Source organism: Methylomonas koyamae (assembly GCF_006483455.1).
In the GTDB taxonomy this organism is placed as follows: Bacteria; Pseudomonadota; Gammaproteobacteria; order Methylococcales; family Methylomonadaceae; genus Methylomonas; species Methylomonas koyamae_B.
The window spans coordinates 1-57,671 of the sequence record NZ_PPPU01000013.1; the positions used below are offsets into that span (position 1 = coordinate 1).

Annotated in this window: 50 protein-coding genes and 4 pseudogenes (1 of these 54 running past the window's edge); 23 read left to right on the plus strand and 31 right to left on the minus strand. The window is 51.5% G+C overall.

Annotated features, from left to right (window positions below; translation table 11 throughout):
• A pseudogene (locus tag C2U68_RS21545) lies at positions 1-557 on the plus strand (transposase); the annotation flags it as partial.
• A 321-nt stretch (positions 558-878) separates the two neighbouring features.
• Here C2U68_RS21545 and C2U68_RS21550 read toward each other — a convergent pair.
• The 3 genes and pseudogenes from C2U68_RS21550 to C2U68_RS07140 form a co-directional block, all read right to left on the minus strand.
• Positions 879-1,192 (minus strand): annotated as a pseudogene (locus tag C2U68_RS21550) (transposase); the annotation flags it as partial.
• Between the two features lie 327 nt (positions 1,193-1,519).
• Positions 1,520-1,699 (minus strand): hypothetical protein, encoded by a 180-nt coding sequence (locus tag C2U68_RS07135; protein ID WP_140911825.1) that lies wholly within the window; start codon positions 1,697-1,699, stop codon positions 1,520-1,522.
• A 50-nt stretch (positions 1,700-1,749) separates the two neighbouring features.
• Complete coding sequence (locus C2U68_RS07140; RefSeq protein WP_054761739.1) at positions 1,750-1,935, minus strand: hypothetical protein; 186 nt, start codon at positions 1,933-1,935, stop codon at positions 1,750-1,752.
• Positions 1,936-2,204: 269 nt separating this feature from the next.
• On the opposite strand from C2U68_RS07140, the gene C2U68_RS07145 reads away from it, so the two are divergent.
• The 7 genes from C2U68_RS07145 to C2U68_RS21765 all read left to right on the plus strand — a co-directional run bounded on the left by C2U68_RS07145 (position 2,205) and on the right by C2U68_RS21765 (position 10,676).
• A complete protein-coding gene (locus tag C2U68_RS07145) occupies positions 2,205-2,870 on the plus strand; it encodes a response regulator transcription factor (RefSeq protein WP_064023698.1) in 666 nt (221 codons plus the stop codon).
• A complete protein-coding gene (locus tag C2U68_RS07150; protein ID WP_140911826.1) occupies positions 2,867-4,192 on the plus strand; it encodes an ATP-binding protein in 1,326 nt (441 codons plus the stop codon). Before C2U68_RS07145 ends, C2U68_RS07150 begins: the two co-directional genes overlap by 4 nt.
• Positions 4,189-5,511 carry a TolC family protein gene (locus tag C2U68_RS07155; protein ID WP_140911827.1) on the plus strand — a complete coding sequence of 441 codons (1,323 nt, stop codon included), beginning with the start codon at positions 4,189-4,191 and terminating at the stop codon, positions 5,509-5,511. Before C2U68_RS07150 ends, C2U68_RS07155 begins: the two co-directional genes overlap by 4 nt.
• A gap of 119 nt (positions 5,512-5,630) precedes the next feature.
• Positions 5,631-6,575, plus strand: a complete 945-nt coding sequence (locus C2U68_RS07160; RefSeq protein ID WP_260839248.1) for a membrane fusion protein MtrC — start codon at positions 5,631-5,633, stop codon at positions 6,573-6,575.
• On the plus strand, positions 6,572-9,658 hold the full coding sequence (locus C2U68_RS07165) for an efflux RND transporter permease subunit (protein WP_260839250.1): 3,087 nt from the start codon (positions 6,572-6,574) through the stop codon (positions 9,656-9,658). Before C2U68_RS07160 ends, C2U68_RS07165 begins: the two co-directional genes overlap by 4 nt.
• Before the next feature lie 455 nt (positions 9,659-10,113).
• Positions 10,114-10,452: a CopG family ribbon-helix-helix protein gene (locus tag C2U68_RS07170; protein WP_140911828.1), complete on the plus strand. Its 339-nt coding sequence runs from the start codon at positions 10,114-10,116 to the stop codon at positions 10,450-10,452.
• Entirely contained in the window at positions 10,449-10,676 is a 228-nt protein-coding gene (locus tag C2U68_RS21765) for a PIN domain-containing protein (protein ID WP_140911829.1), read from the plus strand. The genes C2U68_RS07170 and C2U68_RS21765 overlap by 4 nt, the downstream gene beginning before the upstream one ends.
• 113 nt (positions 10,677-10,789) lie before the next feature.
• Here C2U68_RS21765 and C2U68_RS07180 read toward each other — a convergent pair whose 3' ends face one another.
• The 4 genes from C2U68_RS07180 to C2U68_RS07195 all read right to left on the minus strand — a co-directional run bounded on the left by C2U68_RS07180 (position 10,790) and on the right by C2U68_RS07195 (position 13,828).
• Complete coding sequence (locus C2U68_RS07180) at positions 10,790-11,296, minus strand: DUF6438 domain-containing protein (protein ID WP_140911830.1); 507 nt, start codon at positions 11,294-11,296, stop codon at positions 10,790-10,792.
• A 9-nt stretch (positions 11,297-11,305) separates the two neighbouring features.
• Positions 11,306-12,193 carry a hypothetical protein gene (locus C2U68_RS07185; protein WP_140911831.1) on the minus strand — a complete coding sequence of 296 codons (888 nt, stop codon included), beginning with the start codon at positions 12,191-12,193 and terminating at the stop codon, positions 11,306-11,308.
• Between the two features lie 240 nt (positions 12,194-12,433).
• Entirely contained in the window at positions 12,434-13,033 is a 600-nt protein-coding gene (locus tag C2U68_RS07190; RefSeq protein WP_140911832.1) for a hypothetical protein, read from the minus strand.
• A gap of 60 nt (positions 13,034-13,093) precedes the next feature.
• The gene (locus C2U68_RS07195; RefSeq protein WP_140911833.1) at positions 13,094-13,828 is read right to left on the minus strand and encodes a hypothetical protein; all 735 of its coding nucleotides are present in this window, start codon (positions 13,826-13,828) and stop codon (positions 13,094-13,096) included.
• A 663-nt stretch (positions 13,829-14,491) separates the two neighbouring features.
• On the opposite strand from C2U68_RS07195, the pseudogene C2U68_RS07200 reads away from it, so the two are divergent.
• Positions 14,492-14,575, plus strand: a pseudogene (locus C2U68_RS07200) (transposase); the annotation flags it as partial.
• 93 nt (positions 14,576-14,668) lie between these two features.
• On the opposite strand, the gene C2U68_RS07205 reads toward C2U68_RS07200, so the two are convergent.
• The 15 genes from C2U68_RS07205 to C2U68_RS07275 form a co-directional block, all read right to left on the minus strand.
• Positions 14,669-15,307, minus strand: coding sequence for a hypothetical protein (locus tag C2U68_RS07205; RefSeq protein WP_140911834.1), 639 nt, complete (start codon positions 15,305-15,307; stop codon positions 14,669-14,671).
• Positions 15,308-15,365: 58 nt separating this feature from the next.
• Positions 15,366-15,683 (minus strand): H-NS family nucleoid-associated regulatory protein, encoded by a 318-nt coding sequence (locus C2U68_RS07210; protein ID WP_140911835.1) that lies wholly within the window; start codon positions 15,681-15,683, stop codon positions 15,366-15,368.
• 30 nt (positions 15,684-15,713) lie between these two features.
• Positions 15,714-16,016 carry a WGR domain-containing protein gene (locus C2U68_RS07215; protein ID WP_313901405.1) on the minus strand — a complete coding sequence of 101 codons (303 nt, stop codon included), beginning with the start codon at positions 16,014-16,016 and terminating at the stop codon, positions 15,714-15,716.
• A gap of 18 nt (positions 16,017-16,034) precedes the next feature.
• The gene (locus C2U68_RS07220) at positions 16,035-16,760 is read right to left on the minus strand and encodes a PRTRC system ThiF family protein (protein WP_186289525.1); all 726 of its coding nucleotides are present in this window, start codon (positions 16,758-16,760) and stop codon (positions 16,035-16,037) included.
• A 76-nt stretch (positions 16,761-16,836) separates the two neighbouring features.
• The gene (locus C2U68_RS07225) at positions 16,837-17,052 is read right to left on the minus strand and encodes a hypothetical protein (RefSeq protein ID WP_140911837.1); all 216 of its coding nucleotides are present in this window, start codon (positions 17,050-17,052) and stop codon (positions 16,837-16,839) included.
• 35 nt (positions 17,053-17,087) lie between these two features.
• Positions 17,088-17,711 carry a PRTRC system protein A gene (locus tag C2U68_RS07230; RefSeq protein WP_186289526.1) on the minus strand — a complete coding sequence of 208 codons (624 nt, stop codon included), beginning with the start codon at positions 17,709-17,711 and terminating at the stop codon, positions 17,088-17,090.
• Between the two features lie 17 nt (positions 17,712-17,728).
• Positions 17,729-18,499 carry a PRTRC system protein B gene (locus tag C2U68_RS07235; RefSeq protein ID WP_064023661.1) on the minus strand — a complete coding sequence of 257 codons (771 nt, stop codon included), beginning with the start codon at positions 18,497-18,499 and terminating at the stop codon, positions 17,729-17,731.
• Positions 18,492-19,712: a hypothetical protein gene (locus C2U68_RS07240; RefSeq protein ID WP_140911839.1), complete on the minus strand. Its 1,221-nt coding sequence runs from the start codon at positions 19,710-19,712 to the stop codon at positions 18,492-18,494. Before C2U68_RS07240 ends, C2U68_RS07235 begins: the two co-directional genes overlap by 8 nt.
• 87 nt (positions 19,713-19,799) lie before the next feature.
• Entirely contained in the window at positions 19,800-20,000 is a 201-nt protein-coding gene (locus C2U68_RS07245; protein WP_186289527.1) for a PRTRC system protein C, read from the minus strand.
• 26 nt (positions 20,001-20,026) lie between these two features.
• The gene (locus C2U68_RS07250; protein WP_054758370.1) at positions 20,027-20,461 is read right to left on the minus strand and encodes a hypothetical protein; all 435 of its coding nucleotides are present in this window, start codon (positions 20,459-20,461) and stop codon (positions 20,027-20,029) included.
• Positions 20,462-20,463: 2 nt separating this feature from the next.
• Positions 20,464-22,401, minus strand: coding sequence for a PRTRC system ParB family protein (locus tag C2U68_RS07255; protein WP_140911841.1), 1,938 nt, complete (start codon positions 22,399-22,401; stop codon positions 20,464-20,466).
• Between the two features lie 277 nt (positions 22,402-22,678).
• Entirely contained in the window at positions 22,679-22,933 is a 255-nt protein-coding gene (locus C2U68_RS07260) for a hypothetical protein (protein WP_186289528.1), read from the minus strand.
• 148 nt (positions 22,934-23,081) lie between these two features.
• Positions 23,082-24,308 (minus strand): DUF1173 domain-containing protein, encoded by a 1,227-nt coding sequence (locus tag C2U68_RS07265; RefSeq protein ID WP_140911843.1) that lies wholly within the window; start codon positions 24,306-24,308, stop codon positions 23,082-23,084.
• 276 nt (positions 24,309-24,584) lie between these two features.
• Positions 24,585-24,893 carry a hypothetical protein gene (locus C2U68_RS07270; protein WP_140911844.1) on the minus strand — a complete coding sequence of 103 codons (309 nt, stop codon included), beginning with the start codon at positions 24,891-24,893 and terminating at the stop codon, positions 24,585-24,587.
• Positions 24,894-25,126: 233 nt separating this feature from the next.
• Positions 25,127-25,816 (minus strand): hypothetical protein, encoded by a 690-nt coding sequence (locus C2U68_RS07275; protein WP_140911845.1) that lies wholly within the window; start codon positions 25,814-25,816, stop codon positions 25,127-25,129.
• A 230-nt stretch (positions 25,817-26,046) separates the two neighbouring features.
• On the opposite strand from C2U68_RS07275, the gene C2U68_RS07280 reads away from it, so the two are divergent.
• Together C2U68_RS07280 and C2U68_RS07285 are read left to right on the plus strand one after the other, a co-directional pair.
• The gene (locus C2U68_RS07280; protein ID WP_186289529.1) at positions 26,047-26,964 is read left to right on the plus strand and encodes a DNA-binding protein; all 918 of its coding nucleotides are present in this window, start codon (positions 26,047-26,049) and stop codon (positions 26,962-26,964) included.
• On the plus strand, positions 26,961-28,667 hold the full coding sequence (locus tag C2U68_RS07285; RefSeq protein ID WP_140911849.1) for a phage integrase family protein: 1,707 nt from the start codon (positions 26,961-26,963) through the stop codon (positions 28,665-28,667). Before C2U68_RS07280 ends, C2U68_RS07285 begins: the two co-directional genes overlap by 4 nt.
• Positions 28,668-28,890: 223 nt before the next feature.
• Here the strand turns inward: C2U68_RS07285 and C2U68_RS07290 are convergent, their stop codons facing one another.
• Complete coding sequence (locus C2U68_RS07290) at positions 28,891-30,099, minus strand: hypothetical protein (protein ID WP_260839252.1); 1,209 nt, start codon at positions 30,097-30,099, stop codon at positions 28,891-28,893.
• Positions 30,100-30,407: 308 nt separating this feature from the next.
• Between C2U68_RS07290 and C2U68_RS07295 the strand changes: the two genes are divergently transcribed.
• From C2U68_RS07295 to C2U68_RS07305, 3 genes are read left to right on the plus strand one after another with little or no spacing between them, the layout of a single operon-like run.
• Positions 30,408-31,859: a TolC family protein gene (locus C2U68_RS07295; protein WP_260839253.1), complete on the plus strand. Its 1,452-nt coding sequence runs from the start codon at positions 30,408-30,410 to the stop codon at positions 31,857-31,859.
• A gap of 14 nt (positions 31,860-31,873) precedes the next feature.
• Complete coding sequence (locus tag C2U68_RS07300; protein ID WP_140911850.1) at positions 31,874-33,037, plus strand: efflux RND transporter periplasmic adaptor subunit; 1,164 nt, start codon at positions 31,874-31,876, stop codon at positions 33,035-33,037.
• On the plus strand, positions 33,034-36,150 hold the full coding sequence (locus C2U68_RS07305) for an efflux RND transporter permease subunit (RefSeq protein WP_140911851.1): 3,117 nt from the start codon (positions 33,034-33,036) through the stop codon (positions 36,148-36,150). The genes C2U68_RS07300 and C2U68_RS07305 overlap by 4 nt, the downstream gene beginning before the upstream one ends.
• 98 nt (positions 36,151-36,248) lie before the next feature.
• On the opposite strand, the gene mgtA is transcribed toward C2U68_RS07305, so the two are convergent.
• The 4 genes from mgtA to C2U68_RS07325 form a co-directional block, all read right to left on the minus strand.
• Entirely contained in the window at positions 36,249-38,993 is a 2,745-nt protein-coding gene (mgtA, locus tag C2U68_RS07310; protein WP_222101880.1) for a magnesium-translocating P-type ATPase, read from the minus strand.
• Between the two features lie 139 nt (positions 38,994-39,132).
• Positions 39,133-40,236 (minus strand): DMT family transporter, encoded by a 1,104-nt coding sequence (locus tag C2U68_RS07315; RefSeq protein ID WP_313901406.1) that lies wholly within the window; start codon positions 40,234-40,236, stop codon positions 39,133-39,135.
• Complete coding sequence (locus C2U68_RS07320) at positions 40,176-41,189, minus strand: sodium:calcium antiporter (RefSeq protein ID WP_140911852.1); 1,014 nt, start codon at positions 41,187-41,189, stop codon at positions 40,176-40,178. Before C2U68_RS07320 ends, C2U68_RS07315 begins: the two co-directional genes overlap by 61 nt.
• Positions 41,190-41,237: 48 nt before the next feature.
• Entirely contained in the window at positions 41,238-42,554 is a 1,317-nt protein-coding gene (locus C2U68_RS07325; protein ID WP_140911853.1) for a magnesium and cobalt transport protein CorA, read from the minus strand.
• A 267-nt stretch (positions 42,555-42,821) separates the two neighbouring features.
• Here C2U68_RS07325 and corA point away from each other — a divergent pair, with 267 nt between their 5' ends.
• Complete coding sequence (gene corA / locus C2U68_RS07330) at positions 42,822-43,787, plus strand: magnesium/cobalt transporter CorA (RefSeq protein ID WP_140912008.1); 966 nt, start codon at positions 42,822-42,824, stop codon at positions 43,785-43,787.
• 22 nt (positions 43,788-43,809) lie between these two features.
• Positions 43,810-45,024 carry an MFS transporter gene (locus C2U68_RS07335; RefSeq protein WP_140911854.1) on the plus strand — a complete coding sequence of 405 codons (1,215 nt, stop codon included), beginning with the start codon at positions 43,810-43,812 and terminating at the stop codon, positions 45,022-45,024.
• Positions 45,025-45,230: 206 nt separating this feature from the next.
• On the opposite strand, the gene C2U68_RS07340 is transcribed toward C2U68_RS07335, so the two are convergent.
• Entirely contained in the window at positions 45,231-45,812 is a 582-nt protein-coding gene (locus C2U68_RS07340) for a cation diffusion facilitator family transporter (RefSeq protein WP_222101881.1), read from the minus strand.
• A 156-nt stretch (positions 45,813-45,968) separates the two neighbouring features.
• Here C2U68_RS07340 and cadR point away from each other — a divergent pair, with 156 nt between their 5' ends.
• The 4 genes from cadR to C2U68_RS07365 all read left to right on the plus strand — a co-directional run bounded on the left by cadR (position 45,969) and on the right by C2U68_RS07365 (position 48,260).
• On the plus strand, positions 45,969-46,388 hold the full coding sequence (gene cadR / locus C2U68_RS07345) for a Cd(II)/Pb(II)-responsive transcriptional regulator (RefSeq protein WP_409563847.1): 420 nt from the start codon (positions 45,969-45,971) through the stop codon (positions 46,386-46,388).
• A gap of 45 nt (positions 46,389-46,433) precedes the next feature.
• Positions 46,434-46,970: a MerR family DNA-binding protein gene (locus C2U68_RS07350; RefSeq protein ID WP_260839255.1), complete on the plus strand. Its 537-nt coding sequence runs from the start codon at positions 46,434-46,436 to the stop codon at positions 46,968-46,970.
• 109 nt (positions 46,971-47,079) lie between these two features.
• Positions 47,080-47,790 (plus strand): MerT/CopZ fusion-like heavy metal transport selenoprotein, encoded by a 711-nt coding sequence (locus tag C2U68_RS21770; RefSeq protein WP_331725263.1) that lies wholly within the window; start codon positions 47,080-47,082, stop codon positions 47,788-47,790.
• Positions 47,791-47,807: 17 nt separating this feature from the next.
• On the plus strand, positions 47,808-48,260 hold the full coding sequence (locus tag C2U68_RS07365; protein ID WP_140911858.1) for a putative iron-sulfur cluster-binding metallochaperone: 453 nt from the start codon (positions 47,808-47,810) through the stop codon (positions 48,258-48,260).
• 625 nt (positions 48,261-48,885) lie between these two features.
• On the opposite strand, the pseudogene C2U68_RS07370 reads toward C2U68_RS07365, so the two are convergent.
• Positions 48,886-49,917 (minus strand): annotated as a pseudogene (locus C2U68_RS07370) (transposase).
• A gap of 12 nt (positions 49,918-49,929) precedes the next feature.
• A complete protein-coding gene (locus C2U68_RS07375) occupies positions 49,930-50,805 on the minus strand; it encodes a tyrosine-type recombinase/integrase (RefSeq protein ID WP_140911859.1) in 876 nt (291 codons plus the stop codon).
• Between the two features lie 706 nt (positions 50,806-51,511).
• Here C2U68_RS07375 and C2U68_RS07380 point away from each other — a divergent pair.
• Positions 51,512-55,711: a PAS domain S-box protein gene (locus C2U68_RS07380; protein ID WP_140911860.1), complete on the plus strand. Its 4,200-nt coding sequence runs from the start codon at positions 51,512-51,514 to the stop codon at positions 55,709-55,711.
• Positions 55,712-55,926: 215 nt separating this feature from the next.
• Here C2U68_RS07380 and C2U68_RS07385 read toward each other — a convergent pair whose 3' ends face one another.
• Entirely contained in the window at positions 55,927-56,832 is a 906-nt protein-coding gene (locus C2U68_RS07385) for a DNA-binding protein (protein WP_140911861.1), read from the minus strand.
• A gap of 342 nt (positions 56,833-57,174) precedes the next feature.
• Here C2U68_RS07385 and C2U68_RS07390 point away from each other — a divergent pair, with 342 nt between their 5' ends.
• Entirely contained in the window at positions 57,175-57,423 is a 249-nt protein-coding gene (locus C2U68_RS07390) for an AbrB/MazE/SpoVT family DNA-binding domain-containing protein (protein ID WP_140911862.1), read from the plus strand.
• Positions 57,423-57,671, plus strand: partial view of an endoribonuclease MazF gene (gene mazF / locus C2U68_RS07395; RefSeq protein ID WP_054758393.1) — the 5' portion only. Its footprint extends 90 nt past the window's final position; only the first 249 of its 339 coding nucleotides appear in the window; its start codon is at positions 57,423-57,425; the stop codon falls past the right edge of the window. The genes C2U68_RS07390 and mazF overlap by 1 nt, the downstream gene beginning before the upstream one ends.

A 57,671-nucleotide genomic window follows, 5' to 3' on the forward strand; every position in this document is an offset into this window, starting at 1 on the left:
GCGCGGCGGTGTTGGATGCGCAAAGCACGCGGAGTTCGCCGCAGGGCGGGCCGGCCGGTTACGATACCCAAAGGGCATAAATGCGGGTAAGAAGGTCAAAGGTCGCAAGCGCAACCTTGTTGTGGATACCTTGGGTTTACTGCTGGCCGTCAGCGTGTGTGCGGCCAACCTGCAAGACCGCGATGCGGGCACCGATGCCGTAGCCAGTGCGGTGGAAAAAGTACCCCACCGTGCAACGGTTGTACGTCGACAGTGCTTATGCCGGACAATGGGCGGCCGCCACTGAGGCGAAACACGGGCTGACGGTCGAAGTGGTGCGCCATCCGGCGAATCGGAATGTCGGCCGTTGGGTGAACGCTGGGCAACAGGACTTGTTTCCCGAAACATTGGCAACCGGCTTCACCGTATTGCCGAAGCGTTGGGTCGTCGAGCGTACCCACGCCTGGAACGAACGTGCCAGACGCCCGGTCATGCACCATGATCGCTTGACCAAAGTATCTGAAGCCTGGGTTTGGCTGGCGGAGGCTAGAATGCTGGCCTGCCGATTAGCCAGGTGATTTATTTTGTCTACACCCTCTCACGATACCCTGAAAAACAGCCTTTGAATTTTTTGACGCTACGTCAAAATTCAATAGACATTTTTCTGCTTGCTCGAATATCCATTTGATTTCTATATAAATCCAATTTCCATTGTTGGTTGGGAATGCTTTTTTAAGAGCATATTGATATGCGGATTGGGACGACAGCCATAGAAACGGATGTCGAGGTCTTGCCATCTTTCGTTCTTGGGTATTTTCACCGACACCGGCCCGATGCCGGTCTGAATTTCGCGCTCCGGCTGGTAACTGTTCCGAACTACGGCTGGGTAACTTCGATTGACGGTCGATCGTCGCTGTGCGCTCATCCATCCCGCCTTGTTGAGCGCGCCCTCTAAAAAATCGTTTTCCAGGGTCAGTTGGCCGATTTTCGCATGCAGGGCTTGCAGATCGACCGGCGGTGATTCGGGCTCCGTTGGCCTCCCAAACACATCGGCCGCCCGCTAGGCCAGTTGCTTTTTCCAATCGACAATTTGATTTTGATGAACCTCGAATTCCAGGGTCAACTGGGCCAGAATTTTATCGCCCGCCAAGGCCGCCAGGGCAACATTGGCTTTGAAGGCCGGCGAATGTTTTCTTCTCGGTTTTTTGGACATCTTCTGCTCCATTGCTTTGTCCTCGCGGACGGTCACAAGTAGCAGGGTTTTTCACTTAATCGACTGGTCAATTTTTCGGGGCTAGCTCTTAGGAATTACAGCGACAAATGCCATTTCATCCGCCAGCGTAAGTGGCTCTAAGCAAGTCGTGCCGTTTTAGGCCAATATTTCTTAGGTTTGGGGATACCTGTTCACGATCAGTGGATTTTCCTTGCACAAAATACGATTTATGCAAAAAAGCCGAACTGGCTCGCTAAATGCCGTTTGAGTTTTGGCAATCAGATCGAGTCTGAGCCTAATTTACCACTATCGAGGTCGGAAATTAAACTAAGCATGAACATCAATGATACGACCTTTTCCACCATCAGATGATGGGCTATGCACAACCTGTGTTATCTGCTGGACTTGAGCCTGCTGCTGTTGCGGTTTTGCAATTGTAGGAGTATTGACCATCCCATTACTCCGTACGTGATTTGTGGTTGCAGAACCAATATTCATATAGGTCATGATTTTTCCTTATATGTAAAATACCATCGGTCCATTATTTCGTATTGGTGTCAGTTAAAGAAGTGCTTCGCAGGTTTGTATTCGTGCCGGGCCAGCGATAAGAGCCCGTAAATAATATCAGGAATTAGACAAACCAAAAACGCCACGATAGCAACAGCCACATCCGAATGATTGCTACCGGCAGTCTCAACTATATAAAGCGCCAATCCGCCACTTAATAAATATTGCCAATTCATAACCCACCCCATCCAATTTTTCTTGGATCCATTATCCGAATACCCAAATTAATTGCTGCATAAAGCTTCGCAGTTTTGGCATCAATGACCCAGAACAACTGCGGAAATGCAGCGCAATTCTCATATCCAAAGCAATAGTGATGAATTCCGAATAGCTGCTGGTTAATCACCGGAATTGATACCTTCCCGAACATTCCGAAGAGCCTTAACTATTACTTAAATCTTAATCATTTACACTGTTGGCCAGATGAAGAAACTAAAAGGTCAACATGCGTTTGATATTAGCGGAAGACGATCCGATGATCGGCCAGTCGATCCGGGATGGATTGCAGATGGATGGCTTCGTGGTCGATTGGGTACAAGACGGGGAACAAGCCAAACAAGCCCTATCTCATGCGGCGAGCGAGTACGCTTTATTGCTGCTTGACTTAGGGCTTCCCCGCCTATCCGGCCAGCAGCTACTGGTCGAACTTCGCAAATCCGGCAACACCATTCCGGTATTGATTTTAACGGCGCGCGATGCACTAAGTGATCGAGTCGCTGGCCTCAATAGCGGTGCCGACGACTATCTGGTCAAACCGTTTGCCTTGGAAGAACTCGTTGCCCGTATTCATGCGCTGGTACGCCGGAGTACCGGACGCGGATCATCCGACATTGAATACGGTGCGTTGCGCATCAATCCGTTGAACCACGAAATTTGGTTGCGCAATGCCCTGATTGATTTATCCCCGCGTGAATTTGCCTTGCTGCATGCCTTGCTGGAGCAACCAGGGGCTGTGCTGTCCCGCGCGCAATTGGAAGAGCGTCTCTATGGGTGGGGGCAGGAAGTGGCCAGCAATGCGATCGATGTGCACCTACACAACCTGCGCCGCAAACTCGGTGCGGACATCATATTTAATGTGCGTGGCGTTGGCTTCAAAGTGGTGAAGCCATGAGCACCTCTATCCGCCAACGGCTAACTTATTGGTTAATGCCTGTTTTGCTGCTTTCCGGCACCGCGTTTGCCGTACCGACTTGGCTGAACGTTCACGAAGAAATTGATGAACTGTTCGACAAGGTGTTGCGTGAGGCGGCTTATTCCCTGTCTCATGCAAACCACGCGCAAGGTGCCAAACCGGATTCGAACGGCCTCGCATTGCACGGTGATGGTATTGATTTGGTCAGTCAGATTCGCGATCCAGAGGGGCGAATTCTATTTCAATCTCATCCGTTCTCGCCCATTCCACAAGGCGGAAAGCCGGGCTACGACACCGTGAACTGGCAAAACCAAGCGTGGCGCGTCGTGACTTTAACAACTGATAAGGGTTTGGTTCAGGTCGCGCAAGCGCTGCAAGAGCGCCGTGAAACCGCCAATGAAATCACCCTGCATTTATTGACGCCGCTGCTGATTTTGCTGCCGGCACTGACCTTATGGCTCGGTTGGGCGATTGGTCGCGGTTTAGCGCCGCTGGCTCAAGTCGCCGCTGCTGTGGCGCATCGCAATCCTCATTCGTTAGACCCCATCCCAGACAATGGTTTGCCCGCAGAAGTCAGCATTCTAGTCGGCGCATTGAACGGGTTACTGAGCCAATTGGATCAGGCACTGGCTACGCAGCGACAATTCACCGCCGATGCCGCCCACGAGTTGCGTAGTCCGCTCACCGCACTGTCTTTGCAGGTACAACTGGCCGAGCGTGCCACTGACTCGGATCGGCGTGCTCAGGCGTTGCAAACCTTGCGGCAAGGTATAGCCCGTGCCGGTCATTTGGTGCAGCAATTACTGACCCTGGCTCGCCTCGATCCGAAAGCCGGCGATTCTCCGCTTATACCGTTATTTCTGGATGATCTGGCACGGAACGTAGTGGCCGACTTTGCCCCGCTCGCCGCCAACCGCCATATCGATCTTGGCCTTTCACGAGCGGATCGGGTCAGGGTTACCGGTATTGACGAATCACTGCGGATTCTGCTTGGCAATCTAATCGATAACGCCATCCGCTATTCACCGGCAAACGCACGGATTGACGTCAGTGTCATTAATGATGCCAAGACGGTTCGCCTGGAAGTCAATGATACCGGCCCCGGCATTGCCTTGAATGAGCGCGATCGCGTGTTTGACCGATTTTATAGAGTTTTGAATAACGCCGAATCCGGCAGTGGTCTTGGCTTGGCTATTGCCAAGAGGATTGCCGAGCAACATCAGGCTGATATTACGCTGAGCGATGGGGATGGCGGGATGGGCTTGAAAGTGATCGTCACATTCCCGGAGATCAGAGCATGACACCGTTTGTTTCCGGTCGTTTCCCGTTAACGCTTCTCGCTTTGTCGCTGGCGGCCTGTACCCCGCAAGGCGTGGGTTTAATCGACGTTGCCAACGATCTGGAACAGCGCACGGGACAGCGTTTTGCCGAAACGCGTGCCGACGAAACCGCATGGCCCGCCAATGTAACTTTGGATGACGGCTTGTCCGAAGACGAATTAGTCAGCTTGGCACTGTGGAACAATGCGGCCTTTCACGCGACCTTGGCCGATTTGGGCTTGTTCCGGGCCGATCTCGTGCAGGCGGGTATGCTGCCCAACCCTACCTTCTCGATGTTGGTGCCATGGGGCGCAAAACCCTTGGAACTGACGCTGCGCTACCCGTTGGAAATTTTCTGGCTGCGTCCGCAACGGGTCGAGTTGGCAAAATTGGATGTCGAACAAACTGCACAACGTTTGGTGCAAACCGGATTGGACTTGATTCGCGATGTTCGCATCGCCCACGCCGAATTGAGCTTAGCCAAGCGACGCGTGGAATTGGCTGAATCTGCTGTCACATTGAGTCATGCTATCGCCGAACTCACGCAAGCCCGATTTAAAGCTGGCGATGCCAGCGAACTGGAAGTGACCAATGCTCGAGTCGATGCGCTGCAAGCCCTGGAACAAAAAGGCCGCCTGCAACGCGATTGCGAGATTGCCGACGAGCGCTTGCGGCACCTGGTCGGATTGAGCCTGGAGCAGTGGCCGAAAAACGTTAGTGCGGAACTGATAGCCCATGATGACCGGTTCGATACCGAAAAGCTGGTCGAACAGGCGCTACTGGCACGTCCCGATCTACGTGCCGCAGAAATCATTGTACAAGGCGCGGGCGAACGCATTGGCCTGGCGCGCGCCGAAATCTTTACTATCACCGCCAGCCTCAACGCCAAACAAATCAATGGGCCTTTGCTGGCAGGACCGGGCTTGGACCTGACGTTACCTATCGTCAATCAGAATCAAGGTGGCATCGCGCAAGCCCAGGCGCGCTTCGACAAGGCCGCCAGGCAATATGTCGCCACCCGGCAACGGATTGCGCTGGATGTCCGCGAAGCCCATGCCCGATTGCAACAGGCCGGCCAAAGCCTGCAACAGTGGCAACAAACTATTTTGCCGCCGCTGCAAGCCGCCATACAAGACGCTGAAAACGCTTATGCGGCCGGTAATGTCACCTATCTGTTCGTACTCGAAACTCAACGCCGCTGGCTGGACGCGCAATTAAAAACCGCGCAAGCCGCCGCCGATTTGCGCCGCGCCCGTGCGGAACTGGAACGCAGCGTGGGCCAACGTCTAAAGCCTGCTTGACTCATTATTTCCCGGAATTCAAGACTAGAATCTGTATGAACCGCGTGTCTCCAAACCACAAACTGTTGTTGTCGGCTATAGTGCTTGTTATTGGTAACCTATTGGCTGCCGAAGCAACTGTGCCGCCTGCCAAAATCGAAAACCCGGTCAAGGAAAGCAATTTGACCCAAGTCGTTTTGGCACCCGAAGCCGCGAAGCGGCTGAGCATCGTCACCACTAAAGTTGAAAAACGACCGCTGACGCGCACCCGCTTGTTCGGGGGCGAGATCACGCTACCTGCCTTGAACGGTTCAGGAAAAGCGAACAAGCAATCGGTTTATACCATTCTGCCTTCGCTGGCACCGGCGGAATTGGTGCGTTTGGCGCAATCGCAAATCGACGCCGACGGCCAAGTGGAACAAGCCAAAGTACAAGTGCAAGCCGCGCAAATAGCCTTGAATCGCGCCGAACAGATGCGCCGCGACAAGGTGGGCACCGAACGCTCGGTCGATGATGCGCGAATGCAGCTAGGCTTGGCCGAGGCCAATCTGAAAACCGCGCACGAACGCCGCGATTTGCTCGGCCCCGCGCTGTTGGACGTCAACAACCGCAGCACGTTTTGGGTGCGGGTGCCGGTCTATGTCGATGATATAGCCGGATTGAATACCGCCGCCCAGGCGCGTGTCGGTGGGCTGACAAATTCGTCCGAGAATGCCACTCGTCTTGCCTTGCCGGTGGCGGCGCCGCCTTCCGCCAATCCGGCTGCCGCCACGGTCGACTTATTCTATGAAGTCAAGAATTCGGATGCATCACTACGTCCCGGTCAGCGCGTTGGCGTGTCCATCCCGTTGCGTAGCGATGACGAAAATCTCGTCGTACCGTGGTCGGCGCTTGTGTATGACGTAAACGGCGGAAGCTGGATTTATCAAGCACTGCAAGCCAATGTCTACCAGCGCCGGCGGGTACAGGTACTACGGGTGGTTGAAGATCAAGCCGCCGTGATGGGCGACATCGCGGCCGGTATCGAGGTGGTCACCGCCGGCGTGGCCGAATTGTTCGGCACCGAATTTGGAGTCGGCAAATGATGCGCTGGCTGATTTCCGTCGCCTTACACCAACGAATATTAGTGCTGGCTTTGGCGATTGTCCTGGTGATTTTCGGTGTGCAAGCCGCCCGGCAAATGCCGCTGGATGTGTTCCCGGAATTTGCGCCGCCGCTGGTGGAAATCCAGACGGAAGCACCCGGACTATCGACTGAGGAAGTGGAAAACCTAATCACCGTGCCACTGGAAAATGCAGTCAATGGCACGGCCTGGTTGAAAACCTTGCGTTCCAAGTCGGTGTTGGGCCTGTCTTCTGTGGTCTGTATTTTCCAGGAAGGCACGGATTTGATGCGGGCTAGGCAACTGGTGCAAGAGCGCGTCGCCACCGTCACTCCACGCCTGCCGGCTTTGGCTCGCGCACCGGTGATGCTGTCGCCGTTATCGTCGACCAGTCGGGCGCTGAAAATCGGCATTTCATCAAAAAACCTGTCACAGATAGAATTGTCCGAATTGGCGTTATGGACCATTCGCCCAAGGTTGATGGCGGTGCCGGGTGTGGCCAACGTAGCCATTTGGGGGCAACGTGATCGGCAGTTACAAGTGCTGGTCGATCCGGACCGGCTGGCCGCCAACGGCGTGACGCTGGATGCGGTAGTGCGTGCGGCGGGCGATGCGGCCACCGTAACGGCTGGCGGCTTTGTTGATTTGCCTAATCAGCGTTTACCAGTGACGCATGTGTCGCCCCTGCAAACACCGGACGATCTGGCGCGAACCGTGGTGCAATTCACCGGCGGTGTTCCACTGCGCTTGGGCGATGTGGCGGACATTGTCGAAAGCCACCCGCCGCCGATTGGCGATGCAGTGATCAATGATGGTCCGGGATTACTGCTGATTGTCGAAAAACAACCCTGGGGTAACACCTTGGATGTGACGCGCAAGGTGGAAGCGACCCTGGAAGCTCTAAAACCTGGCCTGCACGACGTCGACATCGATCCAACCATCTTCCGTCCGGCAACCTTCATCGAACGCTCGCTGCAAAATTTAAGCGACGCGTTGATCTTTGGTTGCATACTGGTCGCAGTGATTCTGATCGCTTTTTTGTTCGAGTGGCGTACCGCCTTGATCAGCCTGTCGGCGATTCCGCTGTCGCTGTTGGCAGCCGCCTTAGTGCTGTATCTGCGTGGCGGCACCCTTAACACCATGGTGCTAGCCGGTCTGGTGATTGCGGTCGGTGAAGTGGTGGATGACGCGATCATTGATGTCGAGAATATCATGCGCCGTCTGCGCCTTAATCGCGAGGCGGGCAGTCCGCGGTCGCCTTTCCGCGTCGTGTTGAAGGCGTCGTTGGAAGTGCGCAGCGCTGTGGTGTTCGCCAGCCTGATCGTGGCGCTGGTGTTCGTGCCGGTATTCTTCCTCGACGGCTTGGCCGGTACCTTTTTCAGGCCGTTGGCATTTTCCTACCTGTTGGCGATTTTGGCCTCGCTACTGGTCGCGTTGACGGTGACCCCCGCCTTGTGCCTGATGCTGTTACCCAATGCGAAGCAGCGCCAGGGGGATGCACCGCTGACACGGGTTTTGAAACGGCATTATCGCAAGCTGTTACCGGCAATCGTCAGCCGTCCGCAATGGGCGACGGGTTTTCTGTTAGTGGCGTTTGTATCGACAGCTATCGCGTTACCGCGACTTGGCGAATCGTTTCTACCCAACTTTAAGGAAACCGATTTTTTGATGCATTGGGTTGAAAAGCCTGGCACCTCGCTGGAAGCCATGCGCCGTATTACGGTACAAGTTAGTAAGGAACTGCGGGCGATCCCCGGTGTGCGCAATTTCGGTTCCCACATTGGCCGGGCCGAAGTTGCCGACGAAGTGGTAGGGCCGAACTTTACCGAGTTATGGATTAGTTTAGACACGGTGGTTGATTACGACAGTACCGTGGCAAAAATCCAGGCCGTCGTCGACGGTTATCCGGGGCTTTACCGGGATGTGCTGACGTACCTGCGCGAACGGATCAAAGAAGTGCTGACCGGTGCCAGTGCGACCGTGGTGGTGAGGCTGTATGGCCCAGATTTGGGAATCCTGCGAGATAAGGCCGCAGAAGTCAGTCAATCCATCGCTGATGTACCCGGCATCGCCAACCTGAAGGTGGAACCGCAAATAGTGGTGCCGCAGATACAGATGCGACTCAAGCCGGACGTGGCGGCCAACTTCGGCTTGACAGCCGGGCACGTGAGGCGGGCCGCTGCTACCTTGATCAAAGGCAGCAAGGTCGGCGAAATTTACCGTGACCAAAAAATCGTCGATGTCACGGTTTGGGGTCATGAACGAGTGCGCCATGACCTTGCGGCGCTCAGATCGCTTACTATCGATACGCCATCCGGGGCGCGCGTGCCGTTGGGCGATGTGGCCGACATCGATATGGCGCCCACACCTAACGAGATCAAACGGGAAAACGCATCGCGCCGAATCGACGTCACCTGCAACGTCAGTGGCAACGATTTAGGCGGCGTGGCGCGGGAAATTGAAAGCCGCGTGAAGAGGCTAACGTTCGCGCAAGGCTATCACCCGGAGTTTCTAGGCGAATACGCGGCACGACAAGCATCCAGCGAACGGCTGGTCTGGCTGAGTTTGGCTTCATTGCTGGGTATCCTGGTGTTATTGCAGGTCGATTTTCGCTCACTACGCTTGGTCTGTCTGGTGGCATTAACCTTGCCGTTCGCGTTGATCGGGGGCGTTGTGGGGGCGTTTTTAAGTGGCGGCGTGCTGTCGCTCGGCTCGCTGGTCGGCTTTATCACCGTGCTGGGTATCGCCGCGCGGAACGGTATCATGTTGTTGAGCCATTACCGACATCTGGAACGGGAAGAAGCTGTCCTATTCGGACCTGACTTAGCGCAGCGCGGCGCCGAAGAACGTCTGGCACCCATCCTGATGACAGCGGCTTGCGCCGGATTGGCCTTGCTGCCGTTGATCCTGAAAGGCAACGTACCCGGCCACGAAATCGAATACCCAATGGCAGTAGTGATACTCGGTGGCTTGATGACCTCGACCTTGTTGAATCTGTTTTTGATGCCTTCCCTGTATTGCAGGTATGGCAACACTACAGTACAAAAGTTAAAGGAGGTTATGTGAATTGAGTGTCAGGACACGGGTGACGTGCGCCCATTGACAAGCGTATAAATCGGACTGCAGTGGCCTTGTCAAATCTGTTGTTCACGAACTTGGTGCCAATTTACAAGGGGATACCAACGAGATTTCAGGTTTTATTCAACAATTACCACCAATGGGATTACCAGCGCCCCATGGGCGAGTGAGAGTAAATTGGTGCCGGCGGATTTTAAAGGCCAAGAACACGAATCACTTCACACCCATGGTCATATGGTGGTTGTCGTCGCGGGTCCCCCTGGCTCACAATAAAACATCCTCGGCGGGGACTGCGGGGCCGTCCATAACTTTGCGGAATTTCGCGCGGTATTCCTCCAACAAGCCCTTGACCAAATATCGATCATTCCCGATTTAAACTCTACCCCCACGTGATCAATCTGCTTTATGATTACACGTGAACCACAAATAACCAGAGCGTAGCCATGGCCACAGAAGCATTTACCGTTAGAACCGAATCAGACATCGTGCATCAGCTTGATAGCATGGCCGGGGCGTTGGATCGTTCGCGTAACTACCTTGTCAATCAAGCCTTGCGCGAATACCTGAAAACTCATGCCCGGAAAATTGAGAAAATCACCCAGGGCATAGCCGCTGCTGACCGTGGCGAAGTCATCGAGCATGAAGACGTGATCAAGGAATTGGAAGTCATCGCACAACCTACAAGCGGCGACGATTTCTTTGACTGTGCCGGCATCTGGGAATCACGAGAAATCGACCAAACTACCATTCGTGCAAAAGCCTGGCCGGATCAGCGTGGATGATTCTCTGCGACACCAATATCTTGATTGAATTCTACAAAGGCAATCCAGCTATCGTCCAAACTCTCAGAACGATAGGGCCGGCTAATATAGCGGTTAGCGTCATCACCAAAGCCGAACTGTTTTACGGCGCTAGAGATAAACAAGAGCTGTCCAAAATTGAACGCCATCTTGGTCAATGCCATTGCTATGGCCTGAATTTCGGTCATGGTTACTCCTCAAAGTAAGTGCAGTGTCCTGCCTAATGACCGTTTACACAAAAATTCTTACACCCTCACCAGCCGTTATCGGTCTTGAATTACTTGGCTTTGGGAGTTTTTCACCAGCCTGCTAATATCAATTAACGACAATAACGCATACGAATCCATTCCAAGTCCCACAGGCGTTCGGCATCGGTGGTTCGAATAATTTCATTCACCAACTCGCACTGGCGCATGAATGTAGTCATCTCTTGAGTTCCCTGGCGAAAACGAATTCCTGCACATATCGAAGCAGTTCGGTCTGTTGCATTGATAGGGATCCACGCCGGATCTGCCGGACCGGTTGCGTCAAGAAAATGAGCTTTGTGGAATTTATTAATGAGTTTTTCCAAAGTAGACTTATCAATACGATGTTCGTCACGTCCCAAGACTTCGACGTTTTTTACACCCTTGTATTGAACGAGACCGTCTTCAAATATTTTAATAATAAAAGAAGGCTCGCATTTTACGCCACATGCCAGATAGGGCGTTCCATACGACAAGGTAATAATCGGTTTATTTTCCGCATATGCCATTTTCGTTTGGCAATTCATCGCAAGCAATGTCGAAAAGATCAACACATTTGGTAGGCTCGTTATTATTTTCATGGTTACACCTCAATGTGTTAATAATATATACATACCAAATACTTGATACTCGCAGATTCTGTTATTCTGATTTCTATCGTGCATAAAAACCCCGAAATAATAGGGTTCGGATAGACTACTAGTTAAATAGGCTCCGTATCCCCTAGAAACAGACAAATTAGTGAAAAAACCATCGAAATAATATTTGCCCTTATACCCAAATACGTTTATCGGAAATGCCAAGACAGGAAAAGAAATCAGACTAGGCCAGTCCAGCGCCTCCTGATCCGCAAATATACGTTTCATTTTATCTTCGGTGATTTGCTGCATTGATGGATCAACAATGTAAACGCCTTGCTTGTTTTTGATAACCACATCGTCGGCTATGCCATCATTATCCAAATCCAGTTGAGTTTGATACCTTACAAACGGTGTCTTTTGGTTCACAAGGATATTGGCATTTATTGCCTCTAGGCTATTGGCAGGCAAGCCTCTTATCCCCTTTGGACCACCTTCAAGTACTCCGCCAACTTTGGTCCGGTATTCGTATTGTTTATTCGATAATTTTTCAATCAAGTCCTGATCCTGATAGCGATCGAAGCTTATGGTTTTGTAATTGATGCGTTGAATCTCCTCCGCTGTCAGCGGTACTGGTTTAAGGTCAACAAACCCCTCTAGCAACGGTTCTGTGACTCGACCTTTAACCGGATTATTGTCGAGAAATTCGGTGGCATTGAGCCGCTGCAAATAAGCCTCGCAGACTTCGAGACCATGGCCTTTAATCAATTCAAAAACTGGTTTGCTGGGTAAAGGCTCATCCGCGTGCGCTGATTGCTCCCAAAAAATCGTTAGGGTGCAGCCAAGAATCCAGGCACAAATACGTGGACTACGGTTTTCCGGTGTTTTTAATTTTGTCATTGCTCTTTTCGATTTTTAGAGGGTACGGTGGGTGAGGCATTTGCCTTGCAACAATGGCGAAATGGGCCGTTTATGATCGATATTGGCATGTCTAGTCTGATACCAAGTTGACACCTAACTAAGGTAACAACTGTAAAGCCCGGTCAGCCTGAAGCAAGCCGAACCCCGTGACGTAATCGTAACCCGGCTCGCCCATATCCAAGGCACTGCGCCGCAAGGTGTCGTAAAGTTGTGACGGTGTTAAAACGTGGTCTTTTCTTGCTGCTGCTTGTAATAGCAAACCGCCATTCCCGCCGCATGAGGCGCAGCATCTGAGGTACCGGTGAAATTGGGTTTGCCGTCTTTTTCCACATCTGGCCGGGTCTTGGAAAAGAAACTGGTATTGACGTTGGTCGGAGCCATCGCTACGACGTGCTTACGGGCAACGGGCTCCGACAAACGCTGGCCGTGGTTGTCGAACAAGATCGGCAAGCCGCCGGGGGAGGAGTAATAACTCGGTTGCAGCGGCTTCTGGCCTGGCGTGGCTTCGACGACGCCGACGCTGAATGCGCCTTCGGCATTGGCATGACCAAACACGGAAGTAACCGATTTTGGCTCGTTGCGATATTCGTCGATATTAGGGTGTTCACTGGGTAGTGAACTGCCACTGAGGATATATTTCAGCAAACCGGGTGCGGGTCCGGCCGCTTTCAGGATACGTAAACCGACGGTTTTGCGCTGGCGATTGCCTTTGTTGTCGAATCCGACCACTTCGATGGGGTCGCCGCCCAGGTTATCGGTCGAACCGCCAATGACCCAGGCTTTACTGACATGCTTACAGGCCGGGTCGTCGTAAACCACCACATCCAGATCACTGGCCGAGCCGCTGCCGCCGCTGACTGATTTGGCCGGTTGGTCCCATTACAAACTCAACACAGTGAAAGCGTCGGCGCCGACAGTAATCGTTTGGCAGGTATCGGCTTTGCGGGGATCGAGATTGAAGTCGTGGGCGACGCCGTGTTTTTCGCTCAAAGGGTAGGTACCACTATCGACAAACGCGGATTGATAGCTGTTGAGACCAGCGTTGCCCGCCGACGTAAAAAAGGCGATGCCGCGTTCGAATACCAGGCGATCGATGGTTTGAGTCGCGGCGCTGTCCTGAAACATCGGTTCGGTGAAATATACCGCATCGTCGACGATGATCTGCGCGCCGTGCTCGGCCACCCGATTCAAGGCTTGGGTGAAGTCATCGGCATTGTCGCCCATGGCGTGAAACAGCAATTTGGCGTTGGGCGCCAGGTCGTGAATCACTTCCAGCATCGCCCGGCCTTCATCTAGGGGCTTTTCATTTTGGCAATTGGCTTCTTTCAGTACTGTCACTGCCGGCGGCAACTCGCCATTGGCTTGTCCCTCGTCCGCGCCGCCCAGACAATTGAAACTGTCGCTGATGACGGCAACGGTAGTGCCTTCGCCGGTCAAATCGTAAGCGGCTCTCGCAAAATCGGCGTGGATTAACGCATTGCCCTGACTAATTACCGTTTCGTATGAAGCTCCAGATTGAGCGTGCGTTAAATGCAATGTCGAAATGCACAAGGCTGTAAGTCGCAATAACCAACGGGCATTGCGCTTTATTACTTTTCGATTACCCAGAATCATATAAATCTCCATCAATTCCATCCCTATTCATAGGTAAAAAGAAAGAACGGAGTCGAGTCTTGCAATAATGTATTTTTATTTTTCATTCCGCCAATCTTCAAGTTAAATCATTTACTGTCATCGACCACTCAGGCACAACATTGACGCTGCGGCTCTTGCAGTGCTCTAGCAGCGAGATGTTGTTGTCCCTGGCTTGTCTGGCGCCGGCAGGCCATTGATCTCAAGGCTTATCCGGCGTAGGCGCCTTTGAAAATTAAGGTGCCGGCACTGGTCCAGATAGCCGGTAAACGGGCTGAGGAAGATGTTTTGCCCTAGGTTGATGTCACCGAGGTTGCCGCCGACCTTGCTCGAAGTGATGCGGATAACGATTGAGTGCTGGTTTTTGCCGGTGAAGCCGGCTGCCAAATGCGAATCGATGCGGTTGCTTAGGCAGATGTATCCTTACCTGTCGTTTTTCGATTCCATTTGCGCCATCGGTTATTCTCTAAACTTGGCTACCGGTTGGTTTGTGGTTTTAGCCCCGCATCTTACTGATGATCATCGGCGTTAGCCAATTGTCGCAAATCGCTTCTGCGAACAGACTTGTCCTGAAGTCCAATCGGCAACGCCATAAGGCTATTCGCTTTCTCGCGGATCGCCCGCTTGTTCGGCCTTATATTGGCTCTATGGTCGCCCAGCTACTTTGCGAGTAGTTGTGGCGGTGCTCCGATTCAGATCATTCGGCAGTACATCGAGCAACACCAAACGAACAAACCGGATACTAGCATGTCCGCGCTATCCATCCCCGCTCTGAACGGCGGGATGTTCCGCGCAATCCGATAAACTCTTACTAATATAGTTTCATTGAAGATAATTTGGCCTATTGCCACGAATGATGTGACCCTTGTCATCAATGCGGCCCTCCTTGCGCAACGTTTTAACGAGCAAGCTGCGCAAGTACGCATTCATTGCTATTTTTCGATTTTCATCCGTTAAATCGGTCATATCGAGTTTGCAATTTCGACCTTGGTCTTGGCACAAGTCGGCCCGGATTTGGTATTGCGGACATTCATCGAGAAACTGGTATTTTTTACCACCCCCGCATAACTTCCACATCTGGAAATACTCACCAGCCGTTAAGAACTCGCGTTCTCTGAGAATTTGCCCCCAGATCCGCTCGTCAAGCTCGACACCGGGCGGCGGAGATTGTCTGAAACAAGGAAGCTTTCCGACGGCCGCGACATCCAGATCGCCGTCGTCCAAGGTATCGCCCATATTGAACCGAAAAGCCGGCGTGTTCGGCGAATATGCCCGCCAAGGATAACGACTATGCGTTGGGTACCTTGGCGTAACGGCATACAGACTGTCGGCTTCCTCCCGGCAGGCCGCATATTTTTTTGCCCGATCGTCGGCGTCAGGTTTTAGCGCAATGTGAGTCGCGCAGCCGTTTAGACCCATACTGGCCAACAAACCGAATAGAACGCAAGCTTTAGAACGCATAGTCCTGGGCGGATCTAGCTACGGCCGTACAAAGCCCGCCTGGAATGAGCCGGAGAACTCATATTAAAAATTCCTCTTTGCTCCGCCCGGCCCCTAATAATTGCTTCATCCATTTTGGCGCAACACCACGACCTGTCCAGGTTTGGGTTGCATTAGCCGGGTTGCGATATTTCGGTGCAACTTGGGGGTTGCGAGAGGCTTTTGTTTTCACGGTGGCATCAATAATCTCCACCGACACATTAATCGAAGCCGCTAATTCTTTAATTTGAGCGATCACCTGTTCTCGCTTTTCGCTGATTCTCGCACTGAGCTGACTTTTTGCGCTATTGATAATATCGAGCAATTCGCCTTCGGATTTACCATCAAATTCAAGCATTATTTATTCCTTAATAGAGAAACTAAAGTATTAACACGTTATCGCGGCTAGCGTATAGCCTCTGCGCTGTTTTATTCGCAGTATGTCATTTTGAGCCTTTATCGCCTCTTCTTCCGATTCATACCAATTAGATCGCACGGTTCCTGGCGATCCAACCCGGCCCCACTCCCTTACTAAAGACCAGTCGCTAAAAATACCGGGCGATATCGTCAGCGCATAGAATCGATGAATATTCGAATCCGCATCATGGCGTTCCAGGTAAATACCGCACATAAGAATAACGTTAGAAAGAAACGACATTATTAATATACGATAAAAATGAAGAATCGTCATCCGTATTTCTGAAAAAGACTAAGCGATGTTAATCGGTATTTGCGAGCCTTTTGTAATATCAAGATAGGCACCTTGCCAATTTAAGCCGCCATTGCGCAATAAACCCCAAATCAGTTGCATCGCCACATTTGCGATCGCGCGGTTAATGGGTAACTCTTGGCTGGCTAATGCTTCCTCCATGCTGCAAGACGGTGTATTCGAATCGACCATTCCATTCAATTCGGGGTGAAAATCATATACGGACGGCAAGGTAATCTGGCAATCATCGTGATGCGACAACCGCCCTAAAATCACTTGGCCGGTATGTGCGCCATTGCCGGTATCCAACCATAGCGTTCTGCAGTGTTTAGAACGGCAACACTGGCTTAAATCGGCTCTAAATTGCGCCACGTCCACACACGTAATCACCAGATCGAAATATTCCGGCTTATTGCATGCAATAGAAAACATTTCAGGAATTCCGATCCAATCCTGACCATAGAGATAATTAATACGCTGAATGGTGAGTACGGCTTTATTGTGGCCTAAATCGCTCGGATAGAAGGCCTGCCGGCCAATATTAGGCCTTTCGACTTGATCGCCATCCCATGCCGTCACATGAAAACCGGCATGTCCCAATTCGCGGATCGCATAATCGATTCTCGCCAAACTGGTCAATACTTCCGATCCAGTGCCACCAACGCCAATCAGCGCAATCTTAACTCGATTTTCAAGCCAGTTTGCGGGGGTATAGAATTTAAACATAGTCGGTTTCATATTCAATTTCAAACGTAGTGTTAAATACTACCCGGTTCATCACCGATGCAATTAGAATAAGCCATTAGCTTGCTGGCCTATTATTTTCAAGGCGCCCTTGGCTGACCAACAAGTCGCGTTCGTGCGCTCTGAACACTCGGCTGACATCGTTAATGCCGCAATTTTCAAATACGGCAACAGACCACCAGCCCCAAATAATTCGTGTCATTGGCCCGATTACCTCAATGTACGGTCTTTTTGAAAAGCCGCCTCTTTTGTCTTGCTCCAACATAATAATCATGTCCGAATACTCCCGATCTGAATCCGATCTAGAACTTAATCAAAAAACAACCTGAAATCCTCGCAATCGAAAAAATGGCCGTTTACATTCATTCGAGTAGCGTAATTTTTACGATCGTGGCAATGCCCGATCACTCCGGCGACATAAAAACCGTGCCGATCGGAAACATCGTCCACTCCTGAGAAAAACGCGGGCATCCGGCCGTGGGTATGCACATCCAGGACGATCGCACTACCTTCAGGCAATTCGTTGCGATAGGACACATGCCCTGGCCCGACGCTCTGAATCTCGGGTTCGATCAATGCGTAGCCCTGGTGCAAAACATCCCAAACCACCCATCCGGCCCACTCGTCGGGGCAGGCCGACGTGGCCTTTTGCTCAATGATTTCCAATAACCGAAACGGCATCGCCCCATGTCGAAGCCGAACGCCTTGCGCCCCAAGAACCCCATAGGGCAATTTGATGATCGACTGAGCCACCGGGAGCCTGACTTCGAACACTTCATTGATGGCCTCTAACACCACACCTTCTTGGCCAATCACAAAGCGGTGTTTGCCGAGTTCCGGCGCCGGCAGCTTTTCGCCAAACAGCGGCTGCATATAGGTGGGCGTTTCACCAAACAAAATCCGGTCGCGCGGGTCGGTTAGATAGGCATTCATCATCATCTTCAGTCTGCCTATGCGTGTCTGCTGATAAAGTCTGTAACGGACATTTTTAACGGGTTTAATGCGCTGTTTGGAAATCGCACTGTGTTTTGCGTGGCCAGATCGGCCCAGAATTTGAAACAGTCTTTGGTTTCGACGGCGTCTGCTTGATGGCCGACTTTCAGGCTATGCGGATGATTGACATGGGTGAATGCGCTTTCGAACATTACCGCTTCCCAGGCCGTTAATTGCTCGGCATCGCAATAATCCGGCAATGGCGCACTGCCAGTACACACTCTGCCAACCTGATTAACGTTCATCAAGGGCGCGTGGTAGAGCTTCGTATGCGCCGTAATCCTCCGGTTGCTCGCTAATGCCGCAACCGAGAAATGACTGTTGCTGTTAGCCACCATCAGTAAACGCGGCCAAGGCACCGTCAGCGTTTGCGGCTTCAATCCTACCGGCTTGAATATCATGGGGCGAACTGCGGCCGGGGTCGTCCATGCGATATGCGTGCTGCTGATCGAGACCACCGCCGTTGGCAATAGCGTCGCTTTTCGCAGCGATCTATTCAGGATTTCCCGGAGCAAGTTTTCCAGATCGTCACGCCCCATTAGCTTGCCGGCGCCCACGACCAGCTTACCGTCATCGCCCTCGAAAAACTCATGCGCGGATGAAATTAGTCTGCTACCGCTAACGCCGCTCGCCCCAGTCCCTATATGTTTCAGTTCGTGAACGAGAATGGCGGTCATCGGGCTAATTCTGGCCGACGGTTCGACACAGTGTGCAAAAAATTCAGTCATCGTCACCTTGCTGGTTTATTTGAATCATTTCGGCCAACCGAATTAACCCTCTCGCTTTAGCCAGTATCATCAGTTTGTCAGCGGTCTGGTTTAACGCAATAGGGTTCAACGCGATTGAACTCATGGGCGTTTCACCGGCATTGGCAATGTCTTCGTACAGTTCGGCAGCGAGTGTTTCTTCCCAGTCAAAGCCAAAGCCGATAGCATGACCCACCCCAATGCCGCAATCGCTATAAAAAGACCCGGTGGAGTCAAATATCGTGAATTCGGGGTGATGGTTCTTTTTTATTTTTTCAACGAACCGAATAAACGCGAGGCTTTCTTCGATAAACGGCCACCAGGGGCTGGTGACATAAGCGTCCTGCTGCTTGTGTAAGCGATGAAACGCTCGAATACCTTTCAAATCCGGAATGTCGCCGAAGAGTTTCTCCGGGTCATTGTTAATGATTCGCCGCAGTAATTCGATGCGCTCTTCCAGATAATCCGCATCATCGGTGAATTCGCTGAAGGGATACTGGCCTCGTTCTAGAAACAACTCGGCGAGTTCCCGATCACTGGCGTTATTGCCGCCATTGATTTCGGCTTTCAATTCGCTCAGCTCGTCTTCAAGGAAAAAGCCAATCCCCGTCCGCTGGATATCGCAGGCACAGATGCCGATTTCGCCGAAATCTTGGATATAGCGAATACAGCCAATAACCACCTTCGCCAACGCCCGATCGACTTCGATTAAATCCAACTGCGTGAATCGCGGATTCAGGGCCATCACCAAATCCACAGGCTGTGGGCCGGCCTCGTTACGGCCGTATTCTTCCCTGACTCGGAACTCGAAGGCGATCACTTCAAAATCGTCGTCATCCTCGCCGACGATCGCTTGCGCGACCGCATTCAACTTGGCGTCAATCCGCTTTAAACTTTCCCGGTACAGCCCGGTAAGCGCCTGTGATCCGCCGGCGAAGTGCTCGTCAATTTCGGCTGGCGTTACCAAGCCCATTTCATAAGCTAACAGTATCGCGGTGCTGAACACTGCTCTGTTCTGCCGGAATAACTGGATCGCTTGCTGTTCGACAATCCCGCCAACCAACAACTGCAGGTCGAAGTCCAGGCGCACTTCCTTAAACAATACATTCAAATCAAGGGCAAGGTTTGCGCGGGGACATGGGTTAACGCCGTTCGCTTCAATTTGATCGTTCTCGAAAGCAGGAACAGAACACATACGCTTGAATCCATTAGGCCGTTGTCGCTGTCATCGGTAGTGGGCAAACCACTCGCCCACTGCTGTAATAGGGCAAGATTACCCGTACTATCCTTTGGTTTTGACTTCATGGGTTTTAATCGGAAAGTGCAATTCATCGCCGATCAGTTGCGGCTCGCCCAGCACCGCATTCGCTAAATGCGGATAGGCTTTTTCGTAGAGTTTGACGGCATCGATGGGCGGCAAATTCGGGGCCGGATCGGCCAGCCTGATCGCACCCATTTTGAATACACGCGTGGGTCTTGTCACAATGGCGCCGGACATATTGGCTGACCTCAAAATAAGCTTTTGCTATCGGTGGGAAGATTGGCGCCGACCGGCGCCGTGTCGTTGTCGTCGTCCTCGGCTTTTTTTGGCATTTGCGCGGCCTTCTCGTTCGCGGTCGATGCCGTTGTGAGACTATTGGCTGTTTTTGCGGCCTCTCTAATGCGAGACATGGACTCAGCAAATACACTCTTACCGTCCGACACCACGTCCACGTACTGCATTAAACAGGCCGGAAAATCCCGGTCCAGATTCGCGGCCATATCGGTGACGCAAAGTGGCATCGAAAGTGCCGCTCTGACCTGTTGCAATTGCGGGTCGTCAATGCCGGGGTCAGGCCCGTTGAAGCAGGGTTGAATCAACACCGTTAAACGATTGCCTTGGCGGCAGATGGAAAAATCGATTCTTTCGCCATCGCCTAAAATTGTTTCGAACTGTGCAAACATGGTTAAACCTCTAATTCAGGGTCTAGTGTGTAGTCTTGATTGGCGATGCGCTCGTCGTCATCGTCATCGAACCAACCCGACTCAGGGATGCTGTTGGTCGCCGACAAAGCTAACGCGCTGCTGGTCGTAGCGGCTGTGTGCGTTGAGTTCGGATCGGAGACGGGTTTATCCTCTCCCATAAATTGGATAACGCAAGCCGGGACGAATCCGGCAAAGTCATAGCCACAGCCAAAGACCTCGTCCAAAATTTCGCCATTTTTCTTTTTCATCAGGTTGGCGAAGGTGTTTTTCTCGTTGATACCCTCGTAATAGGTGACAAAAGCCACCCCTTTTCCATTGATCGCTTCCCGTAACAAACCCTCCATCCCCGATTTGGTGAAAGCGCTCAGAAACTCGCGGGTTACGATAAACTCGTCCTGGAGCGCAATATCCATGAACTTGCAAACCCCGGCGGAACCCATCGCCCAAGCTTTGCTCATGGTGGTGTTGATACGTTCATGCTGTCCCAGCAAATGCGTCAGCATCCTCTCGTTGAAGGCCATCATTTCTTCAATACTGAGATAGCCGAATGCGTCGACAAAGTCGCGCAGGGTGCCGAACATTGGCCAACTCGCTTGTTTCGTTCCGGCGGCAATCGGTAAGGCCTCTTTGGGAAAGGTAGTTTGCACTAGCCGGTATAATGCATAACTGTTGACCAACAGTTTACCGTGCCGATGTTGGACAATGTATTTGGCGCCGGTATCTCGGAAAAAGCCTTCGATGTGTTCGAGCACTTTACCCGGTGTGGCGCCGCTGGTTCCGTCCGATGGCTTATGAGCCGAATCGGCTCGGCCGGGGTTGGCGCCCTTCTTCGCATCGGCACCCGTCGCTGTGACTGTATTCCCGGTCATCGTGGATGAACCCGGATTCGATAAGCTTGCTTGATATCCCCGCACTTTTTGGCCGTGGCAATCCAGGTCAAAACAACAGTCTTCGCTGACTTTCCCCAGCGAATTGGGATTGGTCGAAAGAAGGGCTCCAAAATGTCGACACTGACTACACCCCTTTTCGAATTGCGTTTTGCCCACGCCGTTTTGCCCCGTTTGTATCACGACCACAAAGCTCTGCGGCGGCTTTTCGGTATCGAGAAACACCGCCGCGTACCGGTCGTGCAAATCGCACTTCCGGGCTTCGACGGCATCCTGGGTTTTTTGGTTGAAACAATCGGGGTTGGCGCATAGGCCGCTTTCAACATGCTCGTCGAACAAGTTCGCTTGCAAATACGAATTGTGATGGCAGGACGCACACTCGGTCCGATCGAAAATCGCGCTTTCCAACGGTCTGGCAAATCGACTCAATCGCGCTTTCAATTCAGGAACCGAATACTGGTGCTCGATTAATTTCTCCAGCGTGGCATTTTGAAAATCGGACGGTAGCTGGCATAGCAATTCAGCGTGACCCAGCCGAATAGCTCTCGCTGTCAGGGCATTCAAGACCTCTGTCGAGGCATGTAACAACAGCAGCCTCGCCTCGAACTTCTTGGCAGACCACCCTAGTAACCGCAATGCTTCCGCTCTATCACCGTCGCAGTCGCTGAGTACATTTCGGGCCGCGATCGCTTCTTCGCCTGGACTCATATCGGCTCGCTGGGTGTTTTCAATGGTAGCCACCAGCCGCGCCTGTTTATCGTCCAGGTGACGCACAACGGCCGGAATTTCGGACAGTCCTGCCGCAACGGCGGCGCGATAGCGGCGCTCGCCGGCCACGACCCAATAGGTTTTGTTGTCCGGTTGAGGCCTAACAACGATTGGTTGCAGAACTCCTTCGGATTTAATTGATGCGATTAGTTCTTGCATTTCACCATCACTAAAATAAACCCTGGGATTAAACTCATCTTGGATTGATATTAAATTGATCGGCATACTTTTAAATTGAATGGTACTTTTTTTATTCGCGGCCATCGATAAGCTCCATCATTATTTGGATTATTGGTATGGTTTATTCGAATAGGCAATATTCGAATCACGAAATAACTGTTACATGGCTTTTTGAATATGCAACACCAAAAATCAACGGATATGCATTGTGAAAGCGGGGCCGGCGAATAGTATTCAGATCACAACACTCGCAACCTGATGTCCGAATAAGATGAAAGCGACCGAGATTAGATAAAGAGAGTAAGATCTAAATGCCTCGGCAAACGCCGATGGCTTGTCTTTTAATGACTTATGGATTTATTCAATATTCGCCGGACAACAGTAATACCCTGTCCGTCCAGTAGAATATCCAACGTCCGACCTGTTGGTCGGGCCACGACAAGGAATCCTCGGTCACCCGCTTACCCTTTTCGTCGGTCACCGATAACAACGCCTGTCCGGCGCTGCTAGTTAATTCGATCCTGAGCCACGGATAACAATTTGAAAGCGGCGGCAAAACCGACACCACCCAAGCCAATAGTTCAGTCTGTCCGGCGGCCTCGACAAACTCTTTCACGCCTGTGGTAATCCGAATCGAGCTGTGCGCACCGCAGCCATGCCATAGACCGTCGTCGGCTAGACGATAAAGCGTAAGAATCGCGACTAAATTGACTGTGTTCATGACCAATTAGGCCTCAATTCCTAAAGTCGTTGTGGATTGAAGGTTATACAGTTGCGGCATAGGCGATTTGAGGTTTCCCCTGTTGTGGTTCGAACGGTAAACCCGGTTGTTTTGGATCCCAGATGTACGACGCCGTCTGGCTTTCGGCGATCAAACCATCGATTCCATCCGCTGATTCATCCCCGGCGCCTTCTCGGGCAATATAAAGTGCCAAGGGCATTCTGATATCGACCAGTACCGCCGACGCTAACGGTTTCGTTCTGGCCAGGTTGTAGCGCAAACATTTGCTGAACGAGCGGCCCTCCGCCACCAAATACTCGATTAGCGCCAATTCCTCGGCAGTTTCGAACGGAATCCATTGCGACGAGACATTCATCAAGCTGAGGTTGTCCAACTCCGCGTAGCCGGCTTGGTTAATCGAAAAAGTCGCAATAACAATCAAGTGGCTGGATTCGATCCCTCGCCACAAAAGCAATTCCGCATCGAACTGCTTAACCATGCGCTTATAGGTCTGGTCGTTTAGATAAAACGGGTGCTCCGGCAGATGCTTGATAACCAGCTTATGTCCGAAGCGGGCCGGCTTGATCTCCTTGAGTTCGCCAATTAACATCCGAAAGCGATTTTGGTTGTCCGAGCAAGCCAAGGACTTCGCCGTTCTGGCGCTGATTTCATCCTTTCTTTCGAGGATGAACGTTTCCGGAATGAACACGATTTCATCCAGTGGCATGGCTTTGGCGACTTTTCCGGCGCAGGCCCCCAACAGGGCTTTGCGCAACCCATGCCAATTGCGCCGTGACTCGGTCGCTGGCGTCCAGCGCTGCCAACCGCTTTGCTCCCAGAGATAATGCAGCAAACCGCGCAGGCCGAGTTTTGCTTCGGACGCTTTAATGCTGGTCGGCTTGGCCGCTTCATCGGTTTCGGATGCTAGGGCCGGCGTTCGGCTTTTCCCCGGAGCCAGACGAAAGTCGAACTTCAATTGGGTAACGCCGGTATCGAGATTTTCTTTGATGGCCGATCCGTACACCTGGCCCAAGCCGGACAATTCGGCCGGCGGTTCGTAGGATTCGCAGCCCGGATGATGGCGTTCGCCGGAATTGGGCATCCGTTTCAGCCAATATCGTTCATGGGCATAGGCAATATACAGTTCGACGCCGTCCGCCATGCACAAGCACATCGGCCGTTGCTTATTGGCGTACGCTCGGGCCAATATGTTTTGAAACTCCTCGTGAGCTTCGGTGAATTCGATACCGTCTAATCGATAATGGCTCATGGTTTGTCTGTTTTGTCAGAGGGTGAAGCAGCGTCTTCGGCATAGCTGCCAGTGCCACAGGCGCGGCACGACATATCCGGATGATGGGAACCCGGATTACAGATGTGGGGTTTGACATGAATGATCGCGAACGGCCTCTGCACGTCGGTACGGTTGGATTCAATCCCTTCCAATGAAGGAGAATGCCCGCCATGTTCCGCTTGACTCATAAAACCCACCCCAGAGGCCGCCAGGAATAAGGTGCATCCCATGAAACATGGGATGCGATTCGGTAAATTACATTCTCAAGTGATCCAAAATCAGATCACGCATTACTTCAAAATCGACACCTTCCGACTCGCAGCAGACTCGAAACGAAAACGGCGACGTGTCGTCACTTATCAACCATTCCAAGGCATCCGCCTTTTGTTCGTCGCAGACCCGTAAGTCTTTCAGCGAACTCAACATCGCCAGCAACAAACGGTAACGCAGCTCGTCGAATTCCGATTCCGTGAATTGAGGCAGTGCGTCCCAATCGATCACGAAGATATCGAACTGTTCGACGCTGGGATGAACCTGCACCGCTGTGTCTTTGCGCATTTTCATGAGATCCTCCTAAATTAGACGGAGGACTCCCCCTAAACGGAGAATTCCCCCGTTTAGGGTTTAAATTGACTGCCCGTCGCCGGGAGTCGTTAGATATGCTGATTATTTAGGGAAGCCAGCTACCTCCTTGAACGTTAGCGCGAACCGTTATATCAAAAACCGGAATTCAAACCCGCTGGCTAAATGCCTCTGAAATTCACCTGCACGTCATCCCTGCCACGAAAGCTTAAAAGTTAGCCGTACCGCCGCGTCGATTTCGGCGCCACAGCCTCTGTCTCTTCCTCGCCATCTGTCTCGATATCCGCTAGATCTTTCCCATCGTCGGTATCGAGGTCGACACCTTTGTCAATCAAGGCTTGTGTAGCGGTTTCGACTTCGGTCGTCTTGCCGCGGGCACGTGCTTCTCTGTAAGCGCTACCGCGGAGGCTAATGATCCGGCGGGCCAGTTTCTGAATCCGCAGTTGCCATTGACGCTCGGTGTCCGCGCGCTTGTCGTTCGGGATGATGTTGCTTAGCCAAAGGGTGTCGACCAATTTCATGGCGTCGTCCATTTTCAGCATCAACGAGACGAACTGCGACACCTGAGGCGAGACAATTTCGATATCGTACCGACCGGGATTACTGTATTTGGGCGTTCCGGAAACACCGTTATCGTCTCTCAATTTCTCCAGCCGCTCGATTTCTCTCAGCAGATCTTGAGTACACGCATCGATCAACCCGGACACCGCCTCTTGTACCTGATCGATATGGTCCTTTTCGCCGATGATGTATAAAATCGTGTCGATCATGTACAGCGCGGACACGACGGGCTTGAAGTAGCGTTGATGGACGCGTTTGCTATATTCGCTGTTGAGCACCAGCGACTGCGTAAAGCTGGGGCGACTATAGAGGTCTGTTCCGGATCCGGATTGGGTTTCGGCCATGGCTCACCTTCCTTTACTAAATTGAAAGGCTGCCATGCTAGCGTATTTGAAAATTCAAACCCGCTGGCTAAATGCCTCTGAAATGCACTTTGCCAGCGGGTCAGCTTCTGCATATTGCCACCCCTCCATCTGAAACGGACCAACGAGAAGGTTAGATTGGCGTGCCGGTCCCTGTTGCATGCCGTGAATTTCGTGCGAAGATGAATCATCTGTGAATTATGATTTCATCCATGTCTAATAGAACCGATACCTATGCCCTCGCTTACGAATGCTGCGATACCGTGTTAAGGGAAGACGGCCGCTTTCCGACCATCGACGCGATTCGGGATCGAATCGGTGTGAATAGTCCGACCGTGATCAGCCGAGCCATCAAAGACTGGACACTGCATTTCGCCAACAAGCACAAAGAAACCTTCGAGAGGCCGGATATGCCGGCCGTAATGTTGGATACAGCCGTTTCGCTCTGGCAACTGGCCCTGAAGGAAGCCAGTAAACAGTTTGACGAACAGCGACAACAACTCGAAGAAAACGCCCGTAACGACCAAGCGCTGATTGTCCAATTGCAACAGCAGCTAGTAGACCAACAAACCCAATGGGACACCGAGCGATCGCAACTGAGCCAACACAACGAGGAACTTCGGCACACGAATGCCGAATTGGCGACTGCGCTGGCAGAGGCACGCCAATCGCTCAGCCACACCAACGCCGAATTGGCGAGCACCCGAGAAGCGTTGTCCAGAGCGGAAGGCAGTTTATCGGCGTCCAAAGCGGCACTGCAGGCACAGGAATCAGCCTGGTCGAATCGCTTCGATCAGCAACACAATTGGCATTTGGCTCGCATTGAGGAAGAAAAGAACGCCGCGCGTCAGGAACATGCGCGGACCATTACCGCACTTGGACGCGAGCTGGAGGATTTTAGACTCGAACTGGCCACGGCTCAGGCGCGGATTACCCAATTGATGCAACAACTCAGCGATCGACATGAACACCAACTCAAGTGGGAAGCCGATCTGGCCACCTTACGCGCACAACTAGCTGCTCGGGAAGCGGAGCTTCAGGCCGAGAAGGACAAATGCCAACGATTACACGAATTGGTCAGAAAGCAACGCCGGCCGGCCCAGAATACCCCCGATAAGGCGGCCGGATGACCCCCAACGAACTCGGATTACTACGGGGATGGATACAAGGCTTATCCTGGCCAGTGCTCGGTGAGGCGTACTTGGATGACGCCGGTACCGCTGAGACCCGTCGCACGGTCATGGCCCTGTCCCGCACCCTCGCGCGCAAAGCCGAGCTGTTGAATTTGACAGCCGATGCAGCCATTTGGCAACAGCCGTGCACCGGCAGTGCCGAGTGGATTGACAAAGCCTTGAAGTCTTTGGATCGCCTGAAAAGCAAACCGGCGCCATTGCCACAACCGAATGAAGCCTGTAGCCGTTGGCTGCCAGCCGCGGCCGCGGCGCGCTTAGCGCAAACCGAAAACATTCACAGCCTGACCCAGTTGGCGGATTTCATCAACCGACATGGCCAGCGCTGGTGGTCGCAAATCCCGCGCTTGGGCCAAACATCCGCCACCGAGATTCAGGCTTTTTTTGCCGATTATGCGGAGGTATTGGGCCTCAGGCTGGATTTGGCTAGAAAACCCCCGGCACGCCCCCCGGTAACAGTGGGTTCGTCCGATATCGCCCCCATCGAACGATTCAGACCACCCGAGCATCTGAGCGGGCAATCCGGCTCAAACCGCGCTCCGGTCGCTAGGTGTCTATTGGACGCCGGCAACGATTTCGAGGCGATTTTGGCCTGGTTGTCCTTATACGACGCCGGAACCCCAACCCATCGCACCTACCGGAAGGAAATAGAGCGGTTTTTGTTGTGGGCGATCTTTGAGCGCGGCAAGGCGATATCGTCGCTGACCACGCCGGATTGCGCCGAATTTCGCCGTTTCCTCGAAGACCCGCAGCCGGCCGAGCGTTGGATCGGTCCCTCTGGACAACGTTGGTCACCGCAATGGAAACCGTTCAAAGGTCCGCTGAAACCCAGTAGTGCTCGCCAAGCCGAAATCATTCTCAGTGCCTGCTGCGACTGGCTGGTAGGCCAGCGCTATTTGGACAGCAACCCCTTCGCCGGCTTAAGCAAGCGCGGCTACGGGCGGCGCCAGGGCACCGATCGATTACTGTCGCCCCCACTCTGGGACTATTTGATTGGCTTTGCCGAACGGCAAGCCAACAACTCCGCTACCCCGGACAATAAGCGGGCCGATCACCGGCGAACCTTGTTCATTCTGCGCTTCGCTTACTTAACCGGTTTACGTCTTCACGAATTGACCAAAGCGAGAATTGGCGATCTGGAACGCCTCACCGGTTACGACGGCGACCAATGGTGGTTAAATGTCGTCGGTAAAGGTAAGGTGCATCGCCAGGTCCCGATTGCTCCGCAGCTGATTGACGAAATCAATGCTCATTTGCGAGACCGGCAACTCAAACCAATTGGTTATGCTGCGCCGAACACCCCGATTGTCGGCAAATTACGCAATCGCTTAAGGGATGCGCCTGACGACGCGCAAAGCGCCGTTTTCCTCAGCGAATCGGCGCTGTACCAAAAGCTCAAGGCCTTTTTTGAAGCCGCTGCGGACGATATCGGTCCAACCGACCCCGTCGCGGCGGACAAAATCCGCCGGGCCAGTACCCATTGGCTACGCCATACGCATGGTAGCCACGCCGTTTACAAAGGGGTTCCGCTGGAAATAGTGCGAGACAATCTCGGCCACAAAAACATCTCCACTACCTCGATTTATGTACATTCCGATAAAGACTCGCGGTACAAAGCCATATTGGGAATGTCAGGTGATTAAGGCATTGCTTGGTGGGTGTTGTATTGTGGAAGCGACTGCTTTCGGGCGATGAAACAGAAGGTCTGGCCGGCTCTTTTCGACCCACAAGCGACATTCGGCGTCTGACAAACGATTGTCCGGTTCCACTACAGCAGTAGACGGTCACGGACCCTGTAGGCATTTAAGCGGAGGGGGACTTCAATTGGGATGGGCTAAGCCCACTTTGGCTTTTATCCACTGGCGGTTATTTCGAGATAGTAATCTCTGGCGCACCCTGTTGTGATAATTCAGTCATGGTCATTTGGAATATCTGATGTAGCAAGCGAAAGCTCTCCCGATTCCATTGATAACCTTCTTCTGGCTTAACGGCATAGTGTAATCCTCCGTACGTTATGCTCATATCCACATCATCTGGCTCACTTTCCAATGCCAAAACTTCCAGGGTATGGATCGGGTTTTCGCTGACGAAGGGTGATCGAGGATCTTTATCTACGTTAAATTCAGGTTCGTCGCTGATGTCGCGGCCAATAAAATTCACGATATTATAAAAACTGCGCAACCGGAAAAAACCATGTAATGGCACTTCACCACCCGGATAGCCAGGGCGAATATCAACCATCACATCATTGCTGGCACCATTATCGGCTTCTTCGTTGAGTTTGATACGCTCCTCGTTGCTCAGCGACTGTGGATCATAGTTTGTCAGGATAATATGCCCGGTAACCCGTTTACTTAGCGTCAAATGATGCTTGTCAGCGTTATAGTCAACTTTGAATTCCTTTAGTAGTTCAACCTGTCGCTCCGGCGACAGGGATTCTGTTGAAAAATCCCAATTAGAATCAAACAGCAACGGCTCTACGAATAAAGCATTTCGATCTTGAATAGATGAAATGTGGGACACGACTTGCCGGAACAACTTGTAGCCGTCTTTATCGGACGGCTTGTTGTTATAAACCTTATCTTGATGATCGTTTTCAATACGTAATTCGCCAGCCAGTAATCGCAGGATAAGATCGACGTCGGCGCCTTGTCGCAACAACATCGTCAGTTTGCTTTCCTGAAAAGGCGTTAACAAGCGTTTGGTAAATTCTTCGCCTTCCATCGGTACGATGCTGATCGTAGGATTTTCGGAGACCGTTCCGCCGAATATTGGCGTTATCAATGAGCCGGTTGGACCGGTCACGGCTGGCGTAGCCCCCGCATTGAACTGAAAATTAAATGTGGCGGCGATATTTGATACGCCCGTGAAATGTAAGGGCTGATGCTGATGGGCACGGGCAATGTTAAGCAAGAGCAGTTCAGATAGGATTTCGGAGGTCGACTGGTCATAGGCTATGACAGCGTGATCCAGTGCCGATGGAGAAACGCAGCCTTGCATCCATGTCAAATTGGCAACAACAACTAGTCGCACAAATTTATGTTTGGAAGCGACTAAATAGTCATAGCCTTTCATTGCAAATTTCCTTGGAGTGAGTCTGACAAAATTGTAACCGTGCCCCGCTTTTTTAGCTCTATTTTTCAACCCAATCTTTACCAAGTCCTCCTTTAACTCTCATGACCTGCTGACTCAGATCAGGTCATATTCCCCGAACGATACGGCTGGCACATTTATTTTCATACAGACCCTATTTGCAGACTTTATAATCGATAATTTTGGCACTTTTAAGATGTGCATATTTATAAAACTCCCACTAGCGCCTGACGATGAATTAAGCCTCTAATCGCCTATGGAGTAACGTTATTAAGGACACTGCCAGCTCCATGTGGAATATCTATTTTTGCTTCGGCCAAGACAATTCTGGCCATGCTATAAACAATCTCGTCTTACCATTAATAGCCTGTGCTGTTTTGGCATTGACCGTTACTGACTCAACAGCTGAGGAGTACAAAGCGGTCCCTTTGCCCATGTTCATGCATGATGCTGATTTGCTGACCACCGAATCCGCAGCCAACATACCTCCCATTAAGACAACCGACGAAGGGCTTCCCAGCGAAGCGCATACCTATACGCTGGATGCCGCAATCAAACAGGCTCTGGATGCCGACCCGCAAATTCGTGCAGGCGTTGAAACGGTTCGGCAGGCCGAGGCCGATCTGGTAACTGCCGGCTTACCCCCCAATCCCAGCCTGTCCACCAGTGGCTCATTAATGCCGTTGAATAAACCCTTCACCGTGGACCGTCAGGGTGGCCCGCCACAGCTTGATGTTGGCGTGTCCTTTCCGGTGGATTGGTTTCTGTTCGGTAAACGTGCTGCCGCCGTCATTGCCGCCGAGAAAGGTGTGGATGTCGCTACCGCCGGTTTTTCCGATCTGGTTCGCCAACGCATCGCCGGCACGATCTCCGCTTTTTATGACGTTCTGGAAGCGCAGTCGTCACTGGAATTGGCTCGCGAAGACTTACAAAATCTTTCCGAAGTCGAAAAGATAACCGCCAACCGCGTTGAATTAGGCGGTGTCGGCACGGTCGAACTGGATCGTGTTCGCTTGTCTATTTTTAGTAGCCGCCGTGAAGCTCGGGCACGGGAAGTGGCCTTGGAAGGCTCACTCAGCCGCCTGCGTAGTTTTCTTGGCTATACCCAATCCATTGCACTGAAAATCAATGGCAGTCTTGACGTCTCATCCCCTGCAGCGCCTTTAGCACCGGAAACTGTTTTTGCCGTGGCTGAGGAAAACCGACCCGACATCATCGCACTTAAGAACCAGGTTACTCAGGCTGAAGCCACTGTGGAACTGGAAGAAAGGAATGCTTACCCCGTGGTGACACCAAAAATCGGGTATACCCGCCAATTCCAGGAAAAGGCAATTGGCTATCCCGACGCTAACTCCTGGGGCATTGGGGTCGATATGACGGTCCCCCTATTTGATCGTAACCAGGGCAACATCAACAAGGCAAAGTCAGCCAAGGTTCAGACCGAATACACTTTAAATGCGCAACTCGTAGCATTGCGTGCTGAAATCGACCAAGCCCTGAAAGCCTATGAGAGTGCCTATCAGGTGCTGACCACCGATGATCCCGGTCAGCTCGAAGCGGCACGTAATGTACGCGATAAGATTCGTACAGCCTACGAATTAGGCGGCAAAACCCTGATGGAGGTCTTGGATGCTCAGCGGACCTACCGTGAAACCTACCGACTTTACATTGCCGGCCGTTCCAATTACTGGCATTCGCTCCATGCACTCAATGCCGCCATAGGCAAACAGGTTGTACGATGACTTACCGTGTTTCAATGCAAAAACCGACCGATCCCAAACAATTGAAAAAACTCATTTGGCTGGCGGGTGCTGGACTGATAGCCGTTTTAGTTTGGCAATTTTGGCCCTTCGCCGATGAACCAACAATGACACCAACTGCTAAAGCCGAGGCTGTATCCTTGGCAGGACCAGGTCTCATTGCCGTACAGCCAGGCAATCCGCTGGAAAAAAAGCTCGAATTAACGCTTGTGCAAAAAGAACATCTCACCTCACCGCTATTGTCGGTAACCGGTGCCGTTATGGCCCGCCTTCGTTCCGGTGCAGGCTCATTAGAAGATCGTTGGCAATTTAGCAGCGTCGAGCTGTCAGGGATTTATGCGGATTGGCAAAAGGCTGGTACCGAAATGGAATTCGCAGCCAAACAGTTAACCAAGACCCGTGAACTCACAGCGGCGCAACTCAATTCACAAAGTAAAGCCGTGGATAGGTTACGTAAATTGGTGGCAACCGGTACCGAAGCTGCTCGCGACTTGAGTGCCGCCGAGTCCAACCTGTTACAAACACAACTGGAAGGACAAAAGGCTGTATTCGAAGCCGAAAGTGCATTGACCCAAGCCACCCATAGTCACGCCGATTTTGAGCGGCATCTGCTACAGGCGGGCGTCGATCCAGCTTTGCTGCAACAAGTTCCGGCGGGGGCCTCGCTAGTTATGGCCGATGTTCCGGAAGTCAGAATTGGTCTAGTCGCCACAGGACAAGCCTGCGAAGCGCGTTTTTATGGGTTGTCGAATCAGTTGTTCAAAGGTGTTGTCCGTAGTTTATCGCCGGCTCTGTCACCTGAGCGACGAACGCTACGGGTTTTCTTTGAACTCAATGATCAGGAAGGCAAGCTGAAGCCGGGTATGTATGCGGAAATTGGTCTAGGTACCGATCCCCGAGAAGCCGTGCTTGCACCTGCCGATGGCATCTTACACATCGCCAATGCCGATTACGTCTTAACCGAAGCAAAACCTGGCGTATGGAAAGTGACCGAAATTCAAGTGGGTGAGCGGGCAGGGGACCGCGTGGAAATATTGGATGGCCTGCAAGGCGGTGAACGCATCATCGGTAGCGGCGCAATTTTGCTGAAACCATTAGTGGTGCAGTCACTATTGCAGATCAAACAAGCGCCAACCGCAGCAGGATCAACCAAGCCATGATTGCCTTGCTTATTCGTACTGCACTGCATTATCGGTGGATAGTCCTGATCAGTACCTTAGTCCTGGTCAGTTTGGGATTGTGGTCGTTCAGCCAAATGAAAATCGACGCCTACCCTGACATCTCTTCCCAGATGGTACAGGTAATCACCACCTATCCGGGACGAGCACCGGAAGAAGTCGAAAGACAGGTCACCATCCCGGTCGAAATTGCCATGCGTAACGTACCTAATGTTGAGACGATACGCTCCAGAACCATTTTCGGCTTGTCCGTCGTCCAGATGATTTTCGAGGAAGGCACTGAAAGTTACTGGGCACGCCAACGTGTTCAGGAGAAGCTTTCCAGTCTTGGGCTGCCAGAAGGTGCCGACGCTGAACTCGGTCCACTGGCCACAGCTTACGGCGAGATGCTGCGTTATGAACTGGTTTCCGATGGACGTTATGACTTAATGGAATTGCGAACACTTAACGACTGGGTGGTGATTCCTCGTTTTCTGCGCGCGGCGGGTGTTGCTGAGGTGTCTAACTTTGGCGGTTATGAAAAACAGCATGGGGTTCTGCTTGATCCGGCGCAACTGCTCCGCTTCGGTTTGTCGGTAAATGACGTGGTGGACGCCATTCAGACCAATAACGCCAGTGCCGGCGGCAGCGTGTTGTCTCGTGGCAGTATGTCCTTTGTGATTAGAGGTCGTGGGGCACTGCAAAGCGAACAGGAAATTGGCTCGATCTTTATTAAATCTATTGGCGGTACCCCCATCTACGTGCGAGATGTTGCCGATGTGCGCTTGGATTCCAAAGTACCTGCCGGCATTTTCAGCAAAAATCTGACCGATGAAGCTGTCGAAGGCATCGTGCTATTACGCAAGGGCGAAAACCCATCCGAAGTGCTGGCCAGGGTGAGGATTGCAGTCGATGAACTCAATGCCGAGGGATTGCCTGAAGGTGTGCGAGTCGAACCCTACTATGACCGCAGCAATCTGATCGACAGCACGCTACATACCGTGAGTCATAGTGTGACGCTAGGTATCGGCTTGGTGGTACTGGTATTGTTGGCCTTCTTGGGGCGTCCGTCCTTGGCGATGCTGGTCGCATTGACCATTCCATTCTCATTGCTGTTCGCTTTGGTGCTGATGTACGGTGCCGGTATTCCCATCGGCTTGTTATCGATTGGGGCTATCGATTTTGGGATCATTGTAGACGGTGCGGTGATCATGTCGGAAAACATCGCTCGTCGACTCGACGAACGCGAACACGCTGAGTCCAGCGAGCAAACCAGCGTCGGACAAACGGTGCTTGCGGCGGCGTTGGAAGTGGAGCGACCGGTGTTTTTCTCCATACTGATGATTGTCGGCGCTTTTCTACCCTTATTGACGTTAACCCGCATCGAGGGCTTGCTGTTTAGACCGATGGCCATGACCATCGTGTTCGCTTTAATCGGAGCCGCGATGTTCGCGCTACTTGTGGTGCCGGTGCTGGCAACCATGCTGTTCCGCAACGGCTATCGAGAATGGGAAAATCCGGTACTGATATGGCTGTCCGAACATTACTCGGCGCTGCTCTCTTGGCTGATGCATCACCGCTGGCCGATGGTCATCGGCTCGACTGCGGTGTTGCTCGGGGTACTGGCTTTAGTCGTGCCGCGCATGGGTACCGAGTTCTTGCCGTATATGGACGAAGGCGTTGTCTGGGTGCGGGCTAATTTCCCAGAAGGCACCTCGTTGCAGCAGACCTCCCAATTTGGCCAGCGCTTGCGCCAAGTTGCCCTTGAGTTTCCTGATGTTGAGTTTGTCGCCGTCCAAACAGGACGGAATGATAGCGGTACCGACCCCTATCCACCGAGTCGTATCGAGATGATGGTAGGACCCAAACCCCGCGATACCTGGACGCAGTTTAAACGCAAGCAGGAACTGGTGGCGGCGCTAGGCGCACGCTTTCGTAGCGAATTTCCAACCACCCGCTTTAACTTTACTCAACCAATTATCGACAGCGTCACTGAAGATGCCAATGGCACCTCGGCCAACATGGCTATTGAATTCTCTGGTTCGGACTCTGAAGTGTTGTTAGGTTTGGCTCGTCGTGCTGAAACCCTACTCAAAAAAGTGCCCGGTGCCATGGATGTCAATATTGAGCAGGAAGGACCGCAACCGCAATTGATCATCGAACCTGACCGCTCGCTGTGCGCCCGTTATAACGTCAGTATCGAGGACGTTACCTTGTTAATCGATACCGCAATCGGTGGCGCACCGATAGGGACGCTCTATGAAGGCGAGCGCCGGTTCGACATCGTCACCCGCTTCGCGCCTGAACATTTAGGTTCGCCTCAGGCGTTGGGTAGACTGCCGGTTTACAACTCTGATGGTGTACCCATTCCTCTGGCTCAGGTTGCCCGAATTAATATTGTCGATGGTCAAACCATGATTGCCCGCTCTGACGGACGTCGTCGACTGACGGTTCGTAGTGACATCGTTGGGCGTGATCAGGGTGGCTTTGTTGCTGATGCACAGCGGTTGTTTGAGCAGGAAATTCAAGTGCCGCCAGGCTATCGTGCCACTTGGCTAGGCATGTTCGAGAATCTAAAGCGTGCCGGAGAACACTTCAAGTTACTGGTTCCAGCCACCATCGCAGTGATCTACTTATTGCTACTGGCGATGTTCGCTTCCCAGCGAGCCGCCTTGATTCTACTGCTGGCTATCCCGTTTGCTTTCGTCGGAGGAGCGGTTGCTTTGTATTTGCGTGACATGAATATCAACGTGTCATCGGGCGTGGGCTTTGCCGCTGTGTTTGGCGTTTCAATTATGAACGGCGTGCTGATCGTTCGGACTATCACTGATTTACGTTTGCAAGGACAGCCGCTGGAAGATGCAATTCGGCAAGGATCAGTGAGATGTTTGCGTCCCATCCTGATTGCGTCTTTAGTGGCTATCCTTGGCTTGGTGCCTGCGTCCTTGGCTACAGGCTTGGGCTCCGATGTGCAGCGTCCGCTAGCCACGGTTATTGTGTGGGGATTGTTCAGCGCTACCGTGATGACCCTGCTATTGGTGCCCATTCTGTACCGGCTTTTCGTACCACGCTTACCGGAATCGGATACAGACAAAAACGAGTGGGCAGGTGTTTAGCTCAGGCTTCTGAGAAAAACGGTGATCATGCAATTTTATGGATTTGTGAGGCCGAGATTCCCCCAATAAAGCTTTTGCAATAATGGAATTCGAATTTCTTAGTTATACCCGTAACGCCTGACAAACCAAGTTTTCACCAATTGCGTCAGCACACAATAACAGGATAAAAATAATGCCAGCCACAAAAAATATTCAGCGGGTAATGGAACGAACCCAAGACCTGATGCAATTGGCGAGAAGGGTAAATAAATGGCAACAGCCATGATGGTAAGCGTAATCAGCAGCATCGGCAGCGCAGGACGGCTTTGGAAGAAAGGAATTTTCGGTGTGCGAATAATGTGAACGATCAAGGTCTGAGTCATCAGGCTTTCCACAAACCAGCCGGTTTGAAACAGCGCTTGCTGGTCGACGGTGGTGGCTTGAAACACAAACCACATCAACGCATAGGTGGCGTAGTCGAAGATCGAACTGATCGGACCAATAAACAACATGAACTTTTGAATGTCGCCTACCAACCATTTCCGAGGTTTGGCCAGGTACTCCTGGTCGACATGATCAAATGGAATCCCGGTTTGCGAAAAGTCATAAAGCAGATTATTCAGCAAGATCTGCACCGGCTGCATCGGCAAGAATGGCAGCAAAGCACTGGCGCCCAACACGCTGAACATATTGCCGAAGTTGGAACTGGTACCCATCTTGATATATTTGACGATATTGCCGAAGGTTTTGCGGCCTTCGACCACGCCGGCTTCCAGCACCAACAGGCTTTTTTCCAACAAGATAATATCGGCAGACTCTTTGGCAATATCGACAGCCGTATCCACCGATATACCGACATCGGCTTCTCGTAATGCTGCTGCGTCATTGATGCCATCGCCCATGAATCCGACGATGTGGCCTTTATGGCGCAACACCTGAATAATGCGGGATTTTTGCAATGGCGATAATTTGGCGAAAATGGTGGTGGTTTCAGCGACATCGGCTAGTTCCTGATCCGAAAGATTTTCAATGTCACTGCCCAACAACGTGTTTTGGACGGCTAATCCGACATCCTTACAGGTTTTGCGGGCGATGATGGGGTTGTCGCCGGTCAACACTTTGACCTGCACACCGCCATGGTGCAGCGCGGCGATCGCGGTGGCCGCCGAATCTTTGGGTGGGTCCAGAAATGCAATCAAGCCCATCAGGACTAGGTCATGCTCATCGGACACCGAATAGCTGCGCTGATCCAGCGGCATCTCTTTGTAAGCCACAGCGATGACTCGCAAACCATCCTCGTTGAGTTGCTGATTTAAGCGAGTGACTTGCTCCAGAATCGTGGCATCAACCGTCAAAATCTGCTCATTGACCTTGACTTGAGTACAGGCTTGCAGAATTTCCTCGACGGCGCCTTTACAAATCAGCTCGTGATGATGATTTTCCTCTTCAATCACCACGGACATGCGGCGCCGCATGAAATCGAAAGGGATTTCATCAATTTTTTGAAACGCCTTTTCAATTTTTAATGCTTCGTGGAGTTCAATGTGTTCCAGAACGGCCACGTCTAATAGGTTTTTCAGACCCGTTTGATAAAAGCTATTGAGAAAGGCAAATTCCAATACCTCATCATTTTCTTCGCCATAAATGTCCAGATGCATTTCCAGAACAATTTTATCTTGAGTGAGGGTGCCTGTTTTATCGGTACAGAGGATATCCATCGCACCAAAGTTTTGAATGGCATCGATATTTTTGACGATGACTTTTTTGTTGGACATGGCCAGTGCGCCACGCCCCAAGTTTGCCGTGACGATCATCGGCAACATTTCCGGGGTTAGGCCGACTGCCACGGAGAGTGCAAAGAAAAATGCCTCGGTCCAATTGCCTTTGATCAAGCCGTTGATTAAAAACACCACTGGCGCCATCACCAACATGAAACGTAATAAAAGCAAACTGACATCGTTGATGCCTTTATCGAAGCCGGTAACCGTTTTATGCGTAACAATGGTTTTCGCCAACGACCCCAGGTAGGTATTGCTGCCGGTTTCGATCACTACGGCAGTGCCAGAACCACTGATGACATTGGTGCCCAGGAAACACAGATTGATCAGGTCCAGGGGGTTCTGACTGTGTAACTGCTCCTCGGGCAATGCGGCATGTTTCTCGATCGGTAGCGACTCGCCGGTTAAAGTGCCCTGGCTGACAAACAAGTCTTTGGTTGCGATCAGTCGCACGTCTGCGGGAATCATGTCACCGGCGGATAGGAAAATCACGTCGCCGGGAACCAGCAGTTTAATGGGAATTTCCTGCCGGTCTGGAGCATCCAGGTCAAGTGTCAGTCCCATATCCCTGGCCAAACTCGGAGAGATATCCTTACGGGGATCTTTTCGGCTCACCGTCGCCGTGGTATGTACCATGGCTTGAAGTTTTTCAGCGGCCAAACTAGAACGAAACTCCTGAGAGAAGCGCAGAGCAACACTAAAGATCACCATGCTGAAGATAATGACGGCAGCCTTGGTGTCTTCCGTCAACCAAGCGATCACTGCCAGTGTGAGTAACAAGATGACCAGTGGATTTTGAAAAGTCTTCAAAAATTGGATATACCACTTTGGCGGCTTTTCATGGGCTATTTCATTCAGACCTATTTTGTTACGACGCAGGTTTGATTGGAGTTCGCTTAAACCTTCGGCAGAGGTATTCAGCGCATCGAACAGTGCGTCCGGATGGCTTTGCGCAAACTGAACCAGTTTGGTCGGGACCAATGATGATGCGAAAGTGGCGGTTTGGAGTTCGCTAGCTGATTTGCCCTCCCATCCCCAGATACGCCGGAATACCATTTTATTATGGGCGTCGGGTTTCATGGCCATCGATAAAACTCCTTCTGCTTGAATCGTTAAGAACATGTCAGAGCTTGGGCTCTTAAGTCTGCAGCTACCCTATCACGCCCCCAAGAATAGAGTATTACCGTGAATCAATCGCTTGTCGTTCATCCATTAGAATGTTGAATCAATGGTCATGTCGATGGTGAATATCGGGAAAATGCGGATGCTTGTGGGTGATATGCGCATGCAGATGCATATGCATATGCGGTTCTGAACTATCCCATTTAAAGTCATGCGCGTGTTGATGATGCTGATCATGGACATGACGGTGGTTGTGTTCAATTGCTGTATGGGTGTGCTCATGCAAATGCCGTTCGGATATATGCAGCAATACACCAAGTCCCATTAAACCCGATGCTATCCAAAATGCCGGGCTGGTCACTTCATTTAATAATGCCAGCGCAACCACGGAGCCGATAAACGGCGCGGTCGAAAAATACGCCCCAGTACGGGCAGCACCCAAGCCACGCAATGCCAGCACGAATAATGTCAAACTAATGCCGTAGCCCACAAATCCAATTGAAAGTGTTGTCAGCAAAATATCTGCATGTGGCGCAGTCACACCAAGGCTCAGGGCAATCATACAGTTGGCCATTCCAGCAAACAGTCCTTTGCTGGCTGCGATAAACAATGAATCCGCAGCAGACACTTTCCGCGTCAGGTTGTTATCAATCGCCCAACATAAACAGGCAACAGTGATGGCAACTGGCCCTAACCAGTTTGCTGAGGATAAGTCACCGGACGGCCAAGACAGCACAATCCCGCCAGCAACGATAGCGAGCATCCCCAAAATGACACGCCGGTCAGCATGTTCTCGAAAAACGATCCAGGCGATTAAGGCGGTGAACACGGCTTCCAGGTTCAACAAAAGCGATGCAGCTGAACCACTGGCATGGGATAAACCGAGCATCAGTAAAACAGGTGCCAAAATACCACCAAATACAATGCTGCCAATTAACCAAGGCCATTCCGATGGTAATAGTCCCGGAGGATTCCAGGCAGAATCTCTGATTAGCCGGGTGATGCTCAGGCCAACTCCACTCCCAAGATAGAGTAGTCCCCCCAGCAATATGGGCGGTACTTCGCCCACCAGTAGCTTTGCAAATGGGGTGCTGGCGCCGAATAAGACCGCCGCCGCCAACGCATAAACGACACTACGGTTCATCGTCACATTATCGTTATCAGCAGAAACCCGATGTACAAGACCCCATTGATCAGTAACGCCCATAAGGGTAATCCTTTTCCATGAGCATGCGAGTTAATGCGTAGCCAAGTGGCAGCTAGCAAGGTAATCAAAACGCCCGCTAAGACTTCGATGCGCGGTTGCCAGGGCGTTAGCATGATACCTATCGCAGGAAGCAGCGTACCCTGAAACACCATTGCGCCGGTAATATTGCCAAAGGCCAGGGTATCTTTGCCTCGTCGAATCCAGAGAATACTGTTGATCTTCTCGGGTAGTTCGGTGGCGATTGGAATAATCAGCAGAGACAACAAGAGCGCGGAAATACCGAGCAAATGCGCCGCCCCCTCGACACCTGAGATGAAGCCCTCAGCCCCATAAACCAATAGCACAAGTCCGATCGCCAATTGCAGCAGAATCGTCAGCAGATTGGTGGGCAGCCCCAGTCGTGCGATATACATTTTCCCTTCGGCTTCAGTCGCATGGCCATCTTGAACCAGATGCGCCGAAGCACGTAGGGTCAGCATGATGTAAATAAAATATGTCAGCACCAGCATAATACCCAACGCACCGCGTATGTAGCGCTCCTCTTGAGGAACATACATGGCCGCAGCTGCCAGCAGGAATGCAAACAGGAAAAAATTAAGATCGCGAACGAAACCGGTTCGTTCCGGACGAATATGGCCGGACACTCCTCTTCGACGTAGAACCGATAGCGCCATCAAACACGTCGATAATGTCGACAACATCAATGGGGCACCGAGGATAGCGCCAACACCAATTTCCTCATTGATATTGACATTGGATGTGCCCGCTAACAACGCCAGTAATGGAACCATGGTTTCAGGTAACGCGGTACCCACTGCGGCAAATAATGAACCCGTTACACCTTCAGAAATTTTGAGTTTCTCTCCAAGATGTTCCAACGCATTCGTGAACAGCTCCGACGCTACTAAAATAACAATGAGCATCGTGATGAGTGTTAAAAGAAAAACTGTCACTGATTTGATCCTAAATTGAATTGATTCTGGCACTCGACCAAAGCCGATCTATTTGCGTCCTTTTCCATTAGACACTTGCTTTATTTTCCGATTTTCAACGTGTTTCAATCCCACAAAGGTACCCCAGCCGATCAACGCCATGCCAACGATAAAAGCGCTATACGCGAATGGCCAGGGAATGCCTTCCGTCATCATCGAAAACTCCGACATGCCGCCAATGCCAGCGAGAATATTGATAGGCATAAACACCACACCCAGCACGGTGAGCTGATTAACCCGGCCATTCTGGTTGATATTGATAAAACCAATGGTCGCGTCCATCAAGAAGTTGATCTTGTCGAACAAAAAAGCGGTATGACTATTCAGTGACTCGATATTCCGCAGAATCTGCTTAATATCGTTCACCTGTCTTTTGGAAAGGATTCTGCTTTGCATCAAGAAACCCAACGCGCGCTGCGTATCCAAAATGTTGCTGCGGATTTGACCATTCAAATCTTCTTCCTCGGCGATGTCGGCGAGAACTGACGCCGCTTCCTGGTCGGACATTTTTTCACTCAAGACCTGTTTGCCCACCTTGCTTAAGGTCTTATAGATATCCTCAAGCGAGTCAGCGGAATATTCCACATCCGCACCATAAAGATCGATCAACAAATCAAAGTTGTCCGTCACATAGCCGGGGCGAGTACGAGCACGTTGACGTTGCAGGCGAAAGACGGGTAATTCTTCATTACGTAGCGAAAACAAAATACCTTGATGGAGAACAAAGGCCACCGGAACGCTACGAGAGTGGTCATATTTGTCTAGTAGGAAGTTTGAGTGTAGGTAAATATCATCATTTTCTTTGACGTGAAAACGGTTGCTGACCTCAAGATCGGTTACATCGCCGGGATCCGGCAATTCCAATCCAAAAAAGCCACCAACGTAAGTGCGCTCCGCTGGACTAGTGCAGATGAGGTCGATCCAAACTGGCTGCAGCCCCTCTAAGTCCTTTCGACAAGTTACTGTAACCCTGGTGAGTTTGCCGTTGATTAATTCAAACGCATTGATCTCGCTGTCCGAGAAATCGGGTTCCCGGATACCCGTCACCTGTTCACGAATGGCGTCAGAGAGTTCCCAGAGAACGTCGTGTTTTCGCAGCGCCGGAATGGTTCCCCAAACGCACTTGGCATCGTCAATCGTCATACTTTCGATGATGTCGGCAATCTCGCGAGCAGACAGTTTGCCCAGTAAGATTTCCATCTCCGTCAAATGCTGTCGATGAACCAGGGTTTCGACGATATTATGGCGCGGCATATCTTGGCTATGGACCATGCCTTCCACTAATTTCTGCTTGTTGAGAAGTTCCTGAATTTTTTCTAAGGACATGATGACTGTAATGATCCGAGTTTGATGATACATGTGTAACTTCGCCATTATAAGTTACCCGTTCAACGAACCCTCATCTGACAGATTATCCGGCGGATTTGTCCGGCCAATGCGATCAGACTATCGTGGATGCTGATTCTAGTAAAATGCGTAACGAATGATTTCGGGTTTGACCTGACAGGCAAATTTATCCGCACAATACAGCACACCGCAAATCACTATTTCCAAATTAGGAGGGATTTTGTGACAAATAATATCGACCACAACATGGTGATGAAGTGCGTGGCCTATGAAAATGGTATCAGCATCGGCGATGTTACATTAGAAGACATCAGCGAAGTGTTGAAACGCGAACATACGTTTGTATGGTTGGGTTTACGCGAAGCGGACAAAGAGTTGCTGTTAAAAATTCAGGAAGAATTTGGGTTACATGATCTAGCGATTGAAGATGCCTGCAAGGCACACCAGCGACCAAAGATCGAGGAATATCGGGACTCGGTATTTATGGTTCTAAATACCGCTCAGTTGGGTGACGATAACGTGAAATTGGGTGAAACACATGTGTTTCTCGGCCCTCGATTTTTAGTCACGGTCAGACATGGTGCCTCGCACAGCCTGAACAAAGTCAGATTGCGTTGTGAAGCTATGCCGCAGCAATTAGCCAAAGGACCTGGATTTGCGCTGTATTCGATTATGGACTTCATCGTCGATAACTACATACCAGTAATCGATGGCTTACAGACCCGTTTCGATGTCTTGGAGTCGGCGATTTTTCAATACAAACCCAGCCGGCAAACCATGGAAGGCCTCTACGAACTAAAACGTGAATTACTCTTATTAGAGGGTGCTATCACACCGGTCATCGACATCTGCAACGAGTTGATGCGATTTCATAATGGCATGATTCCTAAAGATGTGCGGGTGTATTTCCGTGACATTGCAGACCATATAAAACGTATCCACCAAAGTATTCATAGCATGCGGGAAATGCTACTGGCCGCCATGCAAGTCCATTTGACCTTTGAGACGGTCAGGCAGAACGATGTCGTCAAAAAGCTTGCCGGTTGGGGAGCAATACTTGCGATACCCACCATGGTCTTTAGTTGGTATGGAATGAATTTTAAGTACATGCCTGAACTGGATTGGGAATACAGTTACCCCATAGTAATTGGCATCGTGTTTTTGGGTAGCGCATTGCTTTATTGGCGTTTGAGAAGAGCTCATTGGCTGTAAGCAACGATTACCTGGAATAATTTTGCTTAAACATCTGCTATTACCCGCCGGCGTAAACAAGACCATATTACCCTTCATTATTGGACGGGCATTGCGGGCTTTTTCCGATGGCTTTGTTGCGGTGCTATTGCCCGCATATTTATTGGCCTTGGGTTTTGACACGTGGCAAGTGGGGGCGATAGCAACATCGACACTGTTAGGATCGGCCATGGCTACACTGGCGGTGGGAGCCTGGGGACATAAAGTCCATGATCGCGAATTACTGCTAGTTGCTGCGCTATTGATGATCTCGACTGGGTTCGCCTTTGCCAGTCAAACGTCATTCTGGCCATTGTTGACGATTGCCTTCATCGGTACGCTCAATCCCAGCTCCGGTGACGTCAGTTTGTTTCTGCCACTTGAGCATGCCCGACTGGCAGAGGCGGCCCACGACCAAGCTCGGACAGCACTGTTTGCCCGTTATAGCCTTACCGGTGCATTGTTCGCTGCTATAGGTGCTTTATCGGCGGGACTGCCAGATTATCTTGTCCAAACTATTGACACCAGCAGACTTGATGGCTTTCGATTTATGTTTGTCCTTTATAGTCTTATCGGCTTTACTATTTGGCTATTGTATAGACGTTTACCACAGCCACATACTGAACAGAGAAAGCCAGCGCAGCCATTAGGACCATCCAAGTCAGTAGTGATAAAACTGGCGACCTTGTTTTCACTGGATTCCTTCGCTGGCGGATTAGTTGTCAATTCGCTGTTAGCGCTTTGGCTATTCAAGCGTTTCGATTTGTCATTAGCCGCAGCTGGTTCGTTTTTCTTTTGGGCCGGTTTGCTGACGTCCTTATCCCAGTTGGTTGCACCGCATTTGGCAAAACGGATTGGACTGATCAATACCATGGTGTTCACGCACATCCCTGCAAATCTCAGTCTAATCGGGGCCGCATTTGCGCCTGACATCGAAACAGCACTCGGTTTGTTGTTGCTGCGATCCTTATTATCCCAGATGGATGTGCCGGCTCGAAGCGCATTTGTGATGCTGGCGGTGACCCCTGAAGAGAGAGCGGCGGCGGCTAGTTTTACATTGGTACCTCGGAGCTTGGCGTCTTCGCTCAGTCCAGCGCTAGGAGGTGCTTTATTTACAACTGGCTTTTTTGCGCTTCCATTGGTGGGGTGCGGGGTCTTGAAGATTGCCTACGATCTGATGTTGTGGCGCGCTTTCAGAAAATTCGAGGCTAAAAATTAGCTAAATTGATGTGAAATAGCGTTTACGACATTATCATCAGATGATTATCCTAAGCTCTGAAAAGTACGAAATTTGAGGATGTGACCGCTTGCGCGCTCAAGAAAAATTGGGAAATCCGTTGCTGGGCCGCCGGGCAATAAAAATTCTCCCCAACTGGTCTCTGTTGGGGGGATTAGTAGAGAAAGCAAAAAAGGAAAAATCGCACGCTAAGACTTGTCAATGCTGCGCAGCTCTCGGGCTGATTGTCGTAAAACGCCGAATGCAGAATGAAGAAACAATCCTGCGATTAGACTTCCAACGATGATGTCCGGCCAACGCGAAGAGAGCTGGTAGCTTGTACCTGCCGCTAACAGAACTCCAACATTGGCGATTAAATCATTGCGGGAGCATAGCCAAGTCGAACTCATATTGAGGTTATCGCTGCGGTGCCGGTAAAGCAGGAAAAAGCAGACAAGATTGGCAAACAACGCTAAAGCACCAACGATCCCCATCATTTCGATACCTGGCATGATCGGGTTGAATACCTTGTAACCGGCTTCCCCGAGAACCCCAAGACCAAAGGCCAGCATGAAGCAGCCCTTCAACACGGCCGCCATCGCCTGCCACCGCACCGAACGGGCCAGCACGAAAAGGCTGAAGCCGTATACCAGTGAGTCGCCCAGCATATCCAAAGCATCGGCAAGCAACGAAGTGGAGTGCGCCTGGAGTCCCGCTGCACTTTCCACAAAAAACATGGCCGCATTGATGACAAGCACGATCCACAGTACCCGACTGTGGTTTTGGCGCATGGCGGTTAACTCGCAACTTTTATTTTCACAACAACTGGCCATTTTTCGTCCTCACATTGGCTGGTAAGGCAGCAATCTGCCCGATTCTTGCCAATTTAAGACCCTATAGTTAGTATAGAGTCAAGTGTGTAATGCAGCTGAGGCAATTGGCTCCAAATGCCCAACAATTTGAAGATTGGTGACCTGGCCAAAATGGCAGGTTGTCAGGTGGTAACCATTCGTTACTATGAGCGGGAAGGCTTGCTGCCGGAACCAGCTCGGTCCGATGGCAACTACCGTTTGTACACCGGCAAGCACCTCGAGCAGCTTCACTTCATTCGCCATTGCCGATCGATGGAGATGACGCTTGAGGACATCCGGCTGTTACTCAGATTTCGGGATACGCCAGAAGAAAACTGTAGTGAAGTAGACGCCTTACTCGATCAGCATATCAGTGCTGTGGTCAACCGAATCGAGCAACTCCAATCACTGGAAAATCAGTTGAGAGACTTACGTGGTCAATGCCGTAGTGCCCGAGCCGCCAAGGATTGTAGGATTCTGCAGAGCCTGTCTTCGGAAACAGACGGGCAAACATAACGATGATGTAACGACTTGGCTTTTAGTGCCCCACCCAGAATGCTAGTGAGCCCGAACAACCATTTTTGGTGTCAGATTGAGCCAGCCGTCATTCAAGATAATCTTCAGGGTTATTTGCAAACAGCTGATGATTGGAAAAATTGGGGGCAAAATATAAAACCACCCGTCAACTTTTGGCTCTATGAAATGTCGCCTTTAAACATCGGCAAACTTGCCAAGCATACCGAAGTCACCATTGAGACTATCCGCCACTATCAACGTATTGGTTTACTGACGGAACCAGAGAAACCCCAGGATGGCTACCGATGTTATTCAGATGATGCGATTACTCGAATCCGGTTCATCAAACGCGCTCAACAGGCCGGATTTACCTTAAAAGAAATTGCCACCCTACTAGCCCTTGATGGGGCGCACTGTGCTGATGTTCGACAATTTGCCGAGCAAAAATACCAGCAGATCGATCAACAAATCAAGGATTTAACGACCCTCCGTCAGGTATTGGGAACGCTGGTCAACGACTGTCAGCAGACAACTTCGTCCGCGCGTTGCGCTATTCTCGATGCGTTTAGCGATGATGCATAAACCCAACCCTGATTTTAAGTAAGACCCCACTGCCCACTTGACTCTGTGCTAAGCAACAGGGTTTAGACTTCTTACCAACATTGGTAATTGTTTGGTTGAGGAGATTCGGATGAAAACAGACCCTGAAACACCTATTAACTCCCCGTCATGGTTAGGTATCGGCGCCATATTGGCCGCTATAGGGGCTTCGGCCTGTTGTGTCGGGCCATTTTTGCTGTTGTCATTGGGTATTGGCGGTGCGTGGATCAGCACGTTGACGGCGCTGGAACCGGCCCGGCCATTTTTTATTGTCCTGACCCTGATACTTGTAGGGCTCGGCTATCGAAAACTCTATCTAACGCCTGATCGCTGTGCGGTAGGTGAAATCTGCTCCACAACCGACAACCAACGCCAACAGCGCCTACTGTTTTGGCTGGGTTCCGCATTCATTTTGATGCTGCTGGCTTTTCCCTGGGTAGCGCCTTTTTTCATGGCTTGAGATAATTCCGATATGACCATTAAATCCGGATTAATACTGATAAGTTTGTTGTTACCAGCCACCTTGTTGATGCCAGTGGCCTATGCTGAAACTACAGAGGCACTGCCAAACCAACAACAAACGGTGACACTGAAGTTAGAGAATGTAACCTGCGCCATGTGCACAGTCACCATTAAGAACGCCTTGCAGAAAGTCGAAGGTGTGCAAAAAGTGACTGTCGATTACGATACCAAAACGGCCGTGGTTATTTTCGACAGTCACAAAACCAATAGCGCCGCCTTGATCAAAGCCACGACGGACGCCGGTTATCCGGGCTCTTTGCTCACACCTATTAGCCAATAAGGCCGAGGATAGCGTCTATGTCTGATTGTTGCTGCCCCACCAAGTCATCCGCCAAGACCCAACAGATTTGTCCTGAATGCGGTTCTGCGTGCAAAAGCGTCGGCATGCCTACGTTGTACCATCAGGTACGATTTCCCGAAAATCAGTCAATCGTCATTGACAGCTATTATTTTTGCCCGACAAAAACATGTTCGATTGCTTACTTTGCCTACGCCGGCGGCACCATTCCCAAACAGCACTTACGAAGCTATCAAGCGATTCAGAACGACGCGCTTTGTTACTGTTTTGACATAGACTCCGAGCAGTATTTATCGGCATTAAAAAATCGACGGGCAGAACCGATCAAAGGTTTCGTCATGCAACGTACCAAATCCGGCGAATGCGCCTGCGAAATCAGGAATCCGTCAGGCCAGTGCTGTTTGGCCAACTTCAAGAGTTTTGAAAATGAGCACAATACAGATGTCAAATGATCGCTATAAACCAGCCGTTCGGGGAACTGATTTTTGAATTTTTCACAGACCGCTTTTGGCCGTTTGGTTGAGGTCGCCAACGGCTGCTTTGCAGCCCTCCCGTTCGCAGAATCTGGCTTTGGCTGACTGGCCGGTTTGGAGAAGCGCGACAGGCCGTTTTGGGTCGGTTTGGCTCGGTGACGAACGGCAGCTTTCGGGTATCGGAATTCAATGACGGCTTCCGGGCGATGAATTTGATAAGCTGACTGTCATCAGGTGTTAAGGGTTGTCGGATGCCTGCCCTTCACTGCGTAACGGTACTGCTGTGACAAACCGCCGAGGGCAGGCGTCGGACAAGCCCCGAGGGAGGAAACCGCGGGCCACATAGCAGGGAGTTAGCAGGGATGAACGGCTATGGGGATTTGAATGGTGAGTCTGGTTTTATTCTGATTAAGCCATGGATTTGCAAGATCATGATAGGGCTTCAAGCGTGGTTGGCGAAGACGATAATGACCAATCGGATTGCTTTTTTGTGACGTTAGAAGGTGATCATTAAGGATTTTCAGCCCTCTGGCCAAGCGTTTCCGTATCGGCTTTGGCCGACGAAGTTTGGGTGGGTAGCTCCAGCTTGGGCAGGCGTGTTGGCTCATGGCACAGGACCCTGTGGCGGTGGCGCCCGAATCAACGGTTTGCGCGCCAAGATTTCGATGATCATCATGGCCGCCCCGCAATCCGGACAGACGAAGGTTGGCGGGGGTGTTCTTTCCAGTGCGTCCGCTTTCGTTTCCGTGGGTTCTGGTACCACCTGCAGCAACTCACGGGCTCTGGCTAGATGATCTCTCCGCCCGCCATTGGCCAGCAAGCCCACATGGCGAATGCGGTGAAAACCGCTGGGCAGGACATGCAGCAAAAATCGCCGGATAAACTCGTCCGGACTGAGGGTCATGGTTTTCTGCCGCGTCCTACCTTTGGCCCGATAGTCTTTCCAACGAAAGGTAACGCCACGTTCATCCATCGCGAGCAGTCGTGAATTGGCAATGGCCACACGATGGGTATAGCGTGATAGATAAGCCAATACCGCTTCGGGGCCTGCAAACGGACGTTTGGCATAAACCACCCATTCGCATTTTCGCAGCGGTGCGAGCCAGTCGGCACCGTCCAGTGACAAGCCGCCGCCCGGCACGATGCCATGCACGTGCGGATGATGGGTTAAGGCTGATCCCCAAGTATGCAGCACCAGGGTGGCGCCGATCTGTGCGCCCAGATGTTTCGGATCGGCGGCAATGGTGCGTAAGATTTCCGCCGCGATCTCGAACAACAAGCCATAGAGGATGGTTTTATTGTAATAGGCGATGGCGCTGATCGGTGCCGGCACCGTAAATACCACATGCTAATACTCGACCGGCAGCAGATCGGCCTGCCGGGCGTCGAGCCAGCGTTTGGCCGCGCTGGCCTGGCACTTCGGGCAATGCCGGTTACGGCAGGAGTTGTAGGCGATGTCTTGATGCTGGCAAGCCGGACAGCACAACACATGCCCACCCAATGTCGCGGTGCGGCACTGTTCAATGGCGGACATGACTTTCAGCTGGCCCAGACTTAAGTGAGCCTGCTGAGCTTGTCGCCAAGCGGGACCGTGGGCGCGGAAAATATCCGCGACCTCAAGCGCAAGCCGCCTCATGGGCGTGCTCGACTACATTAACGGCAAAGTCTCGATCGGACTGACGACCTCCCGCAGAATATCGGTGGCCACCTGCGCATACAATGCCGTGGTCTCCAGTTTCTTGTGGCCGAGCAATACCTGGATGACGCGAATATCGACCTTCTGCTCCAGCAAGTGCGTGGCGAAACTGTGCCGCAGCGTATGCATCGATACCCGCTTGTCTATCCCCGCAGCCTCGGCGGCGGCATGGACGGCGCGGGTGAGTTGACGGGTGCTGAGCGGGTCGATAGGGTCCAGGCCCGGAAACAGCCAACCGCCTGGCAACATTTTGCCTTGGGCGTGCGCGAACTTCCACCAGGCGCGCAAACGCTCCAGTAACACCGGTGACAACATCGCATAGCGATCCTTGCTACCTTTACCCTGTTCGACGCGTAAAGTCATGCGCTGGCTATCGACGTCGCTGACCTTCAATGCCACCACCTCGCTGGCCCGTAAGCCGGCGCCGTACGCCACCGATAAGGCCGTTTGATGTTTGAGATTATCGGCGGCGGCGAGCAAGCGAGCCACCTCTTCGCGACTCAAGACCACCGGCAATTTACGTGGCTCATGCACTGCATGCATCTTGGCCATTAACTCTGGATGATCTAGCGTGTTGTCGAATAGAAACTTCAATCCCGTGAGATTGGCATTTAGGGAAATCGCCGAAATGCCGGAGTCAACCAAGTACAACTGATAACGGCGTAAATCTTCGGCACTCGCGGTATCCGGCGAACGCCCCAGAAACCTCGCAAATCGCTTCACGACGCGAATATAACTGGCTTGGGTTTTTGGCGATAACTTGCGCATCCGCATATCGTCGATCATGCGTTGACGCAAGGGGCTGACGGGTTTATCTGTCGAGGTCATGACACGACTCCTATCCTGTACAAGGCGGATTGCCTCGTCGCTTGGATAGGAAAAACACAGGATATGCTGCCGATTATCCTCAGGATTGGCTACACAGACTCCATAGCGCGTAGCGGTTTAGTCCGGTGGCCGATTGGTTGAGGCCACCACCGTCAGCTTTGTAGTCCTGCAGTTTGATGAATCGGTAATTCACTGAATGACCGGTTTGGAGAAACTCGATAGACGGGTTTGGGTCGGTTTAACTCAGTGACGACTGGCTGCTTTCGGGAATCGGAATTGAAGGACCGCTTGCAGGCGATCAATCTGAAGAGCCGACGGTCGCCAGGCGACCCTTTTCCGCCAGTCGCGTTTCTCCAATATAGTCAGTCAAATTCCTAATCTTAAAATTGGATAACTACAAAGCTACCCTTGGAATTTGGCCCAATCGACCATAATCCGCCGGCAAGGGTGGGCTATCCAGTGCAGAATACCTGAGAATTTCTACGATTCAGTCAACTATTTGGTATCCGGCGAGCTGATTTTTACCGCGTTCCTAGAATTGGAGAAATTTGCGGTACTTATTTGCGTTTGCTAATTCAGACATCCATAAAGTTCTTAGAAAAGGCAGAACGTCGCATAAGTGAAAGAAATCGCCATCAACTGCATATCGCCGTCTAGTAAACTGTGCCAAATATAACGGTAAGTCTCGAATATTTGAATCTGCTGCATGCTCATCACCCTGATCAACAACATCGCATTTCTGATTGCTCTGGTGACGACCGGGCAACTTGTCCTCAAGCGATTTCCCAATAACGCACTGAATCGCCAGGTATTGCTAGGACTTTTGTTTGGCGGCGTGACCTTGTTAGGTATGCTCAATCCGGTGACTTTTGCTCCTGGACTGATTTTTGATGGCCGTTCTATCGTGCTGTTAGTAGCTGGCGTTGTGGGAGGCGCAATTACTGCCGCGATTGCGGCGATCATGGCCGCGATTTATCGCTATAACCTGGGCGGCATCGGGGCGCCAGTTGGGCTCGTTATCATAGTATTGTCCAGCTTGTTGGGTGTGCTAGCACGACAATGGTGGTTGCAACGTCAAGTGCCTCCGTCAATGCTGGAATATCTGGCCTTGGCTGTTCTGCTGCAGCTAGTACAACTAGCTGCATTCACGCAGATTCCCGATCAAGTGGGCTTTCCCTTCATTGAACAAGCTTGGTGGGTACTCTTGTTGCTTTATCCTCCAGCCACTATGCTTTTGTGTCAGATATTCCGCGACCAGGAGCAGCAACTGGAAAATCAGCGGGAATTACAAGCCGCGCAAGAAGCAGCAATGCGAGAGCGGTCCATGCTGCGCACGCTCATTGACACGCTCCCGAATTTGATCTGGTTGAAAGATTCCAAGGGCATCTATCTAGCCTGCAATTATCGATTCGAGCAATTCTTTGGCGCTGACGAGCGAGATATTGTCGGCAAGACGGATTACGACTTCGTCGACAAGGAGCTTGGCGATTTTTTTCGTGCCAACGATCACGCTGCAATGGAAAAGAACGGCCCTTCGGTCAATGAAGAGGAAATCACATTTGCGACTGATGGTCACCGCGAGTTGTTGCAGACCATCAAGATACCGATGCGTGACGACAATGGCCAACTCATCGGCATTCTCGGTATCGGAAGTGACATCACTCAGCGAAATAAAGCAGAACGTGCTTTAGAAAACAGCGAAAAGCAACTTCGCTTTGTCCTTGAAGGCGCGGAACTCGGTTTTTGGGATTGGGACATCGCGGCTGGCACGGTTTCTCGCAACGAGCGATGGGCGACGATGTTGGGGTATAGCCATCAAGAGATCCAACAGACCACCCAACAATGGACGGATTTCATCCACCCAGATGATCGTAGTCGGGCGTGGGATTCGATCAACGCCGTTCTTGAAGGTCGTTCGAGCAAGCACCGACTCGAATATCGCATGCTAAGCAAGGACGGCAGCGTCATCTGGATTCTCGACCAAGCTAACGTGATGCTCCGCGATGCAGAAGGCAAGCCGTTGCGCATGTGCGGCACACACACCGACATTACCCCTCGCAAACAGGCTGAGGAAGTGCTGCGGAAAAGCGAAGCAAGGTTTCGTTCGTTGTATAACAATATGACCGAGGGGGTTGCGCTCCACCAACTCGTGCGCGATGAGTCAGGACAGCCAGTCGACTATATTATTCTTGATGTCAACCCGGCATTCGCAACGCATACCGAGTTGAGCATAAAGGATGTGATCGGAAAAACTGCCACGCAAGTCTACGGCCGTGTGCCCTATCTCGATCAGTACGCGCAAGTCGCAACCTCAGGGCAACCCTCGCAATTCGAGACCTATTTCTCGCCTCTCGGCAAGACCTTTTCCATTTCCGCGGTTTCTCCAGCGCCTGACCAATTTGCCACTATCTTTCATAATATTAGCGAACGCGTTCGACTTGAAAAGGCTCTGCGACAAGCCTCGGAACGGTTCCAAGCGATCATTGAGGCGTCACCCATCCCTATGGCGATAAACGACGATGCGCTGAATATTACCTATTTAAATGGGGCATTCATTCGCACTTTTGGCTATACGTTGAGCGATATTCCCACAGTCGCCGATTGGTGGCCAAAAGCCTATCCCGACCCCGCTTATCGGACGCAAGTTCAACACGACTGGCAAGATCACATCGATGCCGTTTTACGGAAAGGGGATAAATTTAAGCCGCTAGAAGTAAAAATTAACACCCGATGGGGTGATGCCCGTATCGCTTTGGTTGCGGCCACTAAACTGCCGGAGGGACTCGATGAAGTTCATTTGGTGACGCTGATCGATATTACTGATGTCCGGCGATCTGAGGATGCCCTGCGAGCAAGCGAAGAGCGTTTCCGAAGACTTCACGAGAGCCTGAGTGATGCCTATGCCCAGGTTGATATGTCAGGCAAAATTACGGATTGGAACCACGCCTTTCAGGAGATGATCGGCTATTCGGCCGAGGCGATACCCACTTTGACCTACAAGCAAATAACGCCTGTAAAGTGGCATGCGTATGAATCCCGTATTCTGGAGGAACAGGTCATCGTCAATGGTCGATCGGAAGTCTATGAAAAGGAATACAGTCGCAATGACGGCACAATCATTCCGGTGGAACTCAGGACGTTCCTGCTTAGAGGAAAAAATGGTGACCCCGAGGCCATGTGGGCAATCATTCGAGACATCACAGGCCGTAAGAAGAATGAAGAGAATCTCCGCATTGCGGCAGTGACCTTTCAGAGTCATGAAGGCATCATAATAACCGATGCCGATACCCATATTATCCGCGTCAACAGAGCCTTCGAAGAGATAACGGGCTACTCCAAGGACGAGGTAATAGGCCAAAACCCACGGATATTTAAGTCCGGTCAACAAGATACCGTCTTTTACCAAGCCATGTGGTCAAGCTTGGACAAGAACGACCTATGGTCCGGTGAGATATGGGATAGACGCAAAAATGGTGAAATTTATCCCATCTTCATAACAATCTCGGCTATCAGGGACGATCATGGAAAAGTGTCGAATTATGTCAGTGTGTTTACCGACATCAGCCTGCGTAAACAAACCGAAGAGGAAATCCATCAACTTGCGTTTTTCGACCCACTAACCAGCCTCCCCAATCGCCGGCTGTTCTTGGACCGCTTGGCACAAGCGTTAGCGGCTAGCCAGCGGAGCGAACGTCACGGGGCCTTGCTCATGCTTGACCTGGATCACTTCAAGAAAATTAACGACACTCTGGGGCATGCTGTCGGCGATGAATTGCTGTCTGAAGTGGGCCTGCGGCTGAGGAACTTAGTCCGAGAAGGAGACACAGTTGCCCGTTTGGGTGGTGACGAGTTTATCGTTGTGCTTGAGGGGCTGGACCGTCTTCCGATGGAGGCCGCAAGCCAAGCTGAAAACTTAGCTCAAAAGATTTTAGAGGCATTGGCAAAGCCCTATCGACTGAGTGAGAGGGAGTACCATAACTCGGCGAGTATTGGTATTTGCCTATTCCTCGGGCATGTGGAGACTGAGACCGATATTGTCAAACATGCTGATGTGGCGTTATACGAAGCCAAAGCGGCCGGGCGAAATGCAATCCGGTTTTATGATCCAAAAACGCAAGATTTTTTGGATCATAGAACCGCGCTTGAGGCGGACTTACGTCATGCCCTTAAAAATCAGGAACTTCAGACTCATTACCAGGTGCAAGTTGATGGCCATGGCCATTGTCTCGGTGCGGAAGTGCTGCTTCGCTGGCGGCATCCTACACGCGGCTTCGTGTATCCAGACCAATTTATACCACTGGCCGAGGAGAGCGGGCTGATCGTACCGATAGGTTTATGGGTGCTGGAAACTGCTTGCGCGCAACTTGTTGCCTGGGCGGGCAATTCGTTAACTAGAAACCTGACGCTAGCGGTGAATGTCAGCGCCCGTCAGTTCAGCCAAACTGACTTTGTCGCTCAGGTTCGGAAGGTTTTGAATGATAGCGGCGTGAATCCGGCACGTGTCAAGTTGGAGTTAACGGAAAGCGTGGTTCTTGACAATGTTGAAGATGCCGTCAGAAAAATGCGGACGCTACAAGAGTCAGGTGTAACGTTTTCACTCGATGACTTCGGCACCGGACATTCTTCCCTGTCATACCTAAAGCGCCTGCCGTTGGAACAAATCAAGATCGACCGCTCTTTCGTTCGCGACATCGTAACGGACCCAAACGATGCTGCCATCGTCGATACCATCATTGCCATGAGCCGCACCCTAGGCCTGAATGTGATTGCGGAAGGCGTGGAGACAGAGGCGCAGCGAGATTTTCTCAGTAATCACGGCTGTGAAGCGTACCAAGGGTACCTGTTTGGTAAGCCAGTGGCACTTGACCAGTTTGAGGCTAGCTTAAAGAGACTGTTCGAGCAATAAGGCAACATGAAGAGATGTTACCCATATAATGGTAACAAGCAAAAAGTTTTTTTGGGCCTAACCTGGCCTAATTTGCTCGCCAGTTACCGGACATTTGAACGGATCACCTGATGCCTTATCTATTAAAATTGGGTAATTTCCTAGCCGACGGCTTTTGGCCGGTTGGTTGAGATCGTCAACGGCGACTTTTCAGGCCCCCGGTTCAGCGCAATTAACTAATTACCAATAGCTTTCATTAACTGTTCGACCTGTGTTTTCATAGCCGTTAATTGGCCTGTTAGAAGCGCAACCTGTTCCCGCGCGTTGCCAGCCTCTTTTTTAGCGCGATCTGTTTCAGCTTCGAGCTTAATCAGCTTTTCGCCCGTACGTTGAAGTTCCGCAGCGGCTCTTTGTCGTTCCTCCTTTCGCTGTTCCTCCGCGGTTTCCACTTTGGTCTGCAGTTTGGTCAATTCCGTTTTCAATTGGTCTCGCTCGGCCGCGATAGATTGGGCGGCTTGTTTCTGAACCGCCACCTGTTGCCGTAGCTTGGCTTGCTCTGCTTCATGCTGTTCGGTTGCTACCTTCGCGTTCTTCTCGACCGCCTCCAATCGTTCGCGCAAGGTGGCTAGCTCAACCGCCTGTAACTGGTTCGCGGCCTGCGCTTCGGTCAAGCGTTTGGTCAACTCCCCCACCATGGCCTTCTCATCCGCCAGCATGGTCTCCAATTCATCGACCGCCTGCGAGGCATCGGCCAGCTCGCGCTCTGATTGGGCTTGCTGTTCGCGCGCCGCTCGCAACACATCAGCTACCCGCCGCTCTTGGGTTTTGACCGCTCTGTCGTTCAGCTCCAGCGCTAACACGTTAATTTTGTCGACCAACCCCTTGGTCAACACCGCCAAGCTTTCGGCCACTTCCAGCGGCAACTCGACGACGGGCTCCGAATTTGTCACCGCTTGAGCGGCATTATGCCTGTCCCAAACCTCTTTGAGTCGCTTCGGATCGCCGCCGCCGGTTAGCTTGCGTAACGCAAATCCGGTGACATTCCGATTCGCCTTCGTCAACGCCTTGCCGGCTTCGATAATTTGGTCGTCGGTAATATCGGCGGGGCGACCCAAACTGGATTCAAAGTCTTCTGCTTGCATGGCGAACTCCCATTCTGATTCAACTGCGGCGGCAGGAGTTTGACATATTAAAAGAAATAAAGAAAGTAAGAAAGAAAGAAAGTTAATTCCCAGACTTCACATCTCACGCCATCCTGATTGTCAAATTTGCAATCATTGTCGCCACAGGATTGCAACGCACAAAAAACGTAGCCACAATGTAGCTACCGATTTGAATGTATTTCAGAGGTAACAATGAAAGTTGGATTGCAAACTGCTTTAGGCACTTTTACGGCTGGCGCCGGCCTCGGGTTAGTCATTTTTGGCGGCGCTATATCGGTCGACAAAGATTTGCATTAAGCGCGTTTAACGGGAGTAAATCTGATGCAAACTGAAATTAAAAAATGGGGTAATAGCGCCGTGATTCGATTGCCGGCGGCGATGCTGGCACAGTTAAAGCTGGAAGTCGGTTCGCCGGTCGAGCTGACAGCGGACGATGCCGGGCTACGGATTGTACCGACCACGGCCAAACCTGTTTTTAAGTTGGAGGAATTGCTGGCTGGCATGACTTCCGATAATCGGCATGATTGCATTGACTGGGGGCCGGATGTTGGCCGAGAAGGTAACAATTAATGGCTGTATCGTACGTACCTGAGCGCGGGGATTTGGTGTGGATTGCGTTCGATCCTCAAGCAGGCCACGAACAAGCGGGGCGCCGCCCCGGCCTGGTCGTTACGCCACGCACTTATAACGTCAAAGCCGGGTTAGCGTTGATTTGCCCTGTAACAAGTCGAGTTAAAGGATATCCGTTTGAGGTACCATTACCGGTCGGCGACCGTGTGAGTGGTGTGATATTGGCGGATCAGATTCGGAGTCTGGAT

Coding starts and splice junctions, on each gene's coding strand:
- C2U68_RS07135 (WP_140911825.1), bottom strand. CDS start 1,699: ATGACCTATATGAATATTGGTTCTGCAACCACAAATCACGTACGGAGT.
- C2U68_RS07140 (WP_054761739.1), bottom strand. CDS start 1,935: ATGAATTGGCAATATTTATTAAGTGGCGGATTGGCGCTTTATATAGTT.
- C2U68_RS07145 (WP_064023698.1), top strand. CDS start 2,205: ATGCGTTTGATATTAGCGGAAGACGATCCGATGATCGGCCAGTCGATC.
- C2U68_RS07150 (WP_140911826.1), top strand. CDS start 2,867: ATGAGCACCTCTATCCGCCAACGGCTAACTTATTGGTTAATGCCTGTT.
- C2U68_RS07155 (WP_140911827.1), top strand. CDS start 4,189: ATGACACCGTTTGTTTCCGGTCGTTTCCCGTTAACGCTTCTCGCTTTG.
- C2U68_RS07165 (WP_260839250.1), top strand. CDS start 6,572: ATGATGCGCTGGCTGATTTCCGTCGCCTTACACCAACGAATATTAGTG.
- C2U68_RS07170 (WP_140911828.1), top strand. CDS start 10,114: ATGGCCACAGAAGCATTTACCGTTAGAACCGAATCAGACATCGTGCAT.
- C2U68_RS21765 (WP_140911829.1), top strand. CDS start 10,449: ATGATTCTCTGCGACACCAATATCTTGATTGAATTCTACAAAGGCAAT.
- C2U68_RS07180 (WP_140911830.1), bottom strand. CDS start 11,296: ATGAAAATAATAACGAGCCTACCAAATGTGTTGATCTTTTCGACATTG.
- C2U68_RS07185 (WP_140911831.1), bottom strand. CDS start 12,193: ATGACAAAATTAAAAACACCGGAAAACCGTAGTCCACGTATTTGTGCC.
- C2U68_RS07195 (WP_140911833.1), bottom strand. CDS start 13,828: ATGATTCTGGGTAATCGAAAAGTAATAAAGCGCAATGCCCGTTGGTTA.
- C2U68_RS07205 (WP_140911834.1), bottom strand. CDS start 15,307: ATGCGTTCTAAAGCTTGCGTTCTATTCGGTTTGTTGGCCAGTATGGGT.
- C2U68_RS07210 (WP_140911835.1), bottom strand. CDS start 15,683: ATGCTTGAATTTGATGGTAAATCCGAAGGCGAATTGCTCGATATTATC.
- C2U68_RS07215 (WP_313901405.1), bottom strand. CDS start 16,016: ATGACGATTCTTCATTTTTATCGTATATTAATAATGTCGTTTCTTTCT.
- C2U68_RS07220 (WP_186289525.1), bottom strand. CDS start 16,760: ATGTTTAAATTCTATACCCCCGCAAACTGGCTTGAAAATCGAGTTAAG.
- C2U68_RS07225 (WP_140911837.1), bottom strand. CDS start 17,052: ATGATTATTATGTTGGAGCAAGACAAAAGAGGCGGCTTTTCAAAAAGA.
- C2U68_RS07230 (WP_186289526.1), bottom strand. CDS start 17,711: ATGAATGCCTATCTAACCGACCCGCGCGACCGGATTTTGTTTGGTGAA.
- C2U68_RS07235 (WP_064023661.1), bottom strand. CDS start 18,499: ATGACTGAATTTTTTGCACACTGTGTCGAACCGTCGGCCAGAATTAGC.
- C2U68_RS07240 (WP_140911839.1), bottom strand. CDS start 19,712: ATGTGTTCTGTTCCTGCTTTCGAGAACGATCAAATTGAAGCGAACGGC.
- C2U68_RS07250 (WP_054758370.1), bottom strand. CDS start 20,461: ATGTTTGCACAGTTCGAAACAATTTTAGGCGATGGCGAAAGAATCGAT.
- C2U68_RS07255 (WP_140911841.1), bottom strand. CDS start 22,401: ATGGCCGCGAATAAAAAAAGTACCATTCAATTTAAAAGTATGCCGATC.
- C2U68_RS07265 (WP_140911843.1), bottom strand. CDS start 24,308: ATGAGCCATTATCGATTAGACGGTATCGAATTCACCGAAGCTCACGAG.
- C2U68_RS07270 (WP_140911844.1), bottom strand. CDS start 24,893: ATGAAAATGCGCAAAGACACAGCGGTGCAGGTTCATCCCAGCGTCGAA.
- C2U68_RS07275 (WP_140911845.1), bottom strand. CDS start 25,816: ATGGCCGAAACCCAATCCGGATCCGGAACAGACCTCTATAGTCGCCCC.
- C2U68_RS07280 (WP_186289529.1), top strand. CDS start 26,047: ATGTCTAATAGAACCGATACCTATGCCCTCGCTTACGAATGCTGCGAT.
- C2U68_RS07285 (WP_140911849.1), top strand. CDS start 26,961: ATGACCCCCAACGAACTCGGATTACTACGGGGATGGATACAAGGCTTA.
- C2U68_RS07290 (WP_260839252.1), bottom strand. CDS start 30,099: ATGAAAGGCTATGACTATTTAGTCGCTTCCAAACATAAATTTGTGCGA.
- C2U68_RS07295 (WP_260839253.1), top strand. CDS start 30,408: ATGTGGAATATCTATTTTTGCTTCGGCCAAGACAATTCTGGCCATGCT.
- C2U68_RS07300 (WP_140911850.1), top strand. CDS start 31,874: ATGCAAAAACCGACCGATCCCAAACAATTGAAAAAACTCATTTGGCTG.
- C2U68_RS07305 (WP_140911851.1), top strand. CDS start 33,034: ATGATTGCCTTGCTTATTCGTACTGCACTGCATTATCGGTGGATAGTC.
- mgtA (WP_222101880.1), bottom strand. CDS start 38,993: ATGGCCATGAAACCCGACGCCCATAATAAAATGGTATTCCGGCGTATC.
- C2U68_RS07315 (WP_313901406.1), bottom strand. CDS start 40,236: ATGGGCGTTACTGATCAATGGGGTCTTGTACATCGGGTTTCTGCTGAT.
- C2U68_RS07325 (WP_140911853.1), bottom strand. CDS start 42,554: ATGTCCTTAGAAAAAATTCAGGAACTTCTCAACAAGCAGAAATTAGTG.
- corA (WP_140912008.1), top strand. CDS start 42,822: ATGGTGATGAAGTGCGTGGCCTATGAAAATGGTATCAGCATCGGCGAT.
- C2U68_RS07340 (WP_222101881.1), bottom strand. CDS start 45,812: ATGCGCCAAAACCACAGTCGGGTACTGTGGATCGTGCTTGTCATCAAT.
- cadR (WP_409563847.1), top strand. CDS start 45,969: ATGCCCAACAATTTGAAGATTGGTGACCTGGCCAAAATGGCAGGTTGT.
- C2U68_RS07365 (WP_140911858.1), top strand. CDS start 47,808: ATGTCTGATTGTTGCTGCCCCACCAAGTCATCCGCCAAGACCCAACAG.
- C2U68_RS07375 (WP_140911859.1), bottom strand. CDS start 50,805: ATGACCTCGACAGATAAACCCGTCAGCCCCTTGCGTCAACGCATGATC.
- C2U68_RS07380 (WP_140911860.1), top strand. CDS start 51,512: ATGCTCATCACCCTGATCAACAACATCGCATTTCTGATTGCTCTGGTG.
- C2U68_RS07385 (WP_140911861.1), bottom strand. CDS start 56,832: ATGCAAGCAGAAGACTTTGAATCCAGTTTGGGTCGCCCCGCCGATATT.
- C2U68_RS07390 (WP_140911862.1), top strand. CDS start 57,175: ATGCAAACTGAAATTAAAAAATGGGGTAATAGCGCCGTGATTCGATTG.